Origin of the sequence: Janibacter hoylei PVAS-1, from assembly GCF_000297495.1 — a bacterium.
GTDB classification, from domain to species: Bacteria; Actinomycetota; Actinomycetes; order Actinomycetales; family Dermatophilaceae; genus Janibacter; species Janibacter hoylei.
The window spans coordinates 1-43222 of sequence record NZ_ALWX01000040.1 but is presented as its reverse complement, the minus strand read 5'-3'; the positions used below and the strand labels follow the sequence as shown (position 1 = coordinate 43222).

General features: G+C 72.7%; 38 protein-coding genes and 5 pseudogenes. 23 read left to right on the top strand and 20 right to left on the bottom strand.

The window, feature by feature from the left end:
* Positions 1-263, bottom strand: a pseudogene (locus B277_RS08910) (UDP-glucose 6-dehydrogenase); the annotation flags it as partial.
* Positions 264-387: 124 nt separating this feature from the next.
* Here B277_RS08910 and B277_RS08905 point away from each other — a divergent pair.
* On the top strand, positions 388-840 hold the full coding sequence (locus B277_RS08905; protein ID WP_051987972.1) for a CoA-binding protein: 453 nt from the start codon (positions 388-390) through the stop codon (positions 838-840).
* Between the two features lie 33 nt (positions 841-873).
* Here the strand turns inward: B277_RS08905 and purE are convergent.
* Positions 874-1386 (bottom strand): annotated as a pseudogene (purE, locus tag B277_RS08900) (5-(carboxyamino)imidazole ribonucleotide mutase); the annotation flags it as partial.
* Positions 1387-1398: 12 nt separating this feature from the next.
* A complete protein-coding gene (locus tag B277_RS08895) occupies positions 1399-2571 on the bottom strand; it encodes a 5-(carboxyamino)imidazole ribonucleotide synthase (protein WP_007927399.1) in 1173 nt (390 codons plus the stop codon).
* 54 nt (positions 2572-2625) lie between these two features.
* Here B277_RS08895 and B277_RS08890 point away from each other — a divergent pair, with 54 nt between their 5' ends.
* Positions 2626-3168, top strand: a complete 543-nt coding sequence (locus B277_RS08890) for a GtrA family protein (protein WP_007927398.1) — start codon at positions 2626-2628, stop codon at positions 3166-3168.
* Between the two features lie 21 nt (positions 3169-3189).
* On the opposite strand, the gene B277_RS08885 is transcribed toward B277_RS08890, so the two are convergent.
* From B277_RS08885 to B277_RS08870, 4 genes are all read right to left on the bottom strand, one after another.
* Complete coding sequence (locus B277_RS08885; protein WP_007927396.1) at positions 3190-4197, bottom strand: sensor histidine kinase; 1008 nt, start codon at positions 4195-4197, stop codon at positions 3190-3192.
* Positions 4194-4862 carry a response regulator transcription factor gene (locus B277_RS08880; RefSeq protein WP_007927394.1) on the bottom strand — a complete coding sequence of 223 codons (669 nt, stop codon included), beginning with the start codon at positions 4860-4862 and terminating at the stop codon, positions 4194-4196. The genes B277_RS08885 and B277_RS08880 overlap by 4 nt, the downstream gene beginning before the upstream one ends.
* Positions 4863-4885: 23 nt before the next feature.
* Positions 4886-5917, bottom strand: coding sequence for an adenylate/guanylate cyclase domain-containing protein (locus tag B277_RS08875; RefSeq protein WP_238148053.1), 1032 nt, complete (start codon positions 5915-5917; stop codon positions 4886-4888).
* A gap of 64 nt (positions 5918-5981) precedes the next feature.
* Complete coding sequence (locus B277_RS08870) at positions 5982-6764, bottom strand: biotin--[acetyl-CoA-carboxylase] ligase (protein WP_040881235.1); 783 nt, start codon at positions 6762-6764, stop codon at positions 5982-5984.
* A 24-nt stretch (positions 6765-6788) separates the two neighbouring features.
* On the opposite strand from B277_RS08870, the gene B277_RS08865 reads away from it, so the two are divergent.
* The 4 genes from B277_RS08865 (at position 6789) to B277_RS08850 (ending at position 10611) form a co-directional block, all read left to right on the top strand.
* Complete coding sequence (locus tag B277_RS08865) at positions 6789-8429, top strand: acyl-CoA carboxylase subunit beta (RefSeq protein ID WP_007927389.1); 1641 nt, start codon at positions 6789-6791, stop codon at positions 8427-8429.
* Positions 8429-8680: an acyl-CoA carboxylase subunit epsilon gene (locus B277_RS08860; protein WP_007927388.1), complete on the top strand. Its 252-nt coding sequence runs from the start codon at positions 8429-8431 to the stop codon at positions 8678-8680. The genes B277_RS08865 and B277_RS08860 overlap by 1 nt, the downstream gene beginning before the upstream one ends.
* 103 nt (positions 8681-8783) lie before the next feature.
* Positions 8784-9449: an MOSC domain-containing protein gene (locus tag B277_RS08855; protein WP_007927387.1), complete on the top strand. Its 666-nt coding sequence runs from the start codon at positions 8784-8786 to the stop codon at positions 9447-9449.
* Positions 9450-9588: 139 nt separating this feature from the next.
* Positions 9589-10611: a hypothetical protein gene (locus B277_RS08850; protein WP_156811766.1), complete on the top strand. Its 1023-nt coding sequence runs from the start codon at positions 9589-9591 to the stop codon at positions 10609-10611.
* 12 nt (positions 10612-10623) lie between these two features.
* Here the strand turns inward: B277_RS08850 and B277_RS08845 are convergent, their stop codons facing one another.
* Both B277_RS08845 and B277_RS08840 read right to left on the bottom strand, forming a co-directional pair.
* Positions 10624-11175: a ribonuclease H family protein gene (locus tag B277_RS08845; RefSeq protein WP_007927385.1), complete on the bottom strand. Its 552-nt coding sequence runs from the start codon at positions 11173-11175 to the stop codon at positions 10624-10626.
* 13 nt (positions 11176-11188) lie between these two features.
* A complete protein-coding gene (locus B277_RS08840; protein WP_007927384.1) occupies positions 11189-11986 on the bottom strand; it encodes a methyltransferase domain-containing protein in 798 nt (265 codons plus the stop codon).
* Between the two features lie 82 nt (positions 11987-12068).
* Between B277_RS08840 and B277_RS08835 the strand changes: the two genes are divergently transcribed.
* The 4 genes and pseudogenes from B277_RS08835 to B277_RS08825 all read left to right on the top strand — a co-directional run bounded on the left by B277_RS08835 (position 12069) and on the right by B277_RS08825 (position 16607).
* The gene (locus tag B277_RS08835) at positions 12069-13955 is read left to right on the top strand and encodes a Na+/H+ antiporter (protein ID WP_007927383.1); all 1887 of its coding nucleotides are present in this window, start codon (positions 12069-12071) and stop codon (positions 13953-13955) included.
* A 36-nt stretch (positions 13956-13991) separates the two neighbouring features.
* Positions 13992-14441: pseudogene (locus tag B277_RS19905) on the top strand (DUF885 family protein); the annotation flags it as partial.
* Positions 14332-15678, top strand: coding sequence for a DUF885 domain-containing protein (locus tag B277_RS08830; RefSeq protein ID WP_338009751.1), 1347 nt, complete (start codon positions 14332-14334; stop codon positions 15676-15678). The pseudogene B277_RS19905 and the gene B277_RS08830, both read left to right, overlap by 110 nt.
* A 47-nt stretch (positions 15679-15725) precedes the next feature.
* Complete coding sequence (locus B277_RS08825) at positions 15726-16607, top strand: hypothetical protein (protein WP_007927382.1); 882 nt, start codon at positions 15726-15728, stop codon at positions 16605-16607.
* Between the two features lie 69 nt (positions 16608-16676).
* Here B277_RS08825 and B277_RS08820 read toward each other — a convergent pair whose 3' ends face one another.
* Positions 16677-17948 carry a lipase family protein gene (locus B277_RS08820; protein ID WP_007927380.1) on the bottom strand — a complete coding sequence of 424 codons (1272 nt, stop codon included), beginning with the start codon at positions 17946-17948 and terminating at the stop codon, positions 16677-16679.
* A gap of 135 nt (positions 17949-18083) precedes the next feature.
* Between B277_RS08820 and B277_RS08815 the strand changes: the two genes are divergently transcribed.
* The gene (locus B277_RS08815; protein WP_040881233.1) at positions 18084-18716 is read left to right on the top strand and encodes a Maf family protein; all 633 of its coding nucleotides are present in this window, start codon (positions 18084-18086) and stop codon (positions 18714-18716) included.
* Here the strand turns inward: B277_RS08815 and B277_RS08810 are convergent.
* The 3 genes from B277_RS08810 to B277_RS08800 form a co-directional block, all read right to left on the bottom strand.
* Positions 18701-19777, bottom strand: a complete 1077-nt coding sequence (locus tag B277_RS08810) for a S8 family serine peptidase (RefSeq protein ID WP_007927377.1) — start codon at positions 19775-19777, stop codon at positions 18701-18703. The two genes, B277_RS08815 and B277_RS08810, sit on opposite strands and share 16 nt — an antisense overlap.
* A gap of 205 nt (positions 19778-19982) precedes the next feature.
* Positions 19983-21545 (bottom strand): acyl-CoA carboxylase subunit beta, encoded by a 1563-nt coding sequence (locus B277_RS08805; protein ID WP_007927376.1) that lies wholly within the window; start codon positions 21543-21545, stop codon positions 19983-19985.
* 27 nt (positions 21546-21572) lie between these two features.
* A complete protein-coding gene (locus B277_RS08800; RefSeq protein WP_007927375.1) occupies positions 21573-22769 on the bottom strand; it encodes an acyl-CoA dehydrogenase family protein in 1197 nt (398 codons plus the stop codon).
* A gap of 82 nt (positions 22770-22851) precedes the next feature.
* On the opposite strand from B277_RS08800, the gene B277_RS08795 reads away from it, so the two are divergent.
* The gene (locus B277_RS08795; RefSeq protein ID WP_007927374.1) at positions 22852-23280 is read left to right on the top strand and encodes a MerR family transcriptional regulator; all 429 of its coding nucleotides are present in this window, start codon (positions 22852-22854) and stop codon (positions 23278-23280) included.
* 13 nt (positions 23281-23293) lie between these two features.
* Here the strand turns inward: B277_RS08795 and B277_RS19900 are convergent, their stop codons facing one another.
* Positions 23294-23824: a PfkB family carbohydrate kinase gene (locus B277_RS19900; protein WP_338009750.1), complete on the bottom strand. Its 531-nt coding sequence runs from the start codon at positions 23822-23824 to the stop codon at positions 23294-23296.
* Between the two features lie 97 nt (positions 23825-23921).
* A pseudogene (locus B277_RS19895) lies at positions 23922-24131 on the bottom strand (PfkB family carbohydrate kinase); the annotation flags it as partial.
* 131 nt (positions 24132-24262) lie between these two features.
* Here B277_RS19895 and B277_RS08785 point away from each other — a divergent pair.
* The 6 genes from B277_RS08785 (at position 24263) to B277_RS08760 (ending at position 34026) form a co-directional block, all read left to right on the top strand.
* The gene (locus B277_RS08785; protein ID WP_007927372.1) at positions 24263-25171 is read left to right on the top strand and encodes an AAA family ATPase; all 909 of its coding nucleotides are present in this window, start codon (positions 24263-24265) and stop codon (positions 25169-25171) included.
* Positions 25158-26645 (top strand): VWA domain-containing protein, encoded by a 1488-nt coding sequence (locus B277_RS08780; protein ID WP_007927370.1) that lies wholly within the window; start codon positions 25158-25160, stop codon positions 26643-26645. The genes B277_RS08785 and B277_RS08780 overlap by 14 nt, the downstream gene beginning before the upstream one ends.
* Before the next feature lie 215 nt (positions 26646-26860).
* Positions 26861-27559 (top strand): response regulator transcription factor, encoded by a 699-nt coding sequence (locus B277_RS08775; RefSeq protein ID WP_040881232.1) that lies wholly within the window; start codon positions 26861-26863, stop codon positions 27557-27559.
* Positions 27556-30150, top strand: a complete 2595-nt coding sequence (locus B277_RS08770) for a DUF4153 domain-containing protein (protein ID WP_007927366.1) — start codon at positions 27556-27558, stop codon at positions 30148-30150. The genes B277_RS08775 and B277_RS08770 overlap by 4 nt, the downstream gene beginning before the upstream one ends.
* Positions 30151-30253: 103 nt before the next feature.
* Positions 30254-32020: an acetyl/propionyl/methylcrotonyl-CoA carboxylase subunit alpha gene (locus B277_RS08765; RefSeq protein ID WP_007927365.1), complete on the top strand. Its 1767-nt coding sequence runs from the start codon at positions 30254-30256 to the stop codon at positions 32018-32020.
* Positions 32020-34026 carry an MFS transporter gene (locus tag B277_RS08760; protein ID WP_007927359.1) on the top strand — a complete coding sequence of 669 codons (2007 nt, stop codon included), beginning with the start codon at positions 32020-32022 and terminating at the stop codon, positions 34024-34026. Before B277_RS08765 ends, B277_RS08760 begins: the two co-directional genes overlap by 1 nt.
* Here B277_RS08760 and B277_RS08755 read toward each other — a convergent pair.
* Together B277_RS08755 and B277_RS08750 are read right to left on the bottom strand one after the other, a co-directional pair.
* Complete coding sequence (locus tag B277_RS08755; RefSeq protein ID WP_007927358.1) at positions 33997-34320, bottom strand: antitoxin; 324 nt, start codon at positions 34318-34320, stop codon at positions 33997-33999. The two genes, B277_RS08760 and B277_RS08755, sit on opposite strands and share 30 nt — an antisense overlap.
* Before the next feature lie 79 nt (positions 34321-34399).
* Complete coding sequence (locus tag B277_RS08750) at positions 34400-35812, bottom strand: NAD(P)H-quinone dehydrogenase (RefSeq protein ID WP_040881239.1); 1413 nt, start codon at positions 35810-35812, stop codon at positions 34400-34402.
* Positions 35813-35837: 25 nt separating this feature from the next.
* On the opposite strand from B277_RS08750, the gene B277_RS08745 reads away from it, so the two are divergent.
* Genes B277_RS08745 through deoC form a run of 5 tightly spaced genes read left to right on the top strand, consistent with a single transcriptional unit; the run spans position 35838 to position 40412 of the window.
* Positions 35838-36656: a purine-nucleoside phosphorylase gene (locus B277_RS08745; protein ID WP_007927356.1), complete on the top strand. Its 819-nt coding sequence runs from the start codon at positions 35838-35840 to the stop codon at positions 36654-36656.
* Positions 36656-38359 carry a phospho-sugar mutase gene (locus B277_RS08740; RefSeq protein WP_007927355.1) on the top strand — a complete coding sequence of 568 codons (1704 nt, stop codon included), beginning with the start codon at positions 36656-36658 and terminating at the stop codon, positions 38357-38359. Before B277_RS08745 ends, B277_RS08740 begins: the two co-directional genes overlap by 1 nt.
* Positions 38360-38370: 11 nt before the next feature.
* Positions 38371-38988 carry a uridine kinase family protein gene (locus B277_RS08735; protein WP_128276895.1) on the top strand — a complete coding sequence of 206 codons (618 nt, stop codon included), beginning with the start codon at positions 38371-38373 and terminating at the stop codon, positions 38986-38988.
* Positions 38989-38993: 5 nt separating this feature from the next.
* Entirely contained in the window at positions 38994-39626 is a 633-nt protein-coding gene (locus tag B277_RS08730; RefSeq protein ID WP_007927353.1) for a YigZ family protein, read from the top strand.
* A gap of 42 nt (positions 39627-39668) precedes the next feature.
* The gene (deoC, locus tag B277_RS08725; RefSeq protein WP_040881231.1) at positions 39669-40412 is read left to right on the top strand and encodes a deoxyribose-phosphate aldolase; all 744 of its coding nucleotides are present in this window, start codon (positions 39669-39671) and stop codon (positions 40410-40412) included.
* A 41-nt stretch (positions 40413-40453) separates the two neighbouring features.
* On the opposite strand, the gene B277_RS08720 is transcribed toward deoC, so the two are convergent.
* From B277_RS08720 to B277_RS08710, 3 genes and pseudogenes are all read right to left on the bottom strand, one after another.
* Complete coding sequence (locus tag B277_RS08720) at positions 40454-41593, bottom strand: adenosine deaminase (RefSeq protein ID WP_007927349.1); 1140 nt, start codon at positions 41591-41593, stop codon at positions 40454-40456.
* A complete protein-coding gene (locus tag B277_RS08715; protein WP_007927347.1) occupies positions 41590-41949 on the bottom strand; it encodes a cupin domain-containing protein in 360 nt (119 codons plus the stop codon). The genes B277_RS08720 and B277_RS08715 overlap by 4 nt, the downstream gene beginning before the upstream one ends.
* A 1-nt stretch (position 41950) precedes the next feature.
* A pseudogene (locus B277_RS08710) lies at positions 41951-43221 on the bottom strand (thymidine phosphorylase).
* Position 43222 lies beyond the last annotated feature (1 nt).

Below are 43222 nucleotides of genomic sequence, written 5' to 3'. Positions count from 1 at the left end.
TCGTAGTCGGTGGGCGTGGCGATGACGACGAACTCGGCGTCGGCGTAGGCCCGGTCCTTGTCGAGGGTGAAGGTCAGGTCGAGCTCCCGGTGGGCCAGGAAGTCGATGATCTCCTCGTCGTGGATCGGGCTGCGACCCTGCTGCAGCATCGCGACGCGGTCTGCGTCGATGTCGAAGCTGACGACCTGGTGGTGCTGCGCGAGCAGGACGGCCATGGACAGGCCGACATAGCCCGTGCCGACGACGGTGATCTTGCTGGTCACGTGGTCCTCGAGTGATCGGGGGCGGGCTGGCTTCGGCGCATTATGACCAAGCCAAGCAGACATCCGTTGAACAGGTGGGCGTGGACCGTTGATTCCCGACGACAGGGGGCGTTGGATGGGTCACATGAGCCTCACGCACAAGAACGACACGGAGACGATGCGGCGCCTGATCGCCGACCCTGGCACCTGGGTCGTCGTCGGCCTGAGCAACAACACCGACCGCGATGCCCACCGGGTCGCGCGGTGGCTCAAGAACGAGATGCACAAGGCGATCATCCCGGTGCACCACGAGGCCGAGGTCGTCGACGGCGACCAGGGCTACGCGACGATCTCCGACATCCCCGACGGCGACGTCAAGGTCGTCGACCTCTTCGTCAACTCCAGCGAGGTCGGCGCGCTCGTCGACGAGGTCATCGCCAACAAGGACCGGCTGCAGATCGACGCCGTGTGGATGCAGCTCGGGGTCGAAGACCCTGCGGCCGCCGACCGGGCGCGCGAGGCAGGCCTGCTCGTCGTCATGGACACCTGCCCCAAGATCGAGTGGCGCCAGCTGCGCAACGAGGGCGCCTCGCGCTGACCCATCTCCGCTGAGCCACCCGGAGGGGGAGCGTCAGGCGCCGGCCACCTGCTGGCGCAGGCGCTCCCCCTTCGCGTGCGCCTGGGCACCGAGGTCGGCCGCGAAGCGGCCGAGCGCCTCCCGCAGGCGGGCGGCTTCCTCCCCTTCGCCCGCCGCGAGGATCCGCGCGGCCATGAGGCCGGCATTGCGGGCGCCGCCGACGGCCATGGTCGCGACCGGGATGCCGGCCGGCATCTGCACGATCGACAGCAGCGAGTCCATGCCGTCGAGGTGCTTCAGGGGAACGGGCACCCCGACGACCGGCAGCGTCGTCACGGAGGCGAGCATCCCGGGCAGGTGGGCCGCTCCCCCGGCGCCGGCGATGATGACCTGCAGGCCGCGGTCGGCCGCGCCGCGGCCGTACTCGATCATCTCGGTGGGCATCCGGTGGGCCGAGACCACGTCGGCCTCGAAGGGGATGTCGAAGTCCTGCAGCACGGCCGCGGCCGCCTCCATCGTCGGCCAGTCGCTGTCGCTGCCCATGACGAGCCCGACGCGGGGGGCCGGTGTCGGTGTTGCTCATTCGTCGATCACTCCCTGGATGTAGTCGGCCGCGTGCCGGGCCCGCTCGCGCAGGTCGGCCAGGTCGCTGCCGCTGACGTTGACGTGGCCGATCTTGCGACCCGGCCGCACGCCCTTGCCGTACAGGTGCACCTTGAGCTCGGGGTCGCGGGCCATGAGGTGCCGGTAGGTCGGGTAGAGGTCGGTCGGCTCGCCCCCGAGGACGTTGCCCATGACGGTCCACGGCTCACGGGCCCGCGGTGAGCCGAGCGGCAGGTCGAGCACGGCCCGCAGGTGCTGCTCGAACTGCCCGGTCACGGCACCGTCCATGCTCCAGTGGCCGGAGTTGTGCGGACGCATCGCCAGCTCGTTGACGACGACGGAGCCGTCGGCCAGCTCGAAGAGCTCGACGGCCATGACCCCGGTGACCTCGAGCGCCGCGGCGATGTCGAGACCGACGAGGGTCGCGGCGCGCGCCGCCTCCGGTTCGAGGTCGGGTGCCGGGGCGATGACCTCGGTGCAGATGCCGTCGGTCTGGACCGTCTCGACGACGGGCCAGGCGGCGGCCTGCCCGGAGGGGCTGCGGGCGAGCAGCACCGACAGCTCGCGGACGAAGGGGACCCGCTCCTCCAGCAGGAGGGTCTCGCCCCGCTCGGCAGCGGCGGACAGCCAGTCGCGGACGTCGTCGACGGTGTCGGCGAGCATGACCCCCTTCCCGTCGTACCCACCCCGGGGGGTCTTGACGACGACGGGCCAGCCGACGGCCTCGGCGAAGGTGGTGACCTCCTCCTCGGTGGCGGCCTGCGTCCAGCGAGGGCAGGGCACCCCGGCCTCGGTGAGCGCCCGCCGCATGACGAGCTTGTCCTGCGCGTGCAGCAGCGCCTCAGGGGTGGGGTGGACGGCGACACCGTCGGCGACGAGCGCCTCGATGACCGGCGCCGGCACGTGCTCGTGGTCGAAGGTGATGACGTCGCAGTGGCGGGCGAAGTCCCGGACCGTCTCGACGTCGGTGTGGTCGCCGACCGGGGCGAAGGGGGTGACGAGCGCCGCCGACGCGTCGGGCGCCTCGGCGAGGACGGCGAGCGTGACGCCGAGCTCGGCTGCGGGACCGGCGCACATGCGGGCCAGCTGGCCGCCACCGATGATGCCGACGACCGGGAAGCCGCCGGGGGAACGAAGGGGAGTCGACACGTGCCGAAGGATACGTTGCGCGAATTGGCGGCCGCCACGATTACGCTGCTCGGGATGCCCGACTCTGCCGACACCACCCAGGACGCGCCTGCCCGCGGCGCGTCGACGACCCGTTGGGGTGGCGTGACGCGCTTCGTCGACACCATCTGGCACGAGATCGCGAAGTTCGGGCTCATCGGCGCCATCTCCTTCGTCATCGACCTCGGCGGGATGAACCTGCTGACCCACACGGTCCTCGAGGGCAAGGTCACGACGGCGCGCATCCTGAGCGGTGTCGCCGCGACCCTCTTCGCGTGGTTCGGCAACCGCAGCTGGACCTTCGCCCACCGCCGCTCGCGACCCGTGCACCACGAGGTCACCCTGTTTTTCGTCGTCAACGGGCTCGCGCTGCTCATCTCGACCCTGTGCCTCGTGCTGTCGCACTACGTGCTGGGCTTCGAGTCGCGGCTCGCGGACAACATCGCCACGGTCATCGGCATCGGGCTGGGCACGCTCTTCCGCTTCTGGACCTACCGCCGCTTCGTCTTCGCCAACGAGCCGATGGACGAGGACACCTCTCCCCTGCACCACGAGGACGGGCCCGCGCCCACCGCCTGACCGACGGGCCGCTCCCCCGGCTCAGCGGCTGCCGGGCCCCGAGAGGAAGACGGCGAAGACGGCCGGCTGCGCCTGCACGAGCTCGAGCCGCCCACCATTGCGCTCCGCGAGCTGACGGGCCAGCCCCAGGCCGAGCCCCGAGCCGTGCGACGTGACCGAGCGCTCGAAGATGTGCGGGGCGATGGCCGACGGCACGCCCTCGCCCTCGTCGCGCACCTCGACGACGACCGAGCTGCCCGAGCTACGGGTTTCGATCTCGACCCGACCGGCTCCGTGGTCCAGGGAGTTTTCGATGAGGATCTGCAGGATCTGCGCCAGGTCGACGGGGGCGGCGCGCACCGCCAGCCCGGGCGGCCCGACGACGCGCATGCTCCGGCGGGCGGCGGTGAAGGCCGGCTGGTACTCGCGCTGGAGCCCGGCGAGCACGGAGTCGAGGGAGATCTCGGGCAGCTGGGTCTTTTCCCCCTTCGAGCGGTGGCGCATCGTGTCGACGACCCCGGTGAGGCGCTCGACCTGGGTGACCGCCACGGCCGCCTCGTCGCGGACGACGTCGAGGTCGTCGGTCTGGCCGATCTCCTCCAGACGCATGAGCAGCGCCGTGAGCGGTGTGCGCAGCTGGTGCGACGCGTCGGCCGCGAAGTCACGGTCCATCGCGCGCTGCTGGGCCAGCTCACCGGCGAGGCGGGCCAGGTCGCCCGTCGCGGCGTCGACGTCGCTGAGGTCGACGACCGATCGAGGGAGCGCGCCGCCCCCTTCGCGGATGGCGGCGATCTGGTCCCCGATGAAGGCCATGCCCTGCTCCCGGCGACGGTCGACCACCCGCAGCACCGCGAGCGTCGCCCCGCCAGCGAGGCCCACGCCGACGGCCGGGGCGATGATGATCCAGGCGAGGAGGTCGAGGCCGAGGACGCGCACCCCCTGCGAGCCGGTCGCGGCGATCGCGACGGTCCCGAGCACGAGGGCCGTGACGATGGCGGCGCCGAGCGTCGCGATCGTCAGCAGTCGACGGACCTGCGCCGAGTAGGTCACGAGTCGAAGCGGAACCCGACACCACGCACCGTGGCGATGTGCCGGGGGTCGGCGACGTCGTCACCGAGCTTGCGACGCAAGACGGAGATGTGCATGTCGAGGGCCTTGGTCGAGCCGTACCACTCGGTCTCCCAGACCTCGCCCATGAGCTGCTCACGGGTGACGACCCGGCCGCTCTCGCGGACGAGGACGCTGAGCACGGCGAACTCCTTGGCGGTGAGCGACAGCTCGTCCCCGTGGAACCACACCCGACGGCTGTCGAGGTCGATCCGGACGGGTCCGCCCGGCTCCGCGCCGTCGTCGCTGCGCCGACGCAGCAGCGCGCGCACGCGCGCCATGAGCTCGGCGAGGCGGAAGGGCTTGGTGACGTAGTCGTCGGCGCCGGCGTCGAGCCCGACGACCGTGTCGACCTCGTCAGCGCGAGCCGTCAGGACGAGCACCGGCACGTCCGACCCCGTGGCCCGCAGCCGGCGGCAGACCTCGAGACCGTCGAGGGTGGGCAGGCCGAGGTCGAGGACCAGCAGGTCAGGCGGCGTACCGAGCGCGGAGTCGAGGGCTTCGCGCCCGTCCTCGTGGACCGTGACCTCGTATCCCTCACGGACGAGGGCCCGGGCCAACGGGTCGGAGATCGCAGCATCGTCCTCGGCCAGCAGCACTCGCGTCATGGTCGGATCATAGGAAGAGATCGTCAGACGTGCGCGGTGACGTCGCTCGAGCGACGCACACCGGTGACTCGCACGAGGCGGCTCGGGACGACCTCACCGATACCCCGCAGGGAGCGGCGCCGCGTCGGGAGCGTCGAAAATCCGCTGAGCGGCTCGAGCAGCCGCGCGAGCGCGTCGTCGACGAAGACCCCGCCGGGTGGCGCCACCGCCGTCAGCCGGCTCGCCCGGTTGACCGTCGTGCCGAAGACATCGCCCAGTCGGCGAACGACCGGCCCGTGGGCCATGCCCACGCGGGCGGAGGGCAGCAGGTCGTCCTCGCTCATCGCCTCGACGAGGTCGAGCGCGATGGCCGCGGCCGGGGCGACGTCGAAGGTCTGGAAGAGCACCTCGTCGCCCACCGTCTTGACGACCCGACCGCCGTGGGCCGTCACGACGTCGGTGCACAGGTCCTCGAAGCGCTGCACCATGCGCGCCAGGTCGCTCTCGGTGAGGCGCCGCACGACCGACGTGAAGTTGACGAGGTCGGCGAAGCCGATGATCGAGGCGCGCGTGCTGTCGTCCTCGACGGTGAGCGAACGCTGGATCGAGGCGGTCAGCTGCCGACGCCACACGTAGAGGACGAGGGGCTCGAGCTCGTCGACGAGCGAGGTCATCCAGGCCGCAGCGGCCTCCGGGTCGCCCTCGGGCACGGCCTCGGACTGCGGGTCGTCCTGCCGCTGCCGGGCGATCTCCTCGTTGACCAGCTGCAGCTGCCACGCGGCGAGTCGGTCCATCGTGCGCGCGATCGCCCGGGTCATCGACAGGGCGAAGTCCTCGGGGGCGATGTCGTCCCGCACCATCTGGGCCACGCGGCTCAGGGCCGCGAGGTCGGCCTCGGTGAACATCGCGTCGCCCTCCTGGACGACGGGGAAGCCCATGGCGTGCCAGAACTTGCGGGCCGAGCGGATGGACACACCGGCCCCGCGGGAGACCTCGCGACGGCCCATCGACGCAGGACGGCCGAGCAGCGCCCGCTCGAAGGCCTCGAGGCCCACCTCGTCGGAGGGCTGCCCCACCGGCTCGGAGGGTCGCCCGTGTGCGGCGTCGTACGGCAACGGCACCTCCGGGGCGGCAAGGGGGTCAGGTCGGCGGGACGCCAGCAGCACGGACGTGCTGCACGTCACCTGCGGCCACGGTAGCCGAGCCCGCAGGCCCGTCGACGACGAGTCGCCCGTCGTCGTCGACACCCGTCGCCGTCACCCGCTCGAGGGTCCCGTCCGGACGGTGCAGGTCGACCTCGAGACCGAGAGTCACGCAGGCCTCGCGATAGGCGCGGCGGACCCCCTTCGCCCCCGCGTCGTCGGACAGCTCACCGTGGAGCCGGCGGAGGTGGCCGAGCACGGAGGCGGCCAGGTCGGTCCGGTCGACGTCGGCGCCGACGAGACGAAGGGAGGTGGCCGTGCCGACCGGCAGGTCGGCCCGCTCGTGGTGGACGTTGATCCCGATGCCGACGACCACCCCGGTGCCCGACGGCTGGAGCTGGCAGAGGATCCCGCAGACCTTGCGGTCGTCGTCACCCGGGACGAGGACGTCGTTGGGCCACTTGAGGCGGGCGGCGACGCCCACCTCCGCCAGCGCGGAGCGGACCGCGAGGCCGGCGACGAGGGGCAGCCAGCCCGGCGAAGGGGTGAGCGGCACGAGCACCGACATGGCCAGCCCGGCGCTCGGGACCTCGTGCCACTCCCGGCCGAGGCGACCGCGCCCGGCGGTCTGCAGCTCGGCGACGACCGGCGACCACACGAGCGCCCGCTCGGCGGCCTCGACATTGGTCGACCCGACGACCGACAGGTGGTGCACCTCGCCCCAGCCCTGTGATGTCGGTAACGCCGTGGCCAGTCGTTGGACGTCGATCGGGGGCAGCATGCCAGCAAGGCTAGGCTGCGCAGCATGTCCCAGAGCACCGAGACCACTGACGCTCAGGCGATCGGTGGCACCGACGTCCCCGACGGCATCGACATCCACACCACGGCCGGCAAGCTCGCCGACCTGAAGCGTCGGGTGGCCGAGGTCGCGAATGCCGGATCCGACCGGGCCATCGAGAAGCAGCACGCGCGCGGCAAGAAGACCGCCCGCGAGCGCATCGCCCTCCTCCTCGACGAGGACAGCTTCGTCGAGATGGACAAGTACGCCCGGCACCGGTCGACCGCCTTCGGCCAGGAGGCCAACCGGCCCTACGGCGACGGCGTCGTCACCGGGTACGGCACGGTCGACGGCCGGCAGGTGGCCGTCTTCGCCCAGGACTTCACCGTCTTCGGCGGGTCACTCGGCGAGGTCTTCGGCGAGAAGATCACCAAGGTCATGGACTTCGCCATGAAAATCGGCTGCCCGGTCATCGGGCTCAACGACTCCGGTGGCGCGCGCATCCAGGAGGGCGTCGTCTCCCTGGGGCTCTACGGCGAGATCTTCAAGCGCAACGTGCACGCCTCGGGTGTCATCCCGCAGATCTCCCTGATCATGGGCCCCTGCGCCGGCGGTGCCGTCTACTCCCCCGCCGTCACCGACTTCACCGTCATGGTCGACCAGACCTCGCACATGTTCATCACCGGTCCCGACGTCATCAAGACGGTCACCGGTGAGGACGTGGAGTTCGAGGACCTCGGTGGTGCCCGCTCGCACAACACCAAGTCCGGTGTCGCGCACTACATGGGCACCGACGAGGAGGACGCCATCGACTACGTCAAGGCGCTCCTGTCCTACCTGCCGAGCAACAACCTCGAGACGGCGCCGGTCTTCGGCGGCGAGCTCGACCTGACGGTCAACGACACCGACAAGGTGCTCGACACGATCATCCCCGACTCGGCCAACATGCCGTACGACATGAAGCAGGTCATCGAGACCATCGTCGACGACGGCGAGTTCCTCGAGGTGCACCCGCTCTTCGCGCCCAACATCATCTGCGGCTTCGCCCGCGTCGAGGGCCAGTCGATCGGCGTCGTCGCCAACAACCCGATGCAGTTCGCCGGGACGCTCGACATCGACGCCTCGGAGAAGGCGGCACGCTTCGTCCGCACCTGCGACGCCTTCAACGTCCCGGTCCTCACGCTCGTCGACGTCCCGGGCTTCCTGCCCGGCACAGACCAGGAGTGGAACGGCATCATCCGCCGCGGCGCCAAGCTCATCTACGCCTACGCCGAGGCGACGGTCCCGCTCGTCACCGTCATCACCCGCAAGGCCTACGGCGGCGCGTACGACGTCATGGGGTCCAAGCACCTGGGCGCCGACATCAACCTCGCGTGGCCGACCGCCCAGATCGCGGTCATGGGCGCCCAGGGCGCGGTCAACATCCTCTACCGCAAGCAGCTCGCCGCGGCCGAGGCGGAGGGTCGCGACCTCGAGGCGGCGCGCCAGGAGTTCATCACCGCCTACGAGGACGCCCTGGCCAACCCGTACGTCGCGGCCGAGCGCGGCTACATCGACACGGTCATCACGCCGAGCAACACGCGGATGAACGTCTCGAAGGCGCTGCGGGCCCTGCGCACCAAGCGCGAGAGCCTGCCGCCGAAGAAGCACGGGAACATTCCGCTGTGATGGCTTCGCAGGCTCAGCCCGAGACCGCGGCGCCCGAGGCCGTGGTGCCCGCCGGCCCGCGCATCGAGGTCCTCGGCGACGCCTCCCCCGAGCAGGTCGCGGCCCTCGTCGCGATCCTCTCCGGGCTCGGCGGCGGCGAGGAGGAAGCCCCGGCGGGTCCCCCTTCGCGCTGGTCCTCCCCCGAGCGCCTCGTCCGGCGCCCGGTGCACCCCTCCCTCGGCGGGTGGGCCGCCTCCGGCCTCCCCCGCTGACCTACAGCCCTCCAGCGGTTGGAATACACCCCGCGTGTTCGGACACGCGGGGTGTATTCCAACCCGCGCGGGCGGAGCGAAGGGGGCGACGTAGGCTCAGCGGGTGCGTGAGCCCCGCGTCCTGAGTGTCAACATCGGCCGCCCCGTGCTGCAGCGAGTGCCGAGGGGGAGGCCCACCGGTATCGCCAAGGGCCCCGTCGACGTCATCAGCGTCGCCGACCCCGGGCCGAAGCGCGTCGAGGACGGCGCCGGCGTCTCCGGGGTCACCGGCGACCACATCGGGGACGGGCGGCACCACGGCGGGAGCGACCAGGCGGTCTACGCCTTCGCCCGCGAGGAGCTCGACGCCTGGGCCACGACCCTGGGCCGAGAGCTGCCCGACGGCATGTTCGGGGAAAACCTCACGACGACCGGGCTCGACGTCGACGCGAGCGAGGTCGGCGACGTCTGGCACGTCGGGACCGCCGTGCTCGAGGTGCGCGGACCCCGGGTGCCGTGCGCGACCTTCGCCGAGCGCCTGGGCGAGCGCGGCTGGGTCAAGCGGTTCGCCGCGCACGGGCGCAGCGGGGTCTACCTCCAGGTCAACCAGCCCGGCCAGATCCGGCCGGGCGACTCCATCACCGTGACACCGTCGGGCTCGGGTCTCGACGTGCCGACCCTGCTGCGCGCCTTCCTCGGGGACCCCGACGCCGCGCGGGCCGCCCTCGACTCCGGCGCGCTCGCCGAGCACCGCGCCGCCGAGCTCGCCGCGACGGCCGGGCGGGGCTGACCCTACTTCGGCCCACTGCGGGGACAGATCCTCGTACTGTGGCCCCACCGACAGGACGACCGGCAGGGGGACGGACGATGAGGACGACGACGATGGCCGGGGCTGGCGGCCCTGGACGCTGGCGCTGAGCGCGTGCAGCTTGCTGCCCGGCAGCGGGAGTGACGGACTCACCAGCGGTGACGACTACTCGGTGACCGGCGCCCTGGCCGAGGTGCCGCTCGTCACCGGGGACGACATCTCGGTGGCCACCGCAGACCTCGTCCGGGCGACCGAGATCAACGGCGTCGACCGACCCGCCACGTTCAACCCCAAGGCCATCTTCGTGTGGGAGGCCAGCCTTGACGGACGGCCGTTCTCCGGGACGGGTGACGACCGGGACTACGGCACGGTCCACGCCGCACCGCCCCAGGTCGGCCGGAATTCGCTGGGCAGCAAGCACACGGAGTTCGAGGAGCTCGCCGGGTGGACGACCCTCGACGTCGACTCCTACGTCGAGGTCCGCGCTCCGCACGACGTCACCGTCCTGACCGGGGCCTTCGACGACGACACCCTCGCGGACCTGCCCGAGGTGGAGCCCGGCGTGCGGACCATCGGCGAGGGTCCCGACCGGAAGCAGGACCTGGAGAAGGTGACACCGGTCAGCCCCGTGGGCTGGCCGATGCGGACGTCGGTCGAGGACGGCAATCTCGCCATCTCCCCGAGCACCGAGACCGTGCAGAGCTGGCGCGAGGGCCCGGACTCGTCGATGGCCGACCACCCCGCCCTCGGCCCCATCGCGACCGCCCTCGACGAGGAGGACGTCGTCTCGGCCCGCCTCGAGGCGGGCGACTTCAGGTCAGCGGGCCTCCAGGGCTCCGAGGCCGAACCCCTCGCCGACCACCCCTTCGACGGGGTGGGCGTCGGCTGGGGTGCGCAGGACGGCGAGCCGCGCGTCGTCGTCAGCTACCACTTCGCCGACGACGACGCCGCGTCGGCCGCGGTCGAGCCCCTGCGCGAGGTCTTCGACGCTCCTACCGTCGCCGAGGACCTCGTCATCGAGGAGATCTCAGCCGACGGGTCGCTCGTCACCGCGCGCCTGTCGACCGTCAAGGCCAACTCGCAGCACTCGGTGGCCGCACGACTGCAGCGCCGTGACGCGCCCTTCTACCTCCCCGCCCGCTGAGCGAGCACACGTTCAGAAGAGCGACAGCGGCTCGTGCTCCGTCTCGGCGGGGGCGCTGGCGGGCCCGGCCGACGCATCCTGCGTCGCACGACCCGACCCCGCGCCGGGGATGCCGGGGCCGGGGTCGGGGGCGGCGCCCTTCGACCAGGCCACGGCGGCGCTGGTGGCCAGCCGGTCGGCGTGCTCGTTGAGCTCGTGACCCGCGTGCCCCTTGACCCACTCGAAGGTCACCCGGCGCCCCTGCATCGCCGCGTCCAGGGCCTGCATGATCTCGACGTTGAGGACCGGCTTGCCGTCCTTCTTGCGCCAGCCCTTGGCCTTCCACCCCGGCATCCACGCGGTGATCGAGTTGATGACGTACTTGCTGTCGCAGATGACGTGCAGGTCGTCGTCGAGGTGCGCGGTCTGCTGGAGCAGGTCGAGCACGGCGGTCAGCTCGCCCATGTTGTTGGTCCCGTGCAGCCACCCGCCGCGGGCCCAGCGCTCCTCGTCGATGTACCAGCCCCAGCCGGCGGGCCCCGGGTTGCCGAGTGCGGATCCGTCTGCGGCTGCGGTGATCGTCATGCCCGCAGTCCTATCAAATGCGGGCGAGGACCTCGCCGTGCACCACGACGAACCACCCGTCGGGCGCGTCGGTCCACGCCCGCCACCCCTCGACGACCTCGTCGACGTCCGTCTCGCCTCCGAGGCCCTGCCCGAGCACCTCGTCGTGGAAGCGCGACTCGCGAGCCCGCCGCTGCCACTGCCCGCCCCACCACCGACGGGCCTCGTCGTCGGCATAGCACCAGACCGAGGCGCCAGCGGTGACGTCCGTCAGCCCCGCGGCCCGGCACCACCCGAGCAGGTGGCGCCCGGCGTCCGGCTGCGTCCCCGTGCCGCGCGCAGCCGCCCGGTACAGGTCGAGCCACCGGCTCAGCCCGGGGTGCGCCGGCGCCCAGGTCATCGCCTCGTAGTCCGCGTCCCGCGCCGCGACGAGGCCACCTGGGCGGGTCACCCGTGCCATCTCCCGGAGCAGGCCCACCGGGTCGCCGACGTGCTGCAGGACCTGGTGGGCGTGGACGACGTCGAAGGAGTCGTCAGCGAAGGGCAGCGCCATGGCGTCCGCCACCTCGAAGCGGGTCCCGACGTCACCCGCGTCGACCGCCGCCTGCCGCGCCAGCCCCACGACCGCCTCCGAGGCGTCGACGCCGACGACCTCGCCGGGGGCGACCCGCTGCGCGAGGTCGAGCGTGATCGAGCCCGGACCGCACCCGATGTCGAGCACCCGCATGCCGGGTCGCAGGTGGGGGGCGAGGTAGGCCGCTGAGGTCTCGACGGTCCGCGCCGCGTGCGCGGCGACGACGGACTCGGCGTGCCCGTGCAGGTAGCGCGTCATCCACCGATCGTGGCACCGGCCGGGCGGCCCGCCACCCCGGCGACGGATGCCGAGACGGACGAAGGGGGGCGACAATGACCGCGTGGACCTCGCCCTCACCCTCCTCGCCGTGGCCGTCGCCTCGCTGCTCGTCCACGGCATCGCGTCGAGGCTGGGCGCGCTCGCCCCGCTCCTGCTCCTCGCCGCCGGCGCGGCAGCGTCCTTCGTGCCCGTCGTCCCCGACGTCACCCTCTCGCCGGAGGTCGTGCTCGTCGGGCTGCTCCCGCCGCTGCTCTACGCGACGGCGATCTCCACCTCGCTGATCGACCTCAAGGCGCAGCGGGTCGCCATCGCCGGTCTCTCGGTGGGGCTCGTGCTCTTCACGGCGCTCGGCGTCGCCGTCGTCGCGAGCGCGCTGCTGCCGATCGACTTCGCGCTCGCCTTCGCGCTGGGCGCGATCGTCGCCCCGCCGGACGCCGTCGCCGCGACCGCGGTCGCCCGCAGCATCGGGCTCCCCCGCAGGGTCGTCACCCTCCTCGAGGGCGAGTCGCTGCTCAACGACGCCACGGCCCTCGTCTCGCTGCGCACCGCGCTCGCCGCGGCCGGTCTGGCTGCGGGCCACGGCAGCCACGCGGTCATCGACATCTCGGTCGGGTCGGTGACGCTCGACTTCCTGCGGGCTGCGCTCGGCGGCGCGATCATCGGCTTCGTCGCCTACAAGCTCATCGCGCTCGTGCGACGTCGGATCCACGAGCCGGTCGCGGACACGACGGTGAGCTTCGCCGCCCCCTTCGTCGCCTACCTGCCCGCCGAGCTGATGCACTCCTCCGGCGTCATCGCCGTGGTCACCACCGGTCTCCTGCTCGGCCACCGCTCCCCCGTCCTGCAGGACGCACGGTCACGCCTGTCGGAGCGGTCCAACTGGGCGAGCATCCAGTTCATCCTCGAAAACGCGGTCTTCCTCGTCATCGGCCTGCAGCTGGCCAGCCTCGTCGACGACGTCCGCGGGTCCCACCTCGGGCTGGGGCGGACCCTGCTCGTCGGGCTCGCGGTGCTCGTCACCGTGCTCGTGCTGCGCCCGCTGTGGGTCTTCCCCTTCCGGGCCCTGCGCTCGCTCGTCTCGACGCGGGAGCGCGAGGTCCTCTCCCCGCGCAGCGAAGGGGTCGTCGTCAGCTGGGCGGGGATGCGCGGGGTCGTGACGCTGGCCGCTGCACTGCTGCTGCCGCCGGAGACACCGCACCGCCCCACGCTCGTGCTCATCGCCATGGTCGTGACGATCGGGACGCTCCTGCTCCAGGGCACGACGCTGCCGACGCTCTCGCGTGCCCTCGGGGTGCGCGGACCCGACCCGCGGGAGGACGCCCTGCAGGAGGCCACCGTCATCCAGGCCGCGGTCGGGGCCGGGCTGCGACGTCTCGACGAGCTGCCCGACCACGACGACGGCGCCGTCGAGCGGCTGCAGCAGCAGGCCCGGATGCGGGTCAACCGGGTCTGGGAGCGGCTCGGCCGGGGCGACGCGGAGTCGCCGAGCGATGCCTACCGTCGCCTGCGGCTGCCGATGCTCGAGGCCGAGCGCACCGAGCTGCTGCGCATCCGGGACGCCGGCCTCGTCGACCGCGAGGTCCTCGGCGAGGTCCTCGCGGCGCTCGACGTCGAGGAGTCGACACTCGTGTCGATCGGTGACCGGGCCGACGCGGTGCGCGACGCTCCGCTGCGCGCGCCCGAGCGGATCACCGGCGAGTGCGAGCACCAGGCCCGTCTGCCCGAGTGCATCGCGCCGCGCGACGCCGAGGGCTGCGAGGAGTGCCTCGCCGACGGTCTGACCTGGCTGCACCTGCGGGTCTGCCTCAGCTGCGGGCACGTCGGCTGCTGCGACTCCTCGCACGGGCACGCCACCGCGCACTTCGAGCAGAGCGGTCACCCGGTCATGCGGTCGCTCGAGCCCGGCGAGGCGTGGCGGTGGTGCTTCGTCGACGGCACCCTCGTCTGAGCGCGCTCGCCCGGACAGCGAGGTAACGTCGCCTCGGTGACCACCGAGCAGCCCCGCCCGCAGACGACGATCGACCGCATCGCCGAGGCGCACCTCGACGCCGAGGTGGAGCTCTCCCCGCTCACCGCGACCTACCGCGGGCTGCCCGGCCACGAGAGCGAGATCGACGACCTCTCCCCCGACGGTCTCGCCGCCGCATCACGGCTGCGGCGGCGCACCCTCGCCGCGCTCGACGAGGCCGCCCCCGTCGACGACGTCGACCGGGTGACCCTCGAGGCGATGCGCGAGCGCCTCGGACTGGCCGAGGAGGTGCACGCCGCCGGCCTGGACCTGCAGGAGATCAACGTCATCGCGTCGCCGATGCAGGCCGTCCGCGATGTCTTCGACATCATGGCGACCGCGACGCCCGACGACTGGTCGACGATCGCGACCCGACTCACCCGCGTGCCCGCCGCCCTCGAGCAGTGGACCGCCTCGCTCACCGCCGCCGCGACGAAGGGGGACATCGCCCCCCCTTCGGCAGTACGAGCGGTGCATCGAGCAGTGCACCGACCTCACGGCACCCGACGGGTACTTCGCCGGCCTCGCCGACGGGGCTCGGCTCGACGGCGGGGCGCCGCTGCCCGAGTCCGTCGCCACCGACCTGCGCCGCGCCGCTGGGAGCGCCGCGGAGGCTTACCGCGACCTCGCCACGCGACTGCAGCCCTTGCGCGACAAGGCTCCCCGGTCCGACGCCTGCGGTCGCGAGACCTACCAGCTCCACTCGAGGTCTTTCCTTGGCGCGACCATCGACCTCGAGGAGACCTACGCCTGGGGCCAGGAGGAGCTCGCCCGGATCACCGCCCACATGGATGATGTCGCCCAGCAGGTCCGCCCCGGCGCGAGCGTCAAGGAGGCCGTCGCCGCCCTCGACGCCGACCCGCGCTACCAGCTCCACGGCACCGCGGCCCTGCAGGCGTGGATGCAGCGCACCGCGGACGAGGCCATCGACCTGCTCGCGCCGCACCTGGACATCCCCGAGCCGGTGCGCACCATCGAGTGCCGCATCGCGCCGACCGAGACCGGGGGCATCTACTACACGGGGCCGAGCGACGACTTCTCCCGCCCCGGCCGCATGTGGTGGTCGGTGCCCAAGGGGGTCACGGACTTCGGCACCTGGCGCGAGCTGACGACCGTCTACCACGAGGGTGTGCCCGGCCACCACCTCCAGGTCGGCCAGACGGTGCACCGCAAGGAGCTGCTCAACCGCTGGCGTCGACTGGCCTCGTGGACCTCCGGTCACGGCGAGGGGTGGGCCCTCTACGCCGAGTGGCTCATGGCCGAGCTCGGGCACATGGACGACCCCGGCAACCGGATGGGTCTGCTTGACGGGCAGTCGCTGCGCGCGGCCCGCGTCGTCCTCGACATCGGCGTGCACTGCGGTTTCGAGGCGCCGGCCGAGGTCGGCGGCGGCGTCTGGACCTACGACAAGGCCTGGGACTTCCTCTCCGCGCACGCCAACATGGACGAGGGCTTCCTGCGCTTCGAGCTGGACCGCTACCTCGGCTGGCCGGGCCAGGCGCCGAGCTACAAGATCGGTGAGCGGCTGTGGCTGCAGCTGCGCGCCGAGACCGAGCGCCGCCAGGGCGCCGACTTCGACCTGCGTGACTTCCACCGCCGCGCGCTCGACGTGGGCAGCGTCGGGCTCGACACCCTGCGCACCGCGCTGCTCGACCTGGGATGAGTACTCGTGCCCGCGCTGCGGGCACCGGGCAGACCTACCATCGGAGGGTGAAGCTCACCAGGGGGTCCCTCGTCGTCGCCGTCTGCGTGGCTGCCACAGCCTGCTCACCGGGTGGGTCCGAGCCCACCGACACCGGCCCCGACACGGTCACCGTCACCTTTTCGAGCTCGACGAGCAATGCGCCGAGCACGACGACGATCACCCCGTCGGGAGGCTCGACGCAGAGCGACACTCCCCCCGCCTCGCCCTCACCCGGCCAACCGGCACCCACGTCCACCCGCGGTGCGCCCGACACGACCGCGGCCCCCGCCACCGACGACGACCGGTCGCTCCCCCGCGGCACGAGGGCCTACGCCGACGGCTTCGTCCGGGCCTGGGGCGCCGGCGACCGGGACAAGGCCGGTCGCTACGCCACCAGTGCGACGGTGTCCGACCTCTTCGGCGTCTCGGCCCTGGGCGGCACGTCGTGGCAGCGGCGCAGCAGCACCGTCGAGGGGGCGCGGACCCGGGTGCGCTACACCAACTCCTCCGGTCGCTCGCTCGCGGTCCTCGTCGACGAGGCCGCGGCCTCATCCGGCAGGGAGCACGCGGTCGTGGGCGCCGACCTCGGCCCGGCACCCACGAGCACGCCCACCGAGACACCCACCGACGCCGTCGGGCTGCCCCGGTCGGTCACCGACTACGCCGACGCCATGATCCGGGCCTGGGGCAAGGACGACCCGAGCGCCTGGGACTACTCGACCGACGAGGTCATGCGCACCCTGTACGACGACTGGGGCACCGGCGGCCCGCGCTGGGCTCGAGTCTCGAGCACCGCGTCGACGGTCACCTACCGCAACAAGGGCGGGGGCACCCTGGTGCTCACGCTCGACGGCGGTCGGGTCGCCGACGGGCTGACCGACGCGATCACCGGTGCCGCCTTCTCCTGACCTCTGCAGGGGATAACGAAGGGGGTGGCACCGGCCGGTGCCACCCCCTTCGTCATCAGGTCCGGTGGATCACAGACGCCAGCAGGAGTTGACCTGGTTGCGCCCGGCGAAGCGGTCCTCGAAGAAGAGCATGGACTTCGCCACGTGCGGCACCATCCCGCCGACGTGGGTCGGGGTCAGGCCGGCGTTGAAGGTCACGCGGGTGCCCTTGTCGCACCAGTCGCTACCGAGTTGCTTGCCCACCGCGTAGGGGATCGTGTCGTCCAGGATGGCGTGGTTGATCTGCACCGGCGCGTTGGGCTTGAGGCGACCGATGCGCTGACGCTCCACGGCAGCCCGGAAGGGCTGCTCGTCGAGCAAGGCAGAGAGCTTCTTGCCACTCGTCGTGTACGTGCCCGAGTCCTTGAAGGCGTAGTTGAAGAGGTCGAAGACGCAGTCGTTCTCGACCTGCGAGGCCAACTCCTTGCCCGCGGCGTTGAGGTGCGGGTTGGGGTCGATCCCCTCGGACTGGGCCACCCCGAGGAGGGCGAAGGTCGCGAAGGCGAAGTAGAGCGAGCCGTCGATGTTCTTGCCGACCTTGCCCAGGTCGGCCGGGGGCGCACCGATGGCCGAGCCCTTGATGTTCAGCTCGGGTGCGTAGCTGCCGGCCAGCTCCGCGGCCGCACCGGCCGCGCCGCCACCCTGCGAGTAGCCCATGAGGCCGATCGGGTTGCTGGCCGTGATGCCGCTGCCCTTGAGGTTCTTGGTGGCGCGCGCCATGTCGAGCACGGCGCGGCCCTGGGCCTCACGGACCATGTAGGTGTGGGTGCCGGCGGTGCCGAGCCCCTGGTAGTCGGTGATCGAGACGGCGTACCCGCGGGCGACCGCGGGGGTGATCCCGATGCCCTCGTACTCGACGAGGCTCTCCATCTGCCGCGACGGGGCGCAGGAGTCGCCCATGCCCTGCGTCCCGGGGGCGTAGGAGATCAGCGGGCGGGCGGAGGAGCCGCGGTAGGTGGTCTTGGGCACGAAGACGGTGCCGGTCACCGCGATCGGGCGGCCCTGGCCGTCGGTCGAGGAGTACATGACCCGCGTGGCGGTGACCACGCTCGAGGACAGCCCCAGCGGGTCGAGCAGGAGCGGGGCGGGCTCGCTGCGGATGAGCGTCCCGGGCGTCGAGGGGATGGTGGCGGGCGGCTCGTAGAAGGCCGGGCGCGTCGGCTCCGGCGTGTTGGTGAGGGTGCGCGCGCCTAGGGTGCCCGGGACGTCCCGGTGGTCGGCGGAGGCGGTCCCGGCCAGCGGAAGGGTGACGGCGACGGCGAGGGCCGCGGCCGCGACGGCGCGCTTGGTCATGGAGGTCATGCAGGTCCTGTCTGTCAGGGAGGGTGCGGTCCTCCGGACAGGTGTGGTGCCCCCTGGCGGACGACGTCGTCGGTGTGGCGGTGGGTCTCATGGTTACCTACCGGTCAGTTACTGGCAAGGGGCGATGATGTGGCCATGACCTCCGTCGTCCTCGCCTCCGCCTCACCCGCTCGTCTGGCATTGCTGCGTGCGTGCGGGCTCGACCCGCAGGTCGTCGTGAGCCACGTCGACGAGCCGGCCGTCGAGGCGGCGGCCCGCCAACGCGACCCCCACGTCTCCCCCGGCACGCTGGCGCAGCTGCTGGCCGAGGCGAAGGGAGAGTCCGTCGCCTCTCGCCTACCCGCCGGGACCGACCTCGTCATCGCCTGCGACTCCGTCCTCGAGCTCGACGGGCGGGTCCACGGCAAGCCCGGCACGGCCGAGGTCGCCCGCGAGCGCTGGTCGGCGATGCGCGGCCGGACCGGTGTGCTGCACACCGGTCACCACGTGGTCCACCTGCCCACCGGCAGGAGCGCCGGCGCCCCGGCGAGTGCACGGGTGCACTTCGCTGGGGCGTCGGATGCGGAGATCGACGGCTACGTCGCGACCGGTGAGCCGCTGCACGTCGCGGGCGGCTTCACGCTCGACGGGCTGGCCGCCCCCTTCGTCGACGCGATCGAGGGGCACCCGAGCACGGTCATCGGGCTGTGCCTGCCGCTGCTGCGCCGCCTGCTCGCCGACCTCGGGGTCGACTGGTGGACGGTGGCGTCGGCTCAGTCGCGCGGGTAGGCGACCGCCGCCCGGGCGTCGACGATGCCGCGACCGTAGAGCGCGCTGAAGCCGCCGCGGGTGCCGAAGAGCGGGTGCCTCGAGGTCGAGAGGATCGCCTGCTCGACGTTGTCGAGGCTGCGGCCCTGGCCGAAGAGGATCGCGGCCACACCGGCGACGTGCGGCGTCGCCATCGACGTGCCGGCGAAGGCGGCGTAGTCCTTGCCCTCGCCGCACTCGTCGGTGCCGGTGCCCCGCGGGACGGTGGAGATGATGTCGTCGGAGCAGGGCCCGCCGAGGAGTCGCCCGGAGCCACCGGGACCCGCGACGCCCTTGCCCCGGAAGGTGACCGGCAGCTCGGAGAAGTAGGACTTCAGCTCGTTGCGGTCCGTGGCACCGACGCAGATCGAGTCGCTGCTGAAGGCGGGGTCGTTGCACAGCAGCGTCGAGGTGTTGCCGGCAGCGGCGACCGTGAGCGTGCCCTTGTCGCGGGCGTACTGGATCGCGTCCTTCATCGTCGTGTCGAGACCGAAGATGGAGAAGATCTGGGTGCCGGGCAGGCCGCCGAGGCTGAGGTTGATGACGTCGGCACCGTGGTCGGCGGCGTAGCGGATGCCCTCCGCGATGTCCTCGTTGGCCCCGGAGCCGTCCTCGAGGACCTTGATCGGCATGACCTTGGCGTCGGGGGCCACGCCGGCGACCCCGATGCCGTTGTCGGCGCTGCCGACGATGGTCCCGGCGACGTGGGTGCCGTGGACGTCGGACTCCTGGCCCACACCGTCCTGGCCCTTCCAACCACCGTCGCCGCAGGAACCCTTGACCTCGCCGCACACGAAGTCGGCACCGGGCACGAGGCGGCCGGCGAGGTCGGGGTGACCGAGGTCGACACCGGTGTCGACGACCGCGACGACGACGCCCTCACCGCGGCTCGAGGACCAGGCCTGCTCGGCCCTGACCTGGTCGAGACCCCACAGGTCGGAGCGGAGCGGGTCGTTGGTGGCGGCTCCGGCGGAGCCGGCCGAGGCGACGAGGCCGATCGCGCAGGCGACGGCCGCGACGGATGAGGTCCAGCACTTCTTCATGGGGCGTCCTTCGTCAGGGGGAACGTTGGTTACCCAACGGTAACTACGAAGTCGGGGTCGTGCAGCGTGTGCACGGTGGGACGACCGTCACGCACACCTCGCCCACCCCGCGCTTTCCGGGTGACCCGGAAAACCTCCCCTTCGCAAGAGTTTGAAACCCTTGCGAAGGGGAGGTTTCTCGGGTGACCCGAGAATCGTCGCGGGGTCAGACGGGCGGGATCCCCCGCCGGCGCTCCGAGAAGGTCCGGTCGCGGCCGCGGGCGTGCCGCAGACGCGCGAGCAGCTCGTCGCGCAGCTGCTCGGGCTCGATGACCTGGTCGAGCACCAGGTCGGCGGCCAGTCGCTCGAGGTCGACATCCTCCTCGTACTCGGCCCGACGGGCGGCGATGAAGTCGTCGCGGGCGGCCTCCCCTTCGTCGGCCTCGATCTGCGCGATCTTGTTGGCGTACACCGCGTTGACCGCTGCCTCGGGGCCCATGACGGCGATGCGGGCGGTGGGCAGCGCGATCGTCGCGTCGGGGGCGAAGCCCGGCCCGCCCATCGCGTAGAGGCCGGCACCGTAGGCCTTGCGGACGATGACGCAGAACTGCGGGACGGTGGCCGACGCCACGGCCGAGACCATCTTGGCGCCGTGCCGGATGATGCCGCCGCGCTCGACCTCGGAGCCGATCATGAAGCCGGGGACGTCCGCGAGGTAGATCAGCGGGATCGAGTAGGCGTCGCACAGCCAGATGAAGCGCGCCGCCTTGTCGGCGCTGTCGGTGAAGAGCACGCCGCCCTTGGCTATCGAGTTGTTGGCGACGATGCCGACGGTCTCGCCGGCCATGCGGCCGAGGCCGACGACCAGCTCCGGCGCGAAGAGCTCCTTGACCTCGAAGAAGGAGTCGTCGTCGACGAGGCCGTCGATGACGTCGTGGATGTCGAAGGGCTGCGACTCGCGCTCGGGGATCGTCGCGGCCGTCAGGGGTGCCGCGGGCGCCTCCGGCTCGTACGAAGGGAGGTCACCGCGCCAGTTGAGCGGGAGGTAGCTCAGCCACAGGCGAGCGGCCTCGATCGCCTCCGCGTCGTCGGCGACGAGCACGTCGCCGACGCCACTCACGGTGCAGTGCATGCGCGCCCCGCCCATCTCCTCGAGGGAGACCCGCTCGCCGACGACCATCTCGGCCATGCGCGGGCTGCCGAGGTACATCGACGCATTGCCCTCGACCATGATGACGAGGTCGGTGAAGGAGGGGATGTAGGCGCCGCCCGCGGCGCTCGGGCCGAAGAGGCAGCAGATCTGCGGGACCTTGCCCGACAGGGCGACCTGGTTGTGGAAGATGTGGCCGGCCCCGCGACGGCCGGGGAACATCTCGACCTGATCGGTGATCCGCGCGCCCGCGGAGTCGACGAGCCAGAAGACCGGCAGCTCCTCGCGCAGCGCGGTCTCGGTGGCGCGCACGATCTTTTCCACCGTGCGGGCACCCCACGAGCCCGCCTTGACGGTCGGGTCGTTGGCGATGACGATGACCGGCCGCTCGTCGACGAGGCCGCGGCCGGTGACGACGCCGTCGGCCGGCAGACCGGCGGCCAGCGCGTTGGCATAGCGCCCGTCCTCGACGAAGGAGCCCTCGTCGACGAGCAGCGCGATGCGGTCGCGGACGTAGAGCTTGCCCTGGGCCTCGAGCTTGGCCGCGGCCTTGTCGGTGGGCCGCTCGGAGGCGTCGTGCGCGGCGCGGATGCGACGACGGACGTCCTCGACCTTGGGGTCGGTGGGGTAGCTGCTCACGGGGTGACTCCCTCCGTCCGGGCCGGCTCAGACCGGCAGGCCGAGGTGGCGGGCGATGACCATGCGCTGCACCTCGGAGGTGCCCTCGCCGATCTCGAGGATCTTGGCGTCGCGGTAGAAGCGGGCGACGGGGTACTCCTCCATGAATCCGTTGCCGCCGAAGACCTGCGTCGCGATGCGCGTGGCGCTCACCGCGGCCTCCGACGTGTAGAGCTTGGCGATCGAGGCGGCGCGGGCGACCTCCCTGGCCGAGCGGCGACCGCGGTCGGCCTCGTCCTTGAGCCAGGCCGCCTTGTAGGTGAGCACGCGCGAGGTCTCGGCCATGACGGCGAGGTCGGAGATCTGGAAGCTCACGCCCTGGTTGGCGCCGATCGGCCGGCCGAAGGAGGTGCGGGTCCGGGCGTAGTCGGTGGCCAGCTCGAGCATCCGCTGGGTCAGTCCGGTGGCGAGCGCGGAGATAGCGATCCGGCCGTCGTCGAGGGTCTTGAGGAACTGCCGGAAGCCCTGCCCCTCCTCCCCGACGATGTGGTCGGCGGGCACGCGGCAACCGTCGAAGCTCAGCCCGTGGGTGTCGGAGATGTGCCAGCCGAGCTTGTCGTAGGGCTCCTCGACGGTGAAGCCGGGGGTGCCGCTCGGGACGATGATCGCCGAGATCTGGGCACGCCCCTCGGCGGTCGTGCCGGTGCGCGCGGTGACGGTGACGAGGGAGGTGATGTCGGTGCCGGAGTTGGTGATGAAGGACTTGGCACCGTTGATGACCCACTCGTCGCCGTCGCGGGTGGCCGTGGTGCGGGTGCCACCGGCGTCGGAGCCGGCGTCGGGCTCGGTGAGGCCGAAGCCGGCCAGGGCGCGGCCGGCGACGAGGTCGGGGAGCCAGCGGTCACGCTGCTCGTCGGTGCCGTAGGTGAGGATCGGGTTGATGCCCAGGCCCACGCCGGCGGAGAGCGTGATGCCGATGGACTGGTCGATGCGGCCGAGCTCCTCGATCGCGACGCACAGCGCGGTGAAGTCGGACTGGACGACGCCGTCGTCGGTCTCGGCGGAGCCACCCCAGCGCTCGGGGACGACGAGGCCGAAGAGGCCGAGGTCGCCCATGCGGTGCACGACCTCGAGCGGCAGGTGGTGGTCCTTGTCCCACTGGGCCACGTGCGGCTCCACCTCGCGCTCGGCGAAGTCGCGCACGCTCGCGCGGAAGTCCTCGTGGTCCTGCGACAGCTCGAACATGCCCGACCTCTCCCGGCACCCCGGGGTCACCGGCAGCACCATTGCTTGACGTTGACGTCAACGTAAAGCATCATCTCGGGTCATGACAAGCCGGACGAAGGGGGCCACTCCCCCGGGCGCGGATGCTCCCGACGAGCACGCGCGGACCTGGACGATCCGCGAGGTCGCCGACGAGTTCGGCATCACCACGCGCACGGTCCGGCACTACGAGGACATCGGCCTCGTCTCGCCCGAGCGGCAGGGCACGACCCGCCTCTTCCACCGGCGCGACCGCACGCGGTTGGGCCTGGTGCTGCGCGGCAAGCGGCTCGGTTTCCCCCTCGACGAGATCGCCAAGATCATCAACCTCTACGACGCACCGCGCGGGCGCCGCAGCCAGCTCGAGTACGTGCTCGGCCAGATCGACGAGCGCCGCGCGGACCTGGAGCAGCGGCGGCGCGACCTCGACGACGCACTCGCCGAGCTCGACACCTTCGAGCAGCGCTGCCGCACCGAGCTCGACGCCCGCTGAGGCAGGGTCGAGGTCAGGAGCGAGCGGCGAGATAGGCGTCGATCTCCGCGGCCGTCGGCGCGGACGTCGGCCCCTTGCGGGTCACCTTGATGGCCCCGGCGGCGTTGGCGCGGCGGCAGGCGTCGGGCCAGGTAGCCCCCTTCGCCCGCTCCGCGAGGAGCACGCCGGTGTGGGTGTCGCCCGCGCCGTTGGTGTCGACGGGGGTCTCGGGGTAGCCGGGCACGACGCTCGTCACGCCGTCGGCGTGCACGGCGCACCCCTGCTCGCCGTCGCGGACGACGGCGACGGCACCGGGCTCCAGCAGTGCGGCGACGGCCTCGGCCGCCGGCGCCATCCCCTTCGCGCCACCGAAGTCCTCGGACTCCTCGGCATTGCCGGTCCAGACGTCGGTGAGCGCGACGACCCGGGCGCGAAGGGAGGGCTCCAGCTCCGCGAAGACCGCTCCGGGGTCGAGGACGACGAGGACGTCGTCTGGCAGGGACTCCAGCCAGGTCACCAGCGGGTCGCAGGTGCGGCCGACGAGGCTGTAGCCGCTGACGCACACGAGGTCCCCCCGCGACCGGCGCACTCGTCGCGAGCGACTCGACGCTGATGTGCCGCTCGGCCTCCTGCGTCGTGACGAAGGTCCGCTCCGCGGAGGGCTCGACCATGACGATGCAGACACCGGTGTCGAGGTCCTCGACGACGGGAGCCGAGAGCGTGACGCCGTCGGCAGTGAGGGTCTCGCGGACGAGGTCGCCGTTCGGGCCGCGACCGTGGGCCCCTGCGTGGACGGCCGCGGCGCCGGAGCGCACGGCGGCGACCAGGATCGTCGTCGCTCCCCCGGCGTAGCGCGCCACGGATGTGGCCATCGAGTTGCCGCCGCGGCGAGGCAGGTCGGGCACCTCGACGACGACGTCGACGAGCGCCTGTGCGGTGTGGATCACCCTCGGGCTCATGGGGGCACACGCTACCGACGGACGCGGTCGGGCAGACTGCGAGCATGACGCACACCCCCCGCTTCACCTCGGTCGACGACGTCACGGCGCGCCTGGCCGAGCACGGCTACCTTGCCTCCGACGAGATCGCGACGACCGTCTACCTCGCCGACCAGCTCGGCAAACCGCTGCTCATCGAGGGGCCTGCCGGTGTCGGCAAGACCGCGCTGTCCGCCGCCGTGTCGGCAGCGACAGACGGCGAGCTCGTGCGCCTGCAGTGCTACGAGGGCGTCGACGAGGCGCGCGCCCTCTACGAGTGGAACCACGCCAAGCAGCTGCTGCGCATCACCGCAGCCGGCGCCCACCACGACTCCGCGGGCGCCGACGAGGCGGACTGGACCTCGGTCAAGGAGGACATCTTCACCGACGAGTTCCTCCTCTCCCGCCCGCTGCTCACCGCGATCCGCAACGAGCACCCGACGGTCCTGCTCATCGACGAGCTCGACAAGGCCGACGTCGAGATCGAGGGTCTGCTGCTCGAGGTGCTCTCCGACTTCCAGGTGACCGTGCCCGAGCTCGGCACGATCAGGGCGAGCCAGACCCCCTTCGTCGTCCTGACCTCCAACGCGACCCGTGAGCTGTCCGAGGCCCTGCGCCGCCGCTGCCTCTACCTGCACATCGACTACCCCGAGTCCGACCTCGAGCTGCGGATCGTGCGTCTGACGGTGCCCGACCTCGACGAGACGCTCGCTGCCTCCGTCGTGCGGCTCGTCGGCGCGCTGCGCGATATGCGGCTGCGCAAGTCGCCCTCGGTCGCCGAGACCATCGACTGGGCCCGCACGCTCGTCAGCCTGGGCACCGACGGCGAGCTGCAGCCGGAGCTCGTGCGCTCGACCCTCGGCGTCGTCCTCAAGCACCGCGAGGACATCGAGCTCGCGGTGCAGACCCTGGACCTGGACCGTGCCCTCGCCTGACCCGCTCGGCGAGCGGCTCGTCGACCTCGCCCGGGCGCTGCGCCGGCACGGCGTGACGGTCGGGACCTCAGAGGTGGCCGACGCCGCCTCTGCCGCAAGGGCGCTCGGCCTCGACGACCGCGAGCGCCTGCGCACCGGACTCGCCGCGACGATGATGCGCCGCTCGGCCGACCGGACGGTCTTCGACCAGCTCTTCGACATCCACTTCCCCGCCGCCGTCGGCGGTCGCGTCGGTGAGGCCGAGGACCCGGCGCCGACCGACACGAAGGGGGCCCGCGAGCGCGCCGCCCGTCTGCGTGACGACCTCGTCGACGCCCTCGCCCGCGGCGACGAGCGTGAGCTCGATCGGCTCGCGGCCCGTGCCGTGGCCGAGCTGGGCCGGCTGGCCAACGAGTCGTCGACCGGTGGGTGGTCGGCCAACCAGACGATCGAGCGTCTCGCCCCGCAGACCGCGATCGCGGCGGCCCTGCAGCGGGCCCGCGACGCCGGCGACGTCACCGGCGGGTCCGGCGAGGGCTCGGGCGGATCGGGCGAAGGGAGCGGCGGCGCCACCGGCAGCGGCGGCGGGGGCGCGGGCAGCGCCTGGCGGCCCGAGCAGCTGAGCGACCGCTACGACCGCGACGAGATCCGCCACCGCGTCGGCGCCTTCCGGCGCAAGGTCGAGACCGAGTCGGCGCGGCGCAACGCCGAGGTCCGCGGACGCGACCGCATCTCGCGCTACGGCGTGCGAGACCCCTTGGAGCGCAAGGACTTCCTGCTCACCGGCAAGACCGAGGCGGCCGAGCTGCACGCGGTCATCGCGCCCCTGTCGCGCAAGCTCGCGGCCAAGCTCGCCGCCCGCCAGCGGCGGCAGTCGCGGGGCACCATCGACATCCGGCGCACGCTGCGCGCGGCGATGTCGACCGGTGGGGTGCCGGTGCGCCCGGCCTACAAGCGCCGCACCCGCAGCCGGGCCGACATCGTCCTGCTGTGCGACATGTCCGGGTCGGTGGCGGGCTTCTCGCGCTTCACGATGCTGCTCCTGCAGTCACTCGCCGGAGTCTTCCGCCGGGTGCGGTTCATCGGCTTCGTCAACACGTGCGACGACATCACCGAGCTGGTCCGCGAGGCGCAGGTCGGCGAGGACATCAGCGAGCGGGTGGCTCGCGAGGCACAGATGACCCGCTGGCACGGGTCGAGCGACTACGGCGCGGCCTTCGAGGACGCCGTCGAGCACCACCTCGACGCCATCGGGCCGCGCTCGACGGTGCTGATCCTCGGTGACGCGCGGACCAACGGCACCGACCCGCGCATCGACCGCCTGCGCATCCTCGTCTCCCAGGCCCGCTACGCCGCCTGGCTCAACCCGGAGGCGGAGCGCATGTGGGACACGGGCGACTCCGTGGCCAGTCGCTACGCCGAGGTCGTCGACATGCACGAGGTGCGCAACATCGAGCAGCTGCGGCAGTTCGTCTCCCGCCTGCCGGTGGGCTGATTCCCCCTTCGTCCACCGCATCTCCCTAGGGAAATCACCACCCCTGCCGTCATCTCCCTAGGGAAATGCGCACCCTCCACCGCATCTCCCTAGGGAAATCACCACCCCTGCCGTCATTTCCCTAGGGAAATGCGGGTCCGGGGGCGGGCGGATCTGCAGAGGATCTCCAGATCTCGTCCCGGGGATCCACCGGTGCGGCTGCCTAGCCTGATCCCATGACCGCTCCCGCACCGTGCGTGCTCGTCGTCGAGGACGACCCGACGATCAACCAGACCCTGGCCGACCGCTTCACGGCGGAGGGTTTCGAGGTGGTGCGGGCGCACGACGGCCCGGGGGCGGTCGCCGCCCACGCCGAGCACGACCCCGCGGTCGTCGTGCTCGACCTCATGCTGCCCGGGTTCGACGGACTCGAGGTGTGCCGCCGGATCCAGGCCGACCGCCCCGTGCCGGTGCTCATGCTCACCGCCCGCGACGACGAGAGCGACATCATCGTCGGGCTCGGGGTCGGCGCCGACGACTACCTCACCAAGCCATTTCGCATGCGCGAGGTCGTCGCCCGGGTCCGGGCCCTGCTGCGCCGCGTCGAGCGCGCCGCCGAGCTCGGGCGCCCCGACGAGACGATCACCCACCACGCCGGGCTCACCCTCGACGAGCGCACCCGGCGGTGCACCGTCGACGGCCACGCCGTCCACCTCACGCCGACGGAGTTCGACCTGCTCGCCCTGCTCGCCCGCGAGCTCGGCGCGGTGCTTCGCCGCGAGCGGATCGTCGCCGACCTGTGGGGCTGGGACGACGGCCTGGGCCGCGGCAGCCTCGACAGCCACGTCAAGTCGCTGCGGGCCAAGGTCGGCAGCCACCGGATCCGTACGGTCCACGGCGTCGGCTACGCCCTCGACGACGGGAGCGACCGATGAACCGCTCCGCTCCCCTGCTCGAGCTCACCTCGATCCGCACCCGGCTCGCCGTCCTCGTCGGCGTGAGCGTCGTCGTCGCGGCCGTCGTCGGCACGGTCGGCACCGATGCCGGGGTCCCCCTGTGGATCGGCCTGCCCGCGACGATCGGCCTCGCCCTCGTCGTCACCCGCTGGCTGGCGACCGGCATGACGACCCCGCTCACCCAGATGACCGATGCCGCACGGCGGATGGCGAAGGGGGACTACGGCGCCCGGATCACGACGTCGAGCCAGGACGAGATCGGCGAGCTGGCGCGTGCCTTCGCGAGCATGGCCGCCGAGCTGGAGCAGGGCGAGGAGCACCGGCGACGTCTCGTCGCCACCGTCGCCCACGAGCTGCGCACGCCCTTGTCGGCCCAGCAGGCCCTGCTCGAAAATCTCGCCGACGGCGTCACCACCCCCGACGAGGCGACCCTGCGCGCCGCCCTCGCCCAGTCAGAGCGCCTCGGCTCGCTCGTCACCGACCTGCTCGACCTCTCCCGGCCCGACGGCAGGGGAATCCCCCTCTCCCCCAGCCGGATCCGCGTCGGTGACCTGCTCGACGACGCCATCGGCGAGACCACACTCCAGGGCCGGGACGTCGCGCTCGTCGCCGACGTCGAGCCCGGCGACCTCGTCGTCACCGGCGACCGTGCCCGCCTCGCCCAGGTCACCGCCAACCTCCTCGACAACGCGGTGCGGCACAGCCCGAGCGGCGGCACCGTCACCCTCACCGCCCGCGCCGCCGGCGACGCGTGGACCCTCACCGTCGCCGACGACGGACCCGGCCTGACCCCGGAGCGGGCGGAGCGGCTCTTCCACCGCTTCGGTCCCGGAGAGGACGAAGGGGGTGGCACCGGCCTCGGCCTGGCCATCGCCGCGTGGGTCGCCTCGATGCACGGCGGCACGATCCGCGCCCTGGGCGCCGACGCGGGGGCCCGGCTCGAGCTCCACCTCCCGCTCACCCCGCCGGCCTTCCCTTCGCCGGCACCGCTCACCACGACCACCACTCAGGAGCCCACGATGACTGCAGGATCCGCGCCCTCCCTTCGAGGCTCGGCCGCGAACGGCCTCGCACCGGGTCCTGAGGAGGCGCGCCAGCGCCGTCTCGAAGGGCAGGGAACGGGGCTCTCGTTGTCGCGGTGGTGGCCCGAGCGGGTCACGCAGGGGCAGCCGCGGCTGCTGCTCGCCGCCCTCGCCGTCGGCCTGCTCGCCGCGATCCTGCTGCCGGGCAATGCGATCGGGCTCGGGCTGCTCGTCGTGCTCACCGCCGGTGGTGCCGCCTTGTGGCTCGCCTCGCCCCGCCGGGCGAAGCCGTGGTCGTGGGTCACCGCAGCGCTGGCCCTTCCCCTCGGCCTGACGACGATCCTGCGCGACGACCCGGTGATGAGCTTCTTCGCCGTCGCCGTCGCCGGGGTGCTCGCCGCGACCGCGTGCACCGATGCGCGCACGGTCGGCGGGATCGCCGCGTCGGTCATCGCCTGGCCGCTCTCCGCGCTGCGCGGGCTCCCCCTGCTCGACAGGACGATCCGCGTCCTCGCCCGCCGGGGCAGCGCCTGGTCCATCTTGCGCACGGCCGTCGTGAGCCTCGCCCTGCTGCTCGTCTTCGGCGGGCTGCTCGCCTCCGCCGACGCCGTCCTCGGCTCGTGGGCGTCGGCCCTCGTGCCCGACATCAGCGACATGGCGATCTTCCGGGTCTTCGTGCTCGTCTTCTTCGCCGGCGTCACGCTCGCCGGTCTCTACCTCGCGATCAACCCGCCGACCGTCGACGGGGCACGCCTGTCGCCGCGCATCCCGGAGCGCGAGTGGCAGGTCCCGCTCGGCGTCGTCATCGCCATCTTCGTCGCCTTCGTCATCGCCCAGGCCGCGGCGGTCGTCGGCGGGCACGACTACGTCGTGCGCACCGCGGGCGTGACCTATGCCGAGTCGGCCCGGCAGGGCTTCGGCCAGCTCACCGTCGCCACCGCGCTCGCCCTGCTGCTCGTCGCCGGGGTTCGAGCGCTCGGCCGCGCGAGCACCCAGCGCGACCGTCGGGTCATGACCGCCATGAACGCGACCCTGTGCGTCCTCACCCTGCTCGTCGTCGCCTCCGCGCTGCGCCGCATGGCGCTCTACCAGGACGCCTACGGTTACACGACGCTGCGGATCAACGCCGACCTCTTCGAGATCTGGCTCGGGCTCGTCGTCCTCGCGGTGCTCGTCTCCCTCTTCACCCCGACGCGGCGCTGGCTCGGCCGCACGGGCCTCGTCGCGGCCGCCGTGCTCACCATCGTCGGCACCGTCGGCAACACGAATGCCTGGGTCGCCGACCGCAACATCGAGCGGTGGCAGGCCACGGGCAAGATCGACACCTGGTACCTCAGCAGCCTGCCCGCCGACGCCGTGCCCACCATCGAGTCGAGCGCCCTGCCCGCGCACATCAAGCAGTGCGCGCTGTCGATGCACCAGGTGTACGGCGCGGGCGACGAGGACACCCTCGCCGGATGGAACCTCGCCCGCTCCCGCGCCGACGAGATCCGGCAGCGCTACGACGACCCGACCCAGTGCACCGACTCCCGCGGCTGGTCGAGGTGACGGGCGCCCCCTTCGCCTCCGCAGGGGGTGGGCGAAGGGGGTGTGCGGCGCCACGATGCGGGCGACCCGCCGGGGGTGGCAGGCACGCAGTAGTCTGCGGCCCATGGCCATCAGCAAAGTCCTCATCGCGAACCGCGGCGAGATCGCCGTCCGCATCGCCCGTGCCTGCGCCGACGCCGGCATCGGCTCCGTCGCCGTCTACGCCGAGCCCGACCGTGACGCCCTGCACGTCAAGGTCGCCGACGAGGCGTACGCCCTCGGCGGTCAGACGCCCGCCGACAGCTACCTGCTCCAGGACAAGCTCCTGCAGGTCGCCCGGGACGCCGGCGCCGACGCGGTCCACCCCGGCTACGGCTTCCTCGCGGAGAACGCCGACTTCGCCCAGGCCGTCCTCGACGCCGGCCTGATCTGGATCGGCCCGAGCCCGCAGGCCATCGACGCGCTCGGTGACAAGGCCAAGGCCAAGCACATCGCGGTCAAGGCCAACGCGCCCCTGGCCCCCGGCACCAATGACCCGGTCAAGGACGCCGACGAGGTCGTCGCCCTCGCCGAGGAGTTCGGCCTGCCGATCGCCATCAAGGCCGTCTACGGCGGTGGCGGTCGCGGGCTCAAGGTCGCCTACACGATGGAGGAGATCCCCGAGCTGTACGAGTCGGCCGTCCGCGAGGCCGTCACGGCCTTCGGCCGGGGCGAGTGCCTCGTCGAGAAGTTCCTCGACAAGCCGCGCCACGTCGAGACCCAGTGCCTCGCCGACCAGCACGGCAACGTCGTCGTCGTCTCGACCCGCGACTGCTCGCTCCAGCGCCGCAACCAGAAGCTCGTCGAGGAGGCCCCCGCGCCCTTCCTCACCGAGGAGCAGCACGCCGAGCTCGTCCGCGCCTCCAAGGCGATCCTCAAGGGGGCCGGCTACGTCGGCGCCGGCACCTGCGAGTACCTCGTCGCCCAGGACGGCACGATCTCCTTCCTCGAGGTCAACACCCGCCTGCAGGTCGAGCACCCCGTGACCGAGGAGGTCACCGGCATCGACCTCGTCCGCGAGATGCTCCGCATCGCCGACGGCGAGGAGCTCGGCTACGACGACCCGGTCGCCCGCGGCCACTCCTTCGAGTTCCGCATCAACGGCGAGGACGCCGGGCGCAACTTCATGCCGGCCCCCGGCACCGTGACCAAGATGCGCGTCCCCCAGGGCCCCGGTGTCCGCTGGGACGCCGGCATCGAGGAGGGCGACACCGTCGCCGGTGCCTTCGACTCGATGATCGCCAAGCTCATCGTCACCGGCGCGACCCGCCAGCAGGCTCTCGAGCGCTCTCGCCGCGCCCTCGACGAGCTCGTCGTCGACGGCATGCCGACGGTCGTACCCTTCCACCAGGCGATCGTCCGCGACCCGGCCTTCGCGCCGGAGGGTGACGCGCCCTTCTCCGTCTACACCCGCTGGATCGAGACCGAGTTCGACAACCAGATCGCGCCCTACGGCGGCGAGGTCGGCGAGGCGGCCGAGGAGGACGGCGAGCGGCAGAAGATCACCGTCGAGGTCGGCGGCAAGCGCCTCGAGGTCGTCCTGCCCGGCGGCCTCTCGCTCGGTGGCGGTGGCGGCGCCGCCAAGAAGAAGGCGCCCAAGCGCTCCGGCGGCAGCGGCGGCGGCGCGGCGGCCTCCGGTGACAGCCTCACCGCCCCGATGCAGGGCACGATCGTCAAGGTCGCCGTCGAGGAGGGCCAGGAGGTCGCCGAGGGTGACCTCGTCGTCGTCCTCGAGGCGATGAAGATGGAGCAGCCCATCAACGCGCACAAGGCCGGCACGATCAGCGGCCTGCAGGCCGAGGTCGGCGCCACGGTGAGCAACGGCGCGGTCCTCGCCGAGATCAAGGACTGATGACGACTCCTCCCGCGAGCACCGACGCCGCCCCCGGCACGCCCTCCCGGCGTGCCGGGGGCGGCGTCGTCATCGCCGTGCTCGCCCTGTGCGGCACCGTCGTCTCGCTCCAGCAGACGATGGTCCTGCCGCTCGTCCCCGACCTGCCCGACCTCATCGGGACCACCCCCGGCAATGCCTCGTGGATGGTGACCGCGACCCTCGTGGCCGGCGCCGTCGCCACCCCCGTCATCTCCCGCATGGCCGACATGTACGGCAAGCGGCGGATGATCCTCGTGACCCTGGCGATCGTCGCGCTCGGCGCCGCCATCGGGGGTATCGCCCCCTCCCTGCCCTTCCTCATCGTCGCCCGCGCGCTCCAGGGCATGGGCATGGCCCTCGTCCCCGTCGGCATCGCGACGATGCGCGACGAGCTCGACCCGGACCAGGTGCCGCTGGCCGTCGCCCTGATGAGCGCGACCCTGGCCATCGGCGCCGGCGTGGGGCTGCCCCTCGGCGGCTTCCTCGCCCAGACCTACGACTGGCACGTCGTGCTGTGGCTCCCTGGGGTGCTCGCCCTGCTCATGGTCCTGCTCGTGCGCGCGACGGTCGCCGAGTCCACCGTCCGCTCCCCCGGTGCCTTCGACATGCGCGGGGCGGTCCTGCTGAGCGTCGCCCTCGTCCTGCTGCTCCTCGCCGTGTCGAAGGGAGCGGAGTGGGGCTGGCTCGACACCCGCACCCTCGCCGCCTTCGGCGTCGGCAGCGCCCTGCTCGCGGTCTTCGTACCGCTCGAGCTGCGCATCCCCAACCCGCTCGTCGACATCCGCACCGCCGCCCAGCCGATCGTCGTCTCGGCCAACACGATCTCGCTCTTCATGGGCTTCGGGCTCTTCGTCAACATGCTCGTGTCGACCCAGCTCCTGCAGACACCGGAGGACTCCGGCTACGGCATGGGGCTGGACGGCCTGCACGCCGGTCTGTGGATGGCCCCGTCAGCGGTCGCCTTCGGTCTGCTCGCCCCCTTCGCCGGGTGGGTGACGCGACGCTTCGGCCCGGAGCTGGCGATCGCCGTCGGCGGCTCGATCATGGCCGCGTCGTACCTCGTCCGCGTGCCCCTGAGCGGCTCGATCGGGGCCATCGTCGTCGGCTCCGTCGTCGTCACGGTCGGCACGGCCCTGGCCTACTCCGCGCTGCCGACGCTCATCATGCGCTCGGTGCCCGTGACCGAGACGGCCGCGGCCAACGGGCTCAACACCCTGCTGCGCTCGGTCGGGACCTCGACCGCGAGCGCGGTCACCGCGGCGATCTTCGCCGCCGGGGCCTCCACCGCGACGGGCGGCCACGCCGGCTACGGCTCGATCGCCCTCGTCTACGTCCTCGCCGCGATCGCCTCGGCGATCAGCGCAGCCCTCATCGTGCCCTTCCTGCGCCAGCGGGCTGCCGAGGTCGAGGCCCGGCCCGACGTCGAGGAGCAGCGCGCCGACCACGTCGTGCACGGCCGGGTCACCGACGTCGCCGGCGACGCCGTCGGCGGCGCGGTCGTCACCGTCCTCGGCGGCCAGGGGTCCCACGTCGACTGGGCGCACACGGACTCCGCGGGCGACTACTCCGTGGCGACGGGCGGCCCGATCCGGCACCTCTTCGTCGTCACGGCGCCCGGGTGGGCGCCGGCGAGCGGCTACGTCGACCTGGCAGAAGGGCGGCGGGTCCCTCCCTTCGTCCTGCGGGAGCGCACGAGCGTCACGGGCACGGTGACCGCCGTCGACGGCGGACCGGCCGCGGACGTGTCCGTCGTCCTCACCCGTCGCACGGGCGGGTCGGTCGACTGGATGCGCACCGACGCCGACGGACGCTACGACCTCCCGGTGCCCAAGGAGGGCACCTACGTGCTCACGGCCCTGGACCGCGGCACCGGCGACATCACGACCCGCATGCTCACGGTGGGTGGCGGGACGGTCCGCGCCGACCTGCAGCTCACCGCGGGGGCGAGCCCGACCTCAGCCGGGCAGGGCCCCGCCGTCGGTTGACCCCTCCGGCTTCGGCTCGGCCGGAGTCTGGCTCCTCGGCGACTCGGCGGTCGCCTCGTCCTCGGGCTGGGCGTCGCCCTTCGGCTCGGCCTTGTCCTCAGGCAGACCGAGCTTGTCCTCGACGAAGTCGCCCGCCTTGTCGATGATCGACGTGAACTTGCCGCCGGTGCGCTTGTCGACGGCCTCCTGGACCTTGTCGATCGCACCGCGCGCCTGGTCCGGGTGGTCCCGGGCCGCGTCGCGCGCCTTGTCGACGTACTCGCCACCGTTGAACTGCTGCGGGCTGTTGCTCATCCTCGGCTCCTTCGTCGCGGGCCGCGGATCGGCCCCCTGCGACCCTAGCGGCGGGACCGCACCCGCGCGCCCGCCGAGCTCACTCCCCGTGGAGGGGGTGCAGCCGACGAGCCGCCTCCGCGAGAGTGCCCGTCAGCGAGGGGTACACGGTGAAGGTCGAGGCGACCTGGTCGACCGACAGCCGGTTGGTGACTGCGAGGGCCACCGGGAAGATCAGCTCGGAGGCCCGGGGCGCGACGATGACGCCGCCGAGCACCGTGCCCGTCCCGCGGTAGGCGAAGAGCTTGACGAAGCCCTCGGTGATGCCGAGCATCTTGGCCCGCGGGTTGCGCGAGAGCGGCATCATCACGGCCTCGACGTCCGCATTGTCCGCCGCCTCGGCGGCGCTGATGCCGACCGTCGCGATCTCGGGGTCGGTGAAGACGTTGGCGGAGACGCCCGACAGCCGAAGGGGGGTCACCGCGTCTCCCAGAGCGTGCGCCATCGCGGTGCGACCCTGCATCGCGGCCACCGAGGCGAGCGCGAAGACCCCGGTGCAGTCGCCCGCGGCGTAGATGCCGCGCACCGACGTCCGCGAGACGCGGTCGGTGACGATGTGCCCCGACTCGCTGAGCTCGACCCCGACCTCCTCGAGCCCGAGGTCGCGCGTGTTGGGCACCGCACCCACGGCGATGAGCACGTGGCTGCCCTCGACCTCGCGACCGTCTTCGAGCGTGACGACGACGCCGTCGCCGCGGCGCTCGGCCGAGGCCATGCGGGAGCGGTTGAGCACCGTCATGCCCCGGCGACGGAAGACGTCCTCGATGACGGCGGCGGCGTCCTGGTCCTCGCCCGGCAGGACGAGCTCGCGGGAGGAGACGAGGGTGACGTCGGCGCCCAGGCCGAGGTAGGCCTGGGCGAGCTCGGCGCCGGTGACACCCGAGCCGACGACGACGAGCCGCTCCGGCACATCGGGCAGGGCGTAGATCTGCTGCCAGGTGAGGATCCGCTCGCCGTCGGGCTGCGCGGTCGGCAGCACCCGCGGGGTGGCACCCGTGCTGACGAGCACGACATCGGCCTCGATGTCCTCGCTGCCGGCGTCGGTCTCGACGGTCACCGTGCTCGGCGAGGTGAACCGCCCCGTGCCGGAGACGACCCGCACCCCGACCTCCTCGAGGCGGGCGGTGATGTCCGCGGACTGCGCCGCCGCGAGGTTGAGCACGCGCGCGTTGATCGCCGCCAGCTCCGCGACGGTCTCGGTCGCGACATCACCCTCGTGGTCCTCGAGGTGCACCCCGAGGTCGGCGGCGATCTCGATGCCGCCGAGGTAGTCGGCGGTCGCGATGAGGGTCTTGCTGGGGACGCAGTCGGTGAGCACGGCGGCCCCGCCGATGCCGTCCCGGTCGACGACGGTGACGGCCGCCCCGAGGTGGGCGGCCACGAGAGCCGCCTCGTATCCGCCGGGACCTCCGCCGAGGATGACAACTGAGCTGGTTCGGGTCACACCACCCATCCAACCACCCTTGTAGATTGCGCCTGTGACCGAGCACACCGACAGCCAGGACCCCTTCGACCTCGCCCGCGACGCGGCCGCCGTCATCGCCGAGCGCACGGGCGTCGCGCAGCACGACGTCGCCCTCGTCCTCGGCTCCGGCTGGGGACAGACCGCCGACCTCGTCGGCGAGACGCTCGCGACGATCGACCAGGCCGAGGTGCCCGGCTTCGCGGCCGCGGCCGTCGCCGGCCACTCAGGGCAGATGCGCTCGGTCGACATCGCCGGGTCCGGCCGGCGGGCCCTCGTCTTCGGCACCCGCACCCACTACTACGAAGGGCGCGGCGTGCGAGCCGTCGTGCACGCCGTGCGGACCGCGGCCGCGGCCGGCTGCCGCGCGATCGTCCTCACCAACGGCTGCGGCGGGCTGCGCCCCGAGTGGGGCCCCGGCACTCCGGTCCTCATCAGCGACCACATCAACCTCACGGCGACCTCGCCGGTCGAGGGCGCCAACTTCGTCGACCTCACCGATCTCTACTCCCCCCGGCTGCGGGAGCTGGCCCGCGAGGTCGACCCCGACCTCGACGAAGGGGTGTACGCGCAGTTCCGCGGCCCCCACTACGAGACGCCCGCGGAGGTGCGCATGGCGGGGGTCCTCGGCGCCGACCTCGTCGGCATGAGCACGACGCTCGAGGCGATCGCCGCCCGCGAGGTCGGCCTCGAGGTGCTCGGCGTCTCGCTCGTCACCAATGCCGCCGCCGGCATCAGCGAGACCCCGCTCGCGCACGACGAGGTCGTCGCCGCCGGGCAGGCCGCCGCCGAGCGCTGCGGTACCCTCCTGGCCAACATCGTCGGGCGCATCTGATGAGCGGGTACGCCGGCCGCCACTCGACGAGCGAGCTGGCCGACGACCTGCTCGTCGCCGCGGCAGAGTGGGCCGCCGACGACCCCGACCCCGCCACCCGGGCCGAGCTCGAGCAGCTCGTCGACGCGGCCTCGGGCGGCACCGACCCGGCCGCCGCAGCGGACCTGGCCGACCGCTTCAGCGGGCTGCTGCAGTTCGGCACCGCCGGCCTCCGCGGCGCCCTCGGCGCCGGCCCCCACCGGATGAACCGCGCCGTCGTCATCCGCGCCGCCGCAGGTCTCGTGGCCCACCTGCGCGAGGCGAGCGACTCCCCCTTCGTCGTCATCGGGCGGGACGCCCGGCACAACTCCGATGCCTTCGCGCTCGACACGGCCGCGGTCGTCGTCGCCGCCGGTGGCCGGGCCGCCGTGCTGCCCGAGCCGCTGCCCACGCCGGTCCTCGCCTTCGCGATCCGGCACCTGGGCGCCGACGCCGGCGTCATGGTCACCGCGAGCCACAACCCGCCGCAGGACAACGGCTACAAGGTCTACCTCGGCACCGGCAGCCAGATCGTGCCGCCGAGCGACGCGCAGATCGCCGAGCAGATCTCCCGCGTCACGAGCGTCGCGTCGGTGCCGCGCGCAGAGTCCGGCTGGCAGGTGCTCGGCGACGAGGTGCTCGAGGCCTACCTCGACGCGGTCGCCGGTGTCGTCGCGCCCGACAGCCCGCGTGACCTGCAGGTGCTGCACACCTCCCTGCACGGCGTGGGCGACGCGACGGTGCGGCGGGCCTTCGAGCGGGCCGGTTTCGCCGCCCCTGCCACGGTGGCGACCCAGGCCGCCCCCGACCCGGACTTCCCGACCGTCGCCTTCCCCAACCCCGAGGAGGACGGCGCGCTCGACGAGGCCCTCGCCACCGCCCGGGCCACCTCCCCCGACCTCGTCATCGCCAACGACCCCGATGCCGACCGGTGCGCGGTCGCCGTGCCCGACGCGGGCGCCGACGGTGGCTGGCGGTTGCTGGGCGGCGACGACGTCGGCGCGCTGCTCGCCTCGCACCTCATCATGCGCGGCATCCCCGAGGGCGGCCGCATGGCCAACTCCATCGTCTCCTCCCGGCTGCTCGCCGCGATGTGCCGGCAGTCCGGGGTGGCGCACGAGGACACCCTCACCGGCTTCAAGTGGATCGCCCGCGTCGACGGCCTGGCGTACGGCTACGAGGAGGCCCTCGGCTACTGCGTCGCCCCCGACCTCGTCCTCGACAAGGACGGCGTCTCCGCGGCCCTGCTCGTCGCCGAGCTCGCCGCGATCCTCAAGGCCGAGGAGCGCACCCTGCTCGACGTCCTCGACGACCTGCACCGCCAGCTCGGCGTCCACGACACGGATGCCTTCTCCATCCGCGTCGACGACCTCGCCGACATCGACGTCGTCATGGCCCGGCTGCGCCAGACGCCGCCGACGGAGATCGCCGGGTCGGCCGTGACGAGCGCCGAGGACCTCGCCGAGGGCGCCGGCGGCCTGCAGCCCACCGACGGGCTGCGCTACCTGCTCGACGACGCCTCCCGCATCATCGTGCGACCCTCCGGCACCGAGCCCAAGCTCAAGGTCTACCTCGAGGCCATCGAGCCCGTGGCCGGGGACGACGACCTGCTCCCGGCACGGGGGCGGGCCGCCGAGCGGCTCACCCGGGTGCGGGCGGCGATGGAGTCGCTCACGGCGCTCTAGACTCTCCCTTCGTGCCGACGCCAGCCCAGCCCCCTTCGCCCGGACGGGTCGTCGTGCTCGCCGGGCCCAGCGGATCCGGCAAGTCACGGCTCGCCGGCCGGCTCCACCGTGACCACGGGTGGCCGGTCGTGCGCCTCGACGACTTCTACAAGGACCTCGACGCCCCCGACCTGCCCCGCAGCGCGGAGCTCGGCATGGTCGACTGGGACCACCCCGACAGCTGGGACGAGGCCGCGGCCGTCGCGGCCCTGCGCACTCTCCTCGCCACCGGTGAGGCCGCGATGCCCGTCTACGACATCAGCGTCTCCCGCGCCACCGGCGAGCACACCGTGACGGCGCGACCCGACGACCTCGTCGTCGCCGAAGGGATCTTCGCCGCCGAGGCGATCCCCGCCCTGCGCGAGGCCGGCCTGCTCCACTCGGCCTGGTGCATCCGCCACCACCGGGCCAAGACCTTCGTGCTGCGCCTGGCCCGCGACCTCGCCGAGCGCCGCAAGCCGCCGCTCACCCTCGTCCGCCGTGACCTGGTCCTCATGCGGGACGAGCCGCGGGTCGTCGCCCGGCACGTCGAGCTCGGCGCCCGCTGCGCCACCCCCACGCAGGCCGAGCGCGAGCTCGCCGGCGCCTGAGTGCCGTGGGCCCGACGTCGTACCGCACCATCGCCCGTGACGGCGAGGTCGAGATCGAGGTCAAGCGGTCACGCTTCCGGTGCACCCTCGAGCGCGTCGAGGACGAAGGGAGTGCCCGTGCCGTCGTCGAGCGCCTGCGCAAGCAGCACTGGGACGCACGGCACCACTGCTCCGCCTTCGTCCTCGGGCCGGATGCGGCAGTGGCCCGCTCGTCCGACGACGGCGAACCGTCCGGCACCGCAGGTGCACCCATGCTCGAGGTGCTCACCGGCCACGAGGTGAGCGATGTCGTCGCCGTGGTGACCCGGTGGTTCGGCGGGGTGCTGCTCGGCACCGGCGGGCTCGTCCGGGCCTACGGCGACGCGGTGCGCATCGGTCTCGACACGGTCGGCACGCTGCGCCGCGAGCTCGTCGTCGAGCACGCGCTGACCGTCTCGCACGCCGACGCCGGGCGCATCGACAACGAGCTGCGGGCCCGTGGCGTCCACGTCGACGCCGACTACGGCGCCGAGGTCACCCTGACGCTCGGGGTCCCGGCCACCGAGGTCGCTGCCCTCGGCCCCCTCGTGGCCGAGCTGACCGCCGGGTCCGGTCGGCTGCGCGAGGTGGGGTCGCGCTGGGTCGACGCCCTAGGCTGAGAGCATGACCCGTCGTCCCCCCCTTCGCCCCCCGGCACGACCCTGACCGTCCAGGACGTCGCCGACCTCATCGACCACGCCCTGCTCAAGCCCGAGCTGACGCCCGACGAGGTCGCCGGGTCCGTCCGTGAGCTCGCCGGGCAGCGCATCTGGAGCGTGTGCGTGCGGCCGAGCGACGTCTCGCTGGCGGCCGAGTCCGTCGCCTCCGTCGAGGGCAGCCCGACCCGGGTGTGCACGGTCATCGGCTTCCCCCACGGCACGACGTCGACGGCGGCCAAGGTCGCCGAGGCGCAGCAGGCCCTGGCCGACGGCGCCACCGAGCTCGACATGGTGCTCAACATCGGTCGCCTCCGCGGGGGCGACGTCACCGCCGTGCGCGACGACATCGCCGCCGTCGTCGAGGTGGGCCACGCGGCCGGGGTGGTCGTCAAGGTGATCTTCGAGACCGCGCTGCTCGACGAGCGGGCCAAGATCGACGCCTGCCGGGCCAGCGTCGACGCGGGCGCCGACTTCACCAAGACCTCGACGGGCTTCGCCGGCGGCGGTGCGACCCTCGCCGATGTCGCCCTCATGCGGGCCAACACCCCCGAGCAGATGGAGGTCAAGGCCTCCGGCGGCGTCCGCGACATCGCGACGCTGCTCGCGATGCTCGCCGAGGGCGTCACCCGCATCGGCACCTCGAGCACCGCGGGTCTGCTCGCCGAGGCCGAGCAGGTCGGCCCGGCCGGTCTCGTGGTCCCCGAGCCGGGCCAGTCCGCCGACGCGGGTCCGAGCGACACCTACTGAGTCGTGGTGGGTGGCGCTGAGCGCACCGGGCGAGAGCGACCTCAGGCCAGGGCTGCGTAGGCGGGCTTGATCGTCCCCTCGATGAGCTCCAGCCGCTCGTCGAAGGGGAGGAAGGCCGACTTCATCGCATTGGTCGTCACCCACCGCAGGTCCTCGGCCGTCCAGCCGGCCTCGGTGACGAGCGCGAGCATCTCCCGGGTCATCGACGTGTCCGACATGAGTCGGTTGTCGGTGTTGAGCGTCACCCGGTAGCGCAGCAGGGCGAGGAGCGTGATCGGGTGCGCGGCGATCGAGGGCGCAGCACCGGTCTGGACGTTGCTGTGGGGGCACATCTCCAGGGGCACGCGGGTGTCGCGCACGAAGTCGGCCAGCCGCCCCAGCCGCAGCTGCGAGGGGTCCTCGCGGGCGGCCTGGTTCGCCGCGAGCGGGTCATCGGTCACCGTCCCGTCGCCGAAGCCGATGTCGTCGACGATCCGCACCCCGTGCCCGAGACGATCGGCACCGCACCACTGGAGCGCCTCCCAGATGCTCGGCAGCCCGAAGGCCTCACCCGCGTGGATCGTGAAGTGCGCATTTTCGCGCCGCAGGTACTCGAAGGCGTCGAGGTGCCGGCTCGGCGGGTGCCCTGCCTCTGCCCCCGCGATGTCGAAGCCACCCACGCCGCGATCGCGATAGCGCACCGCGAGCTCGGCGATCTCCCGGGACTTGGCGGCGTGCCGCATCGCGGTGAGCAGGCCGCGCACGACGATCGGGTGGCCCTCGGCGGCGGCGGCCTCCTCCCCTTCGCGGAAGCCGGCGTCGACCTCCTCGACGACCTGCTCGAGGGTCAGCCCACCCTCCAGGTGCTGCTCGGGCGCGTACCGCGACTCGGCGTAGACGACGCCGTCACGAGCGAGGTCGAGCACCGACTCACGGGCCACCCTGCGCAGGGCGGGAGCGGTCTGCATGACGCCGACGGTGTGGGCGAAGGTCTCGAGGTAGCGCACGAGCGAGCCCGAGTCGGCCGACTCGCGAAACCACCGCGCCAGCCCGTCGGTCGTGCGGTCGGCCCCGCTGACCGGGAGGTCGTGCCCGACCGCGTCGGCGAGCTCGAGGACCGTCGCCGGCCGCACGCCCCCGTCGAGGTGGTCGTGCAGCACCACCTTGGGCAGGGCGCGGATCGTGGCCTCGTCGAGGCTCACTCCGCGTCCTCGCGGTGCACGGTGTCGGGGGCGAAGGCCGGGGTGCAGATCGCGACGTACTCCGCGCCCTCGGGGCCGGTCGAGTAGCGCACCCGCTCCCCCGCGCGGGTGACGATGCTCTGGCCGGTCGACACCGAGGTCGTGCCGCCGTCGTGCTCGACGAGGACGGTCCCGGAGACGACGAGGGTCACCTCGTCGAAGTCGGGCCGCTGGGCCGGCTCCGACCAGCCGGGCGGCGCCTGCATGTGCGCGACGGACATGGCCTCGTCGCCGGTGGCGACCCGCCCGACGTGCTCGGCGATGACCTTGCCGCCGGGCACGTCGATGATCGACGGGGTGGCGTTGAGCTCGGGCACGTCAGCCCTCCCGTGCGGTGATGCGGTCGATGACGACCGGCGACGAAGGGGGCGCCTCCCCCGACACCTGCCACCCGCCGTCGAGCGCCTCACGGGCTCGGGCGAAGCGCTCCGGGGTGTCGGTGTGCAGCGTCATGAGCGGCTGGCCGGCGACCACGCGGTCACCGGGACGGGCGTGCAGCTCGACCCCGGCGCCGGCCTGGACCGGGTCCTCCTTGCGCGCGCGGCCCGCTCCGAGGCGCCAGGCGGCGACTCCGACGGCCATGGCGTCGAGCGACGTCAGGTACCCGTCGGTGTCGGCGGTGATCGTCTCGGTCTCGCGGGCCGTGGGCAGCGCCGCGTCGGGGTCGCCCCCCCTGGGCGGCGATCATCCGGCGCCACACGTCCATGGCCCGACCGTCGGCGAGGGCGGCGCGCAGCTCGTCCTCACCGACCTCTCGGCCGGCGGCCCGGGTCATCTCGTCGGCGAGGGCGACGGTGAGGTCGACGACGTCGCTCGGGCCGCCCCCGGAGAGGACCTCGACCGACTCGCGGACCTCGAGGGCGTTACCGGCCGTGAGGCCGAGGGGCACCGACATGTCGGTGAGCAGGGCGACCGTCCGCACGCCGGCGTCGGTGCCGAGGTCGACCATCGTGCGGGCGAGCTCGGTCGCGTCGTCGCGGGTCTTCATGAAGGCTCCGGACCCGACCTTGACGTCGAGGACGAGCGCCCCGGTGCCCTCGGCGATCTTCTTGCTCATGATCGAGCTGGCGATGAGCGGGATCGCCTCGACGGTGCCGGTGACGTCGCGCAGGGCGTAGAGCTTCTTGTCGGCGGGCGCCAGCCCGGACCCGGCGGCGCAGATGACGGCACCGACGTCGTCGAGCTGGGCGAGCATCGCGTCGTTGGACAGGTCGGCGCGCCACCCGGTGATGGACTCGAGCTTGTCGAGCGTGCCGCCGGTGTGGCCGAGCCCGCGGCCGGACAGCTGCGGCACGGCGACGTCGAAGACCGAGACGAGCGGCGCGAGCGGCAGCGTGATCTTGTCGCCGACGCCCCCGGTCGAGTGCTTGTCGGAGGTCGGCCGGCTCAGCGACGAGAAGTCCATCCGCTCGCCACTGGCGATCATCGCGCCCGTCCAGCGCGAGATCTCCGCGCGGGACATGCCGTTGATGAGGATGGCCATCGCCAGGGCCGCCATCTGCTCGTCGGCGACGACGCCGCGCGTGTAGGCGTCGATGACCCAGTCGATCTGCTCCGGGGAGCTCACCCCGGTCCCGCTTGGTCCGGATG

Excerpts from the sequence above, each read along its gene's own strand:
- B277_RS08800 (WP_007927375.1), bottom strand. The coding sequence starts at position 22,769 with ATGTTCGAGCTGTCGCAGGACCACGAGGACTTCCGCGCGAGCGTGCGC.
- B277_RS08830 (WP_338009751.1), top strand. The coding sequence starts at position 14,332 with ATGTCTTCGACATCATGGCGACCGCGACGCCCGACGACTGGTCGACGA.
- B277_RS08905 (WP_051987972.1), top strand. The coding sequence starts at position 388 with ATGAGCCTCACGCACAAGAACGACACGGAGACGATGCGGCGCCTGATC.
- B277_RS08860 (WP_007927388.1), top strand. The coding sequence starts at position 8,429 with ATGGCTTCGCAGGCTCAGCCCGAGACCGCGGCGCCCGAGGCCGTGGTG.
- B277_RS08880 (WP_007927394.1), bottom strand. The coding sequence starts at position 4,862 with ATGACGCGAGTGCTGCTGGCCGAGGACGATGCTGCGATCTCCGACCCG.
- B277_RS08810 (WP_007927377.1), bottom strand. The coding sequence starts at position 19,777 with ATGAAGAAGTGCTGGACCTCATCCGTCGCGGCCGTCGCCTGCGCGATC.
- B277_RS08785 (WP_007927372.1), top strand. The coding sequence starts at position 24,263 with ATGACGCACACCCCCCGCTTCACCTCGGTCGACGACGTCACGGCGCGC.
- B277_RS08815 (WP_040881233.1), top strand. The coding sequence starts at position 18,084 with ATGACCTCCGTCGTCCTCGCCTCCGCCTCACCCGCTCGTCTGGCATTG.
- B277_RS08865 (WP_007927389.1), top strand. The coding sequence starts at position 6,789 with ATGTCCCAGAGCACCGAGACCACTGACGCTCAGGCGATCGGTGGCACC.
- B277_RS08760 (WP_007927359.1), top strand. The coding sequence starts at position 32,020 with ATGACGACTCCTCCCGCGAGCACCGACGCCGCCCCCGGCACGCCCTCC.
- B277_RS08820 (WP_007927380.1), bottom strand. The coding sequence starts at position 17,948 with ATGACCTCCATGACCAAGCGCGCCGTCGCGGCCGCGGCCCTCGCCGTC.
- B277_RS08845 (WP_007927385.1), bottom strand. The coding sequence starts at position 11,175 with ATGACGATCACCGCAGCCGCAGACGGATCCGCACTCGGCAACCCGGGG.
- B277_RS08740 (WP_007927355.1), top strand. The coding sequence starts at position 36,656 with ATGAGCGGGTACGCCGGCCGCCACTCGACGAGCGAGCTGGCCGACGAC.
- B277_RS08840 (WP_007927384.1), bottom strand. The coding sequence starts at position 11,986 with ATGACGCGCTACCTGCACGGGCACGCCGAGTCCGTCGTCGCCGCGCAC.
- B277_RS08870 (WP_040881235.1), bottom strand. The coding sequence starts at position 6,764 with ATGCTGCCCCCGATCGACGTCCAACGACTGGCCACGGCGTTACCGACA.
- B277_RS08770 (WP_007927366.1), top strand. The coding sequence starts at position 27,556 with ATGAACCGCTCCGCTCCCCTGCTCGAGCTCACCTCGATCCGCACCCGG.
- B277_RS08750 (WP_040881239.1), bottom strand. The coding sequence starts at position 35,812 with ATGGGTGGTGTGACCCGAACCAGCTCAGTTGTCATCCTCGGCGGAGGT.
- B277_RS08775 (WP_040881232.1), top strand. The coding sequence starts at position 26,861 with ATGACCGCTCCCGCACCGTGCGTGCTCGTCGTCGAGGACGACCCGACG.
- B277_RS08795 (WP_007927374.1), top strand. The coding sequence starts at position 22,852 with ATGACAAGCCGGACGAAGGGGGCCACTCCCCCGGGCGCGGATGCTCCC.
- B277_RS08755 (WP_007927358.1), bottom strand. The coding sequence starts at position 34,320 with ATGAGCAACAGCCCGCAGCAGTTCAACGGTGGCGAGTACGTCGACAAG.
- B277_RS08765 (WP_007927365.1), top strand. The coding sequence starts at position 30,254 with ATGGCCATCAGCAAAGTCCTCATCGCGAACCGCGGCGAGATCGCCGTC.
- B277_RS08890 (WP_007927398.1), top strand. The coding sequence starts at position 2,626 with ATGCCCGACTCTGCCGACACCACCCAGGACGCGCCTGCCCGCGGCGCG.